General features: G+C 62.5%; 50 protein-coding genes and 1 riboswitch (2 of these 51 only partly in view). Of the genes, 18 read left to right on the forward strand and 32 right to left on the reverse strand.

Annotated features, from left to right (window positions below):
* From DyAD56_RS23760 to DyAD56_RS22615, 3 genes are all read left to right on the forward strand, one after another.
* A protein-coding gene (locus DyAD56_RS23760; RefSeq protein ID WP_146010601.1) for a hypothetical protein crosses the window boundary here: on the forward strand, nt 1–552 show its 3' portion. It extends 30 nt beyond the left edge of the window; 552 of the gene's 582 nt are visible here — the last part of the coding sequence; its start codon lies off the left edge, out of view; it ends in the stop codon at nt 550–552.
* Nucleotides 553–617: 65 nt separating this feature from the next.
* Nucleotides 618–1,040, forward strand: a complete 423-nt coding sequence (locus tag DyAD56_RS22610) for a hypothetical protein (RefSeq protein ID WP_146010602.1) — start codon at nt 618–620, stop codon at nt 1,038–1,040.
* 21 nt (nt 1,041–1,061) lie between these two features.
* Nucleotides 1,062–1,538 carry a hypothetical protein gene (locus tag DyAD56_RS22615; RefSeq protein WP_102305086.1) on the forward strand — a complete coding sequence of 159 codons (477 nt, stop codon included), beginning with the start codon at nt 1,062–1,064 and terminating at the stop codon, nt 1,536–1,538.
* Between the two features lie 348 nt (nt 1,539–1,886).
* Here DyAD56_RS22615 and DyAD56_RS22620 read toward each other — a convergent pair whose 3' ends face one another.
* The 3 genes from DyAD56_RS22620 to DyAD56_RS22630 form a co-directional block, all read right to left on the reverse strand.
* Nucleotides 1,887–2,300, reverse strand: a complete 414-nt coding sequence (locus DyAD56_RS22620; RefSeq protein ID WP_102305087.1) for a DoxX family protein — start codon at nt 2,298–2,300, stop codon at nt 1,887–1,889.
* 232 nt (nt 2,301–2,532) lie between these two features.
* Nucleotides 2,533–3,519 (reverse strand): zinc-binding dehydrogenase, encoded by a 987-nt coding sequence (locus DyAD56_RS22625; RefSeq protein ID WP_102305088.1) that lies wholly within the window; start codon nt 3,517–3,519, stop codon nt 2,533–2,535.
* Between the two features lie 10 nt (nt 3,520–3,529).
* Entirely contained in the window at nt 3,530–3,907 is a 378-nt protein-coding gene (locus tag DyAD56_RS22630; protein ID WP_102305089.1) for a nuclear transport factor 2 family protein, read from the reverse strand.
* Between the two features lie 128 nt (nt 3,908–4,035).
* Here DyAD56_RS22630 and DyAD56_RS22635 point away from each other — a divergent pair, with 128 nt between their 5' ends.
* Nucleotides 4,036–4,911, forward strand: coding sequence for a LysR family transcriptional regulator (locus DyAD56_RS22635; RefSeq protein ID WP_102305090.1), 876 nt, complete (start codon nt 4,036–4,038; stop codon nt 4,909–4,911).
* 28 nt (nt 4,912–4,939) lie between these two features.
* Here DyAD56_RS22635 and DyAD56_RS22640 read toward each other — a convergent pair whose 3' ends face one another.
* The 11 genes from DyAD56_RS22640 to glp all read right to left on the reverse strand — a co-directional run bounded on the left by DyAD56_RS22640 (nt 4,940) and on the right by glp (nt 14,441).
* Nucleotides 4,940–6,496 (reverse strand): ThiF family adenylyltransferase, encoded by a 1,557-nt coding sequence (locus tag DyAD56_RS22640; protein WP_102305091.1) that lies wholly within the window; start codon nt 6,494–6,496, stop codon nt 4,940–4,942.
* Nucleotides 6,493–6,735, reverse strand: a complete 243-nt coding sequence (locus tag DyAD56_RS22645) for a MoaD/ThiS family protein (protein WP_102305092.1) — start codon at nt 6,733–6,735, stop codon at nt 6,493–6,495. Before DyAD56_RS22645 ends, DyAD56_RS22640 begins: the two co-directional genes overlap by 4 nt.
* Nucleotides 6,732–7,331, reverse strand: a complete 600-nt coding sequence (locus tag DyAD56_RS22650) for an NTP transferase domain-containing protein (protein WP_102305093.1) — start codon at nt 7,329–7,331, stop codon at nt 6,732–6,734. Before DyAD56_RS22650 ends, DyAD56_RS22645 begins: the two co-directional genes overlap by 4 nt.
* The gene (moaC, locus tag DyAD56_RS22655; protein ID WP_255409238.1) at nt 7,328–7,822 is read right to left on the reverse strand and encodes a cyclic pyranopterin monophosphate synthase MoaC; all 495 of its coding nucleotides are present in this window, start codon (nt 7,820–7,822) and stop codon (nt 7,328–7,330) included. The genes DyAD56_RS22650 and moaC overlap by 4 nt, the downstream gene beginning before the upstream one ends.
* 102 nt (nt 7,823–7,924) lie before the next feature.
* Nucleotides 7,925–8,971 carry a GTP 3',8-cyclase MoaA gene (gene moaA, locus DyAD56_RS22660; RefSeq protein ID WP_199179092.1) on the reverse strand — a complete coding sequence of 349 codons (1,047 nt, stop codon included), beginning with the start codon at nt 8,969–8,971 and terminating at the stop codon, nt 7,925–7,927.
* 1 nt (nt 8,972) lies between these two features.
* Entirely contained in the window at nt 8,973–10,175 is a 1,203-nt protein-coding gene (locus DyAD56_RS22665) for a molybdopterin molybdotransferase MoeA (protein ID WP_102305095.1), read from the reverse strand.
* 54 nt (nt 10,176–10,229) lie between these two features.
* Nucleotides 10,230–11,318, reverse strand: a complete 1,089-nt coding sequence (modC, locus tag DyAD56_RS22670; RefSeq protein WP_199179093.1) for a molybdenum ABC transporter ATP-binding protein — start codon at nt 11,316–11,318, stop codon at nt 10,230–10,232.
* Nucleotides 11,311–11,994, reverse strand: coding sequence for a molybdate ABC transporter permease subunit (modB, locus tag DyAD56_RS22675; RefSeq protein WP_102305096.1), 684 nt, complete (start codon nt 11,992–11,994; stop codon nt 11,311–11,313). Before modB ends, modC begins: the two co-directional genes overlap by 8 nt.
* 9 nt (nt 11,995–12,003) lie before the next feature.
* Entirely contained in the window at nt 12,004–12,783 is a 780-nt protein-coding gene (modA, locus tag DyAD56_RS22680; protein WP_233202814.1) for a molybdate ABC transporter substrate-binding protein, read from the reverse strand.
* Nucleotides 12,784–12,840: 57 nt separating this feature from the next.
* Nucleotides 12,841–13,182, reverse strand: a complete 342-nt coding sequence (locus DyAD56_RS22685) for a hypothetical protein (protein WP_102305097.1) — start codon at nt 13,180–13,182, stop codon at nt 12,841–12,843.
* Entirely contained in the window at nt 13,179–14,441 is a 1,263-nt protein-coding gene (glp, locus tag DyAD56_RS22690; protein ID WP_102305098.1) for a gephyrin-like molybdotransferase Glp, read from the reverse strand. The genes DyAD56_RS22685 and glp overlap by 4 nt, the downstream gene beginning before the upstream one ends.
* A gap of 176 nt (nt 14,442–14,617) precedes the next feature.
* Here glp and fdhD point away from each other — a divergent pair, with 176 nt between their 5' ends.
* On the forward strand, nt 14,618–15,451 hold the full coding sequence (fdhD, locus tag DyAD56_RS22695) for a formate dehydrogenase accessory sulfurtransferase FdhD (RefSeq protein WP_233202815.1): 834 nt from the start codon (nt 14,618–14,620) through the stop codon (nt 15,449–15,451).
* Between the two features lie 5 nt (nt 15,452–15,456).
* Here fdhD and DyAD56_RS22700 read toward each other — a convergent pair whose 3' ends face one another.
* Nucleotides 15,457–15,993 (reverse strand): molybdopterin-dependent oxidoreductase, encoded by a 537-nt coding sequence (locus DyAD56_RS22700; protein WP_102305100.1) that lies wholly within the window; start codon nt 15,991–15,993, stop codon nt 15,457–15,459.
* A gap of 217 nt (nt 15,994–16,210) precedes the next feature.
* Here DyAD56_RS22700 and DyAD56_RS22705 point away from each other — a divergent pair, with 217 nt between their 5' ends.
* From DyAD56_RS22705 to DyAD56_RS22725, 5 genes are read left to right on the forward strand one after another with little or no spacing between them, the layout of a single operon-like run.
* On the forward strand, nt 16,211–16,369 hold the full coding sequence (locus DyAD56_RS22705; RefSeq protein ID WP_102305101.1) for a nitrate reductase: 159 nt from the start codon (nt 16,211–16,213) through the stop codon (nt 16,367–16,369).
* Nucleotides 16,362–16,694, forward strand: coding sequence for a chaperone NapD (locus DyAD56_RS22710; protein WP_102305102.1), 333 nt, complete (start codon nt 16,362–16,364; stop codon nt 16,692–16,694). The genes DyAD56_RS22705 and DyAD56_RS22710 overlap by 8 nt, the downstream gene beginning before the upstream one ends.
* Nucleotides 16,691–19,192 carry a periplasmic nitrate reductase subunit alpha gene (gene napA, locus DyAD56_RS22715; RefSeq protein ID WP_102305103.1) on the forward strand — a complete coding sequence of 834 codons (2,502 nt, stop codon included), beginning with the start codon at nt 16,691–16,693 and terminating at the stop codon, nt 19,190–19,192. The genes DyAD56_RS22710 and napA overlap by 4 nt, the downstream gene beginning before the upstream one ends.
* Before the next feature lie 11 nt (nt 19,193–19,203).
* Nucleotides 19,204–19,767 carry a nitrate reductase cytochrome c-type subunit gene (locus tag DyAD56_RS22720; protein WP_199179094.1) on the forward strand — a complete coding sequence of 188 codons (564 nt, stop codon included), beginning with the start codon at nt 19,204–19,206 and terminating at the stop codon, nt 19,765–19,767.
* A 2-nt stretch (nt 19,768–19,769) separates the two neighbouring features.
* Nucleotides 19,770–20,369, forward strand: a complete 600-nt coding sequence (locus DyAD56_RS22725; RefSeq protein ID WP_102305104.1) for a cytochrome c3 family protein — start codon at nt 19,770–19,772, stop codon at nt 20,367–20,369.
* A gap of 145 nt (nt 20,370–20,514) precedes the next feature.
* Here DyAD56_RS22725 and DyAD56_RS22730 read toward each other — a convergent pair whose 3' ends face one another.
* Nucleotides 20,515–20,934, reverse strand: a complete 420-nt coding sequence (locus tag DyAD56_RS22730) for a VOC family protein (RefSeq protein WP_102305105.1) — start codon at nt 20,932–20,934, stop codon at nt 20,515–20,517.
* A 198-nt stretch (nt 20,935–21,132) separates the two neighbouring features.
* Nucleotides 21,133–21,241: riboswitch (glycine riboswitch) on the forward strand.
* A gap of 38 nt (nt 21,242–21,279) precedes the next feature.
* Between DyAD56_RS22730 and gcvP the strand changes: the two genes are divergently transcribed.
* The gene (gene gcvP / locus DyAD56_RS22735; protein WP_102305106.1) at nt 21,280–24,171 is read left to right on the forward strand and encodes an aminomethyl-transferring glycine dehydrogenase; all 2,892 of its coding nucleotides are present in this window, start codon (nt 21,280–21,282) and stop codon (nt 24,169–24,171) included.
* Between the two features lie 70 nt (nt 24,172–24,241).
* Here the strand turns inward: gcvP and DyAD56_RS22740 are convergent, their stop codons facing one another.
* A complete protein-coding gene (locus DyAD56_RS22740) occupies nt 24,242–24,673 on the reverse strand; it encodes a hypothetical protein (RefSeq protein WP_102305107.1) in 432 nt (143 codons plus the stop codon).
* 504 nt (nt 24,674–25,177) lie between these two features.
* Here DyAD56_RS22740 and DyAD56_RS22745 point away from each other — a divergent pair.
* Together DyAD56_RS22745 and DyAD56_RS22750 are read left to right on the forward strand one after the other, a co-directional pair.
* On the forward strand, nt 25,178–26,497 hold the full coding sequence (locus DyAD56_RS22745; protein WP_102305108.1) for a carbohydrate-binding protein: 1,320 nt from the start codon (nt 25,178–25,180) through the stop codon (nt 26,495–26,497).
* A 312-nt stretch (nt 26,498–26,809) separates the two neighbouring features.
* Nucleotides 26,810–27,193 carry a hypothetical protein gene (locus tag DyAD56_RS22750; RefSeq protein WP_102305109.1) on the forward strand — a complete coding sequence of 128 codons (384 nt, stop codon included), beginning with the start codon at nt 26,810–26,812 and terminating at the stop codon, nt 27,191–27,193.
* Nucleotides 27,194–27,341: 148 nt separating this feature from the next.
* Here the strand turns inward: DyAD56_RS22750 and DyAD56_RS22755 are convergent, their stop codons facing one another.
* From DyAD56_RS22755 to DyAD56_RS22805, 11 genes are all read right to left on the reverse strand, one after another.
* Complete coding sequence (locus tag DyAD56_RS22755; RefSeq protein WP_102305110.1) at nt 27,342–29,996, reverse strand: M1 family metallopeptidase; 2,655 nt, start codon at nt 29,994–29,996, stop codon at nt 27,342–27,344.
* A 189-nt stretch (nt 29,997–30,185) separates the two neighbouring features.
* Nucleotides 30,186–31,478, reverse strand: a complete 1,293-nt coding sequence (locus DyAD56_RS22760; RefSeq protein WP_102305111.1) for an adenylosuccinate synthase — start codon at nt 31,476–31,478, stop codon at nt 30,186–30,188.
* A 182-nt stretch (nt 31,479–31,660) separates the two neighbouring features.
* Nucleotides 31,661–31,846: a DUF2065 domain-containing protein gene (locus tag DyAD56_RS22765; RefSeq protein WP_102305112.1), complete on the reverse strand. Its 186-nt coding sequence runs from the start codon at nt 31,844–31,846 to the stop codon at nt 31,661–31,663.
* Between the two features lie 13 nt (nt 31,847–31,859).
* Complete coding sequence (hflC, locus tag DyAD56_RS22770; RefSeq protein ID WP_102305113.1) at nt 31,860–32,729, reverse strand: protease modulator HflC; 870 nt, start codon at nt 32,727–32,729, stop codon at nt 31,860–31,862.
* A complete protein-coding gene (gene hflK, locus DyAD56_RS22775) occupies nt 32,726–33,925 on the reverse strand; it encodes an FtsH protease activity modulator HflK (RefSeq protein WP_102305114.1) in 1,200 nt (399 codons plus the stop codon). Before hflK ends, hflC begins: the two co-directional genes overlap by 4 nt.
* 198 nt (nt 33,926–34,123) lie before the next feature.
* Nucleotides 34,124–35,440 carry a ribosome rescue GTPase HflX gene (gene hflX, locus DyAD56_RS22780; RefSeq protein ID WP_102305115.1) on the reverse strand — a complete coding sequence of 439 codons (1,317 nt, stop codon included), beginning with the start codon at nt 35,438–35,440 and terminating at the stop codon, nt 34,124–34,126.
* A 193-nt stretch (nt 35,441–35,633) separates the two neighbouring features.
* Nucleotides 35,634–35,900 (reverse strand): RNA chaperone Hfq, encoded by a 267-nt coding sequence (hfq, locus tag DyAD56_RS22785; RefSeq protein ID WP_102305116.1) that lies wholly within the window; start codon nt 35,898–35,900, stop codon nt 35,634–35,636.
* 167 nt (nt 35,901–36,067) lie between these two features.
* Entirely contained in the window at nt 36,068–37,012 is a 945-nt protein-coding gene (gene miaA, locus DyAD56_RS22790; RefSeq protein WP_102305117.1) for a tRNA (adenosine(37)-N6)-dimethylallyltransferase MiaA, read from the reverse strand.
* 48 nt (nt 37,013–37,060) lie between these two features.
* Nucleotides 37,061–37,816: a carbonic anhydrase family protein gene (locus DyAD56_RS22795; RefSeq protein WP_102305118.1), complete on the reverse strand. Its 756-nt coding sequence runs from the start codon at nt 37,814–37,816 to the stop codon at nt 37,061–37,063.
* Nucleotides 37,817–37,941: 125 nt separating this feature from the next.
* Nucleotides 37,942–40,098: a S46 family peptidase gene (locus DyAD56_RS22800; protein WP_102305119.1), complete on the reverse strand. Its 2,157-nt coding sequence runs from the start codon at nt 40,096–40,098 to the stop codon at nt 37,942–37,944.
* A gap of 94 nt (nt 40,099–40,192) precedes the next feature.
* A complete protein-coding gene (locus DyAD56_RS22805; protein WP_233202816.1) occupies nt 40,193–42,265 on the reverse strand; it encodes a hypothetical protein in 2,073 nt (690 codons plus the stop codon).
* Between the two features lie 203 nt (nt 42,266–42,468).
* Here DyAD56_RS22805 and tdh point away from each other — a divergent pair, with 203 nt between their 5' ends.
* The 3 genes from tdh (at nt 42,469) to kbl (ending at nt 48,745) form a co-directional block, all read left to right on the forward strand.
* Entirely contained in the window at nt 42,469–43,503 is a 1,035-nt protein-coding gene (gene tdh / locus DyAD56_RS22810) for an L-threonine 3-dehydrogenase (RefSeq protein WP_199041576.1), read from the forward strand.
* Between the two features lie 165 nt (nt 43,504–43,668).
* On the forward strand, nt 43,669–47,370 hold the full coding sequence (locus tag DyAD56_RS22815) for a DUF748 domain-containing protein (protein ID WP_102305121.1): 3,702 nt from the start codon (nt 43,669–43,671) through the stop codon (nt 47,368–47,370).
* 181 nt (nt 47,371–47,551) lie between these two features.
* A complete protein-coding gene (gene kbl, locus DyAD56_RS22820; RefSeq protein ID WP_102305122.1) occupies nt 47,552–48,745 on the forward strand; it encodes a glycine C-acetyltransferase in 1,194 nt (397 codons plus the stop codon).
* Nucleotides 48,746–48,839: 94 nt separating this feature from the next.
* Here the strand turns inward: kbl and DyAD56_RS22825 are convergent, their stop codons facing one another.
* The 4 genes from DyAD56_RS22825 to DyAD56_RS22840 all read right to left on the reverse strand — a co-directional run bounded on the left by DyAD56_RS22825 (nt 48,840) and on the right by DyAD56_RS22840 (nt 53,954).
* On the reverse strand, nt 48,840–49,604 hold the full coding sequence (locus DyAD56_RS22825) for a pseudouridine synthase (RefSeq protein WP_102305123.1): 765 nt from the start codon (nt 49,602–49,604) through the stop codon (nt 48,840–48,842).
* Nucleotides 49,605–49,724: 120 nt separating this feature from the next.
* The gene (locus DyAD56_RS22830; protein WP_102305124.1) at nt 49,725–50,822 is read right to left on the reverse strand and encodes an OmpA family protein; all 1,098 of its coding nucleotides are present in this window, start codon (nt 50,820–50,822) and stop codon (nt 49,725–49,727) included.
* A gap of 355 nt (nt 50,823–51,177) precedes the next feature.
* Complete coding sequence (locus DyAD56_RS22835; protein ID WP_102305125.1) at nt 51,178–52,293, reverse strand: OmpA family protein; 1,116 nt, start codon at nt 52,291–52,293, stop codon at nt 51,178–51,180.
* A gap of 209 nt (nt 52,294–52,502) precedes the next feature.
* A complete protein-coding gene (locus DyAD56_RS22840) occupies nt 52,503–53,954 on the reverse strand; it encodes a bifunctional 2-methylcitrate dehydratase/aconitate hydratase (RefSeq protein ID WP_102305126.1) in 1,452 nt (483 codons plus the stop codon).
* Between the two features lie 380 nt (nt 53,955–54,334).
* Here DyAD56_RS22840 and acnD point away from each other — a divergent pair, with 380 nt between their 5' ends.
* Entirely contained in the window at nt 54,335–56,944 is a 2,610-nt protein-coding gene (gene acnD, locus DyAD56_RS22845; protein ID WP_102305127.1) for a Fe/S-dependent 2-methylisocitrate dehydratase AcnD, read from the forward strand.
* Between the two features lie 73 nt (nt 56,945–57,017).
* On the forward strand, nt 57,018–57,671 hold the 5' portion of the coding sequence (gene prpF, locus DyAD56_RS22850; RefSeq protein WP_102305128.1) for a 2-methylaconitate cis-trans isomerase PrpF. 531 nt of this gene lie beyond the right edge of the window; the window shows 654 of its 1,185 coding nt (coding positions 1–654); it begins with the start codon at nt 57,018–57,020; the stop codon falls past the right edge of the window.

Raw genomic sequence — 57,671 nt, forward strand, 5'->3', positions numbered from 1 at the left:
CCTACGATTGAAAATCAGGCGACAACAACGATTCAGGTTGCTTGTCCATCCGCAGATGAGGTCAATGTGACCTATTCCCCTACGGTTGATAGATCAGGAATAAGCGACAATGCGGAGCTTGTGCTCAGAGAGATTTGTTCTAAGGCATGTATCCGCTCAGCAACAATCAGCAGCGGGGTAAGGAGCGTTGAGTCTCAAGCCAAGGCCATGTATGAGAACGCACAGAAAACGGGTGTCCCTTCTCAGCGCACTCTTTACGGTCACATAGCTGATCGCGTGCTTGACGCATATGAACAGGGCGTTGCACAGCATAAGGACGCAGCCCAAATTCAGGCAGACATGGCTGAGCAAATCAATGCGGCAGGCCCAGGAAACATTTCACACCACATATCGCAAGGTCCAGCCGTGAGCACGTTTGATGTCGCGCCTAGCTCCATTGTTGGTGATGACGCGAAGAAGCGTTTCGTTCGCGAAGTGCTAGCAGACGCAAGGGTTCAGCGCTTTTTCCAACCACCTAACGACCCTGGCTATCATCTGGAGGTAACCAACTAATGATCTTATACGGTCTACTGGCGGTTAGTGTGATTGGCTCGGCTTCGTCAGGTGGCGATTGTCCCATGCATCCGCCACCGCTTGACGTTGCAACCATGCGAGCATCAAAGGACGTCAAGGACATAGTCATTGACCCTTCAAAGCTGTCTGCAAATATGCTGTTGAAGGATGGATCCAGCGTGCGGATCATCAACATGGGTTGTCAGCACTCCGGAAGCGTTGCTCGAAGCTGGGTTATGAATCCTGCATCTCTAAGTGATAGTGCGGCGTGGATTCAGGAAGCCGACAAAATTGCGCGTATTGCTTTCACACCAACCGAGGCCAAGTCATTTGTGGCATGGGCTGCAAAAGGCCAACTCCAGAAACCGGACGATAGCCACTTAGTGCTCGATGGAACCGGCTATGGCGACATGGCGTACTCCATTGAGGTTGAGTCAGCGAGCATGGGCATGGGCGCGTGGTTGACCATCTCGTATGCGTACCCGTGACGAGGGCTAAATTCGAGACCCATGATTGCAACGAGTTTCGTCATCGCGTCCCTGCTTGCAGGCAACAACGCGACTCAATGCACCATGAATCCGTTACCGCTGGCGGTGGATGCCGTTAGGGCGTCCAAGGATGTCAAAAGTTTTGTCGTAGCAAGCCCCAAATCGATGAGCCTCTTGCTCAAGGACGGGACTCTTATACGGGTGGCAAGCATGGGGTGCGTCGACTCTGGAAGCGTGGCTCATATTTGGGTCAATAACCCCCCACCTGCCGAGGATGAAGTGGCGTGGAGAAAACTTTTCATCAGGATCGCTTCGGCCGCGTTCGACCCTATCGATTCAAAGAACTTTGCGGCCTGGTTGCCCTCGGCCAAGTTCACTCGCACAGACAGGTTCATCCTTAGCGCAGGTATTAGCGAGAATGTTGATTTGTCCATTGACGTCGAACCACTGATCGACGAGAGGAGTGCCGAGATAACGATGTCGGTTACCTACCATTGAGGCCGGAATATCAGCCGAAGAAGGCGTAGGTGGTCAGGAGTTCCGCAATGTCCGGGTGTTGCATGGACTGCGTGCTCCTCGGCGCTGGGCACGGTGCCGTAGCCGTAGCCGCCGCACGGCTTACACCGGTGGGCGCCAGTTATAGAAGAAGCCCGCAGCGATGCGGGCTTTTTCGTTTCCGGGATTTGATCAGGCACGTGGCTCCGCCTGGTATGCATGCGCGACTCCCATTCCCACCTCCAAGGTAACCCGGTACACACTGCTACCTGGATTGAGCGCACCTACGTCACGCGGGACAACCCATGCACGGTTACCCCATCATCCCGAGTGAAGCAGTGTCGCTCACCTTCAAGGTGACCGCGGGGGCAACGGTGCTGATACCCGTTTCGCGTCCATGCTGAGCAAACCCGGCCCCACAATCGCCAGCAAGGCAAAGCCGCCCGCCATGGCCACATTCTTCAACAGCATGATCACTTGAGTTTGATCAGCGAACTGGATGTGGAAAATCATCGCCGTCAACAGGCAGTAGCCCGCAAGCAGCGTGGCGACAATGCGCGTTCTATAGCCGACGATGATCAGCAAGCCCGAACTAATCTCAAACAAGATCGTTGGCCACAACAAAGCGCCTGGAACGTGCATGGCTTCCATATAAGCACGTGTAATGGCAGCGTCGCCAATCTTGAACAGGCCAGAAAGAACAAAGATCAGCGACATCAGCACGCGGGACAAGACCATGACATAGGATTGCGTTTTCAGCTTCATGAAAGCGCCCTCACGATGGATTAGATGGTTGGGTCGCCGGTGTAAAGCACCATGACGCGACCGACGTCTGAGCTATTGAGTGCCTATTGATATCGGATGAGTGGCTGCTCGATGGCAGTCACGGTCGTACTATTCGATGAGGGTTGTTCGGCCATCGCACCCCAGGGAAACAAGGCACCGAAGGCTAGTGTTGCTAGCAGGGTACGCACGGTATGTCTCCTTGATGAGTGCGTTAGAGCCGAACGACGAGCTTGCCCAGCGCACGATTGCTTTCGATCAAGCTATGGGCGTGGCGCACGTCGTCGAAGTCGAACGTCCTGGCCAGGAGAGAGGCCATGCGCCCTGTGGCGGTTTCCTTCGCGACCCACGACAACGGTGACTCCGATAGCGGCATGGCCGGCGTGCCAAGCATGCTGCTGGAGAAGGCACTCAGCTTTGTTGCGTCCGGTAGGTCTTGCATCAGATGGAACTGTTCCAGCGCAAGTGAGCCGCCCAGCAGACCGACGACATTCACGGCACCGAATGGCCGCAACGTTTTGATCGTGTCGCGCAGCGTTGATGCACCAACGACCTCGAGTGCCGCATCCACGCCGGCAGGCACTGCATGGCGAACCGCCGCAGCAATCTCGCCGCTGTCAACGATCACCTCATCCGCGCCCACCTCATACAGAAGGCCGGCGTTTTCCTGCATGCGCGTGGTGGCGATCACCGTCAGGCCTCGTGCCTTGGCGTAGGCAACGGCGGCCAAACCTAGCGACGAGGTCGCACCACGAACCAACAAAGTCTGCCCGGCCTGGATCGCCAGACTCTTGTCCAGAGCACCCCATATGGTGAGGTACGCCTCCGGCAATGCGGCGAGTTCTTCCCAGGACAATGACGTGTCACTCAGCGCCACCACGTTGCTGCGCAACACCGTCGCCTGCTCGGCATAGCTGCCGTTGCGGCTGAATTGCATGCCACCCATCGCCGTGGCCACTCGCTGCCCGGCGCGGAACACGCCCGCGGGGTCATGAATGACCTCGCCGACCGCTTCGATGCCTGGCACACGCGGCGTGGTGATGGCGCCCATCTTGCCGGCACGGAGGTAGGTTTCTCCCCGGTTCAAACCAAAAGCGCGTACGCGAATCTTTACTTCATCCGCGGTCGCTTCGGGTGACGGGATATCGCGTAGTTGAAGCGCTTCCGGACCACCGGCCTCTTCAATCACATAGGCCTTCATGGCGATGACCTCAGACGCGCGGCTGGCTGGTGGAGAACAGATAGCGATGGATCTTCCACTCACCTTTTTCTCGCTGGAACACGAATAGCTCGTTGTTGCCCTCAGTCACTTCCATGCCAGTACCGAGAAGGGTCGTGCGACCCGCGGAACTGGTCCGCGCCCACGCCACGTTGCCAGCCTCTTCGATTTCATGAATATCAAAGCGGATGGCAAGCTTGAGGTGAGCGAACACCTGCTCATAGCCAGCACGGACCGCAGTGCGCCCTACCAAGGCGGGAGCGTGCTGGGGCATGAACACGGGCTCATGGCCATACAAGTCGAGAATGGCATCGGTATCGCTCTGGTTGAGTGCTGTTTCGTAACGTTGCAGGACGGTGCGGATGGACATGGGATGAGCTCCACAGTGGCGGGGGAAGCTGGCCTTGGGCCAGCGGGCACACCTACCTTGCCCCCTCCATCACTGGCAGGGAATTCACATCAGGGGTAATTTGCCTATCAAATTTGATAGGAGGCCCAGTGGACCTCAACGCAGTCCAGATGTTCGTTAGCGTGGTGCAAGCCGGCAGCCTGTCGGCCGCCGCTGATCGCCTGGAGATTCCCCTGCCCACGTTGAGCCGCCGGATTCGGGAGCTGGAACGGCAGTTGAAAGTGCAGCTTCTGGAGCGTTCCGTGCGTGGCACCAAGCTCACCGATGTCGGCACGCGGCTGTACGAGCATGCAAGCCGCGGCATCGAAGCATTGGTCGAAGGCGAGCATGCGGTCATGAGCGACCAGGCACGGCTCAAGGGCCGGTTGCGCCTATCGCTGCCACCGACCTTCGAACCATGGTGGGAGTTGATTGCCCGCTTTCAGCAGCGCTATCCCGACATCCGAGTGCACGTGCACACCACCGAGCGGCGCGTCGACCTCATCGAGGATGGCATCGACGTTGCGTTGCGCGTGGGCATCATCACGCATGAAACGATGGTCGCGCGACACGTGATTACCTATCGTCATGTTCTCGTCGCGAGCCCGACACTGGTAGCGCGGCTCGGGCTACCAGATACGCCTAGCGACCTGCATCGATTCCCCTGTGCCGCATGGGGCGTCGATGGTCACGCCCGTGGCACCTGGCACTTGGGCGAACAGCGGATGGATTCCCAGGCCGTGCTGACTGCAAACGACTATGCGCACCTGCGTAGCCGTGCACTTGCGGGTGAAGTAGTCACCGAACTGCCTCCCTTTCTCGCGGCTGCGGCGATCCGGGACGGGCGGCTGATCGCGCTACTGCCAGACCACCTTATGCCTGAGCAGCAAATCAATCTGCTCTATCCCTCGCATCGTCATCCCTCCGCCATCGTCCGCGCGTATCTGGATTTTTGCCGGGAGTACGCGTTGCAACTGCTCGAATGACGATCCCGATCGCCTCGCCATCACATCGTCATCCCACGATGCGCAGCGCGTTGAGTCCTCCTGCCAGCGAGTACGCATGGCGCACGCCTTCGTCACGTAACAACCGCGCAGCGTGCCCGCTGCGACGGCCGCTGGCGCAAACCAGCAGATAGCGACCATCCACGAACTCGCCCGCCCTCTCAGCCACTTGCGCCGAGGGTACGTGCACGGCGGCCACCGGCATCGGATCGCTGATCCGTTCCTCGGCATCCCGCACGTCCACCAACAGGAACCCGGCGGATACGGCATCGTCCAGGCGATCGAACACGAGATCGATATCGTCGTCCTCGACGGCACGCGCGAGTGAGCGGCGCGCGACGTCTACGCATCCGCCATGTTCGGCGCAACCTTGCGCCGCATCGATCGGCAGGTGCTGGATGCTCAGGTCGATCAGGTTCACCAGCGACAAGGAGCCGGCGTTGGGTTGCGGTATTCCCAACAGAACCTTCAAGGCTTCTGTCGCTTGCATGGCTCCGAGCACGCCGGGCACGGGGCCGAGCACACCGGCAAGCGTGCAACTGCCGATCGTTTCCGGTGCCGGCTCCTGTGGCCACAGGCAACGCAGACACGGGGCACCCGGTTTGCCCGAAATAAACTGCAGCTGCCCTTCGTACTGGTAGATGCTGGCGAGGATCAGCGGCGTACCGGTGAGAACCGCCGCATCGCTGCTCAGATAACGGCTGCGCATGTCGTCGGTGCATTCCACCACCAGATCGAACTGGCGGAACACGTCAAGGACATGGCGCGCGTCCAGCGGCTCCTTCCAGAGTTGCACGCGGACCGTGGGATTGAGCGCCGCCACCCGTCGTGCCGCCAGATCAGCCTTGTATTCGCCTACGTCGCGCGCGTCATACATCGTCTGCCGATGCAGGTTGCTGGCGTCCAGCCGGTCGCCATCAACGACACCCAGCATGCCCACACCGGCACCCGCGAGATAGCTGATGACCGGACAACCCAATCCACCCGCACCGATGACCAACACGCGCGATGCCGCCAGCTTGGCCTGCCCCGCTTCGCCGACTTCGCGCAGCCGGACCTGACGCGAGTAGTCGGGAACGAAGGGCTTCGCATGCGCGTGATCATGATGGTGATGCCCATGATGATCTTCGTGCTCGTGTTCGCGATACACGTGCGTGCAGGCCACCCAGTTGGATTCGCCGGTGACGTAGTGCTCTTTCTTCCAGATCGGCAGCCGGTGCTTGATCTCGTCGATGATGTAGCGACAGGCGCGGAATGCCTCATCGCGGTGCGGCGCGGACGCCCCCACCCATACGGCCATGTCGCCGATCTTCAGATCACCCGTGCGATGCACGCAGCGTGCGTCGGTGACGCCATAGCGCGCGATGGCCTCAGCCACGATGCGCTCGCCCTCCGCAATCGCCAGTTCCGCATAGGCTTCGTAAGAGAGGCCATCAACCTCTCGCCCTTCATTGCTATTGCGCACCCAACCTTCGAAGGCACAAAAACCACCGCTGGACGGATGGCGAAGCCGGTCGCGCTGGCTTGCCGCGTCAACCATCGAGTCGAAAAGTTCGAAACGGCTCATCCGCCAGCTACCGGTGGAATGAAGACGACCGTATCACCATCACGCAAGGAACGATCCCAGGCACTGAACTCGGTGTTCACCGCCACCTTAAGCACGTCCGCACCCAACGAGAACCCGTGCGAGGCACGCAATTCCTCATAGAGATCGCGCAATGACACGGCCGAGGTGACGACCTGTTCGCTGGTTTTGCCGGCCTGTTCGCGCAACTGCGCGTAGTACTGAAGGTTGACGACCGTCATGCCGGTGACTCCAAGCGTTGTTGCATGGCTTCCCGTTCTTCGGGGGTATTGACGTTATCCAGCGCGTCGCCAGGTGCGGGAAGCAGCTTGATGGCGGACTGGATCAGTGCCTTGCGCGGGCAATAGCTGCCATCCTGGTAGCGCTGCAGCAGCAAGGCGTGACTAGAGGGCTCCCAGATGGCGCAGAGCGGTTCCGGCAATCCGTCATGACTGCTGGTGAAGGCCGTCGCTACGGCATCCGGATCGCGTGCGTCGATCAATCGCCGCAACGTGCCGCTGTCCAGCAAGGGCAGATCACAGGCGAGCACCAGCCAGGCCGCCTCGGGATGAAGATGCTGCGCGGACAGGATGCCCGCGACAGGGCCGATAGCGTCGTAGCTGTCCACGATTTGAGGCAACCCGGCGCGTAGCGGGTCGTCGCGCTGACTGTCGCGCACGGACAGATAGGCGCGCTCAGTCCCCGCCTTCAGCACACGCCATGCGCGCAATAGTTGTGGCTCACCGCGATAGGCTAGCGCCGCCTTGTCCTGGCGCATGCGCTGGCTGGCACCACCGCTCAGCAGCAGACCATAGAGGGGAGCACGCTGCTCGCTCATACGCTCTCCTCGCCACCGATGTCGTGCTTTCCGCCTGTTTTGGAGATGAGACGCACCTCGCTGATCACGATGTCATGCGACATCGCCTTGCACATGTCGTAGATGGTGAGCGCAGCGATGCTGGCGCCGGTTAGTGCTTCCATCTCCACGCCGGTGCGCCCGCTGCAAGACACGGTGCAATCGATCCAAGCATCCACGCCATCCATGCGGATACCGATATCGCACTTGTCGATGCTGAGCGGATGGCATAGCGGAATCAGTTGCGGCGTCGCCTTGGCGCCCATGACGCCGGCAATCTGCGCCACGGTGAGCACCGCGCCCTTGGGTGTTACGTAGCCGGCTTCGTGAAGGCGCTGTGCAACGTCAGCGGGAAACGTGACCCGTGCGCGTGCACGGGCCGTCCTGCGGGTCACGGCCTTGGCGCCGACGTCGACCATGCGTGGCTGCTGCTGTTCGTCGACGTGGGAAAGCGTGGTGGATATCGCGGTCACATGACACTCCGGGGAGGCGTGAGGAGGATTATCGGCCGGATGCGGGCGGGCAAAATTAAGAAACCGTCTAGAAACCACGATATTCCTGCCCCGCTACGCCGATCAGCCCCCGATATAGTGCATTTCGATCTTGCGGGGCGCCTTGCCATGGTGTTCTGCCCGTTCCTCGCTGTAACGGTCGTGGCGGCGAAGCCACGTATCGCGGAGCAGAGCGGTCAGCTCCGCATCGGTGGCGCCGCCACGCAGGAGCCCGCGCAGGTCGGTGCCACGGGTAGCGAACAGGCACGTGTACAGCATGCCCTCCGAAGACAGGCGAGCTCGCGTGCAGCCGCCGCAGAACGGCTGACTGATGGACGAGATCATGCCGATCTCCCCGGTGCCGTCCTCGAACCGATAGCGTGTCGCTACCTCGCCCGAGTATTTCGGCGGCACGGCGCGCAGCGGCCAACGCACATGAATCCGCTGCACCAGCTCTGCCGAAGGCACCACGGCCTCTGGGCTCCAGTCGTTGCGGTTGCCCACGTCCATATATTCAATGAAGCGCACGACGATACCGCTGCCGCGAAAGCGTTCGACCAGATCGACCACCGTGTGCTCGTTGACCCCACGCTGCACCACAGTGTTGAGCTTCACGCCGTGCGGGAAACCGGCGTCCCGCGCCGCCTCGATACCTGCCAGCACGTCGTCCAGTGCACCGCGTCCGCCGCTCATGCGATGGAACAGCGCGGGATCAAGCGTGTCCAGGCTGATGGTGACGCGGTCCAGGCCCGCCTCGCGCAACTCACCCGCATGCCGCGACAACAGCACGCAGTTGGTGGTCAGGGCCAGGTCGTTGATGCCGTCGATCCGACGCAGCCGCGCGACGAGATCGGCCAGATGCGGCCGCAACAGGGGCTCGCCGCCGGTCAAGCGCAACTTGCTGACGCCTTGTGCTGCAGCCAGCCGGCAGAGGCGTTCGATCTCGTCAAAGCTCAGGCGTTCGTCGTTACGCAGGAAGGCGAAGTGTTCGCCATAGGTCGACTCCGGCATGCAATACGGGCATCGAAAGTTGCAACGGTCCATCACCGAGATGCGCAAATCGTGCAGTGGCCGACCCAGTTGGTCGACCGGCAACACGGCAGTCTCGTCGCGGGCATCCATTGCGTTCATCTCACCACCGGTAAAACGGCGCCACCGTGCCGGCAGGCGCCTTGCCCTGCCCCGGTGGCAACTGCACGAATCCCTGCGTGCGCGGCAGGGACGAAAAATCACCCGAGGTACGTGAAGGTACCGGGTAGGCCGTCAGGCGCCCCTGCACATCGGTTTGTACGCGCGCGGGCACAAAGCTCGCCAGCGTCGGATTGATATCCACCGCCTCATCCAAGCAAACGTATTCAGGCGCCGTCACCGACGCCCCTTGCGCGGCACGCAGAGCCGGGCGCGCATAGCGCGTGGCGCACACCAGCGCGGAAACCGGGTTGCCAGGCAAGGCGAATACGGCCTGCCCGCGCGGACCGATGCCAAACCACATCGGCTTGCCGGGCTTTTGCGCAATGCGGTGGAACACCTTGCGTACGCCGGCTGCGGCCAACGCGGCTGGCACGTAATCGCGCTGCCCCATGGACACGCCACCGGAAAGCAGCAGCACATCGTGCCGTTCCAGCAGATCGGCAATGCGCGCCCGCGTGGCGGCTTCATCGTCGACGATATGCTCCAGGGTGACGCGGCCGAAACCGTCCAGCCGCAACGCCGCGCGGACGGCCGTATCGTTGGAACGGCGGATCTGCCCTTCGCCCAACGACGCATCGACCTCCACCAACTCATCGCCAGTCGACACGATGGCGACCGACGGCACCGCCGCCACGTCAACCATACCTACGCCATTGGCCGCCAGCAGGGCCATTTCCGCAGGCCCCAGGTGCATGCCGGGCGAGAGCAACAACGTGCCCTGCACGCAATCCGAGCCACGCCGATGAATGAACTGCCCCGCTACGGGCCGGCAGTCGTCGGATAGCGCATAACTGTCGCCATCGCGGCGCAACTGCTCCACCGGGATGACGCAATCGGCACCGGTAGGCAGCATGGCACCCGTCGTTACGTCGAGACAGGCCTCGTCACTGGTCAGCGACTGCATCCGCATGCCGGCCATTTGCGCGCCCGCCACGCGCAACCGACGCGGCAGGGCAGCGGACCAGTGCACGGCGATACCGTCCATCATCACGCGATCAAACGGCGGATGGTCGTGCTCAGCGTGCACGGCCTGTCGAAGTACCCGCCCTACTGCATCGCCCAAAGGCACGCGCTCACTGCCAAACGAGGGCATATGTTCGGCGATCAAGGCTTCCGCCTGACTGACGCTGATCAAGTCGCTCATGGTTCCCATCGGGCAAGGAAGAATGGCTTCACGCCGCTGAGCATACCGCGGCCGTCAAAGCCCCAGCGCAACGGCTTTCACTTGCGCCCATACCTCGCCACCTGGCCGCAGCTCCAGGTCATGCCAGGAACGACGCGTAATGCGGGCCAGCAAGGTGCTCCCGCCGGCATCAAGCTGCACGAGCACCTGGGAGGGATGATCCGCATCGGCCACGGCGACGATCCGGCAAGGCAGCTGGTTGAGCGCACTCGTTCCTTCCTGTGGAGCCTTGGTCAGCACCACATCGCGCGCACCGATGCGGCAACGTAACCGCTGGCCTACGCTTTCGTGGCGATAGGGTAACCAAAGCCGGCCACCAGCGAACTCCAGCGCAATCAACTGATCGTGCGCGTCGTAGTCGACTACCTGCCCGTCGATCACCGCACCCACCGCTTCGCCCAAAGCCGGAGGCAGGTCCAGTCGGGTCAGTGTTTCCTGCAGACTGCCTTGCGCCACCACGTGCCCAGCCTCCATCAGAACAAGATGGTCGGCCAGCCGGGCTACTTCATCCACGTTGTGGCTTACATAGACCACGGGCACCTTGAGCGTAGCGTGCAGCGATTCCAGGCAACCCATCAGATCGCTGCGCGCTGCAACATCCAGGGCGGACAACGGCTCGTCGAATAGCAGCAACGCAGGATCGGACAGCAGCGCCTGCACCATCGATACACGCTGGCGCTCTCCGCCGGACAGGTTATCGACACGGCGCTCCAGCAAGGGGCGCAAACCGAAACGGTCGATCAGTCCGTCGCGATCCAGATGCGCTGGCCGCCCCGCGCGGCGGTAGCCAAAATCCAGGTTGCCGATGACCGAGCGGTGGGTAAACAGGCTCGGCTCCTGGAACACATAGCCAATGCGGCGCCGATGCGGGGGCACGAACACGCGGTGCAAGCTGTTCTGCCAGACATCCGAACCGAAACTCACCCGGCCAGAGGCCTTTTGCTCCAGGCCAGCGATGGCACGGAGGCAACTGGTCTTGCCTGCGCCAGAGGGGCCAAACAACGCGGTGATGCCCTGGGCCGGCAGGCTCAGATCGATATCGAACGCCAGCGCACCACGGCGCCAGGCGAGCTTGGCTTCCAACCCGTGCGGCGAGTCAGTCACGCGCCGGCCTGCGGGTGCGCAACAGCGACATGGCGAGCAAGGCCGCGAACGACACCACCAGCAAGCACAGTGACAACACGTTGGCCTGATGGTATTCGCCCGCCTGCACATGATCGTAGATGCGCATGGAGAGCACGCGCGTCTGCCCCGGGATGTTTCCGCCAATCATCAGCACCACACCAAACTCGCCCACGGTGTGGGCAAAGCCAAGCACGGCCGCGGTGAGCACGCCCGGCAGGGCCAGTGGCAAGGCAATGCTGAAGAAGCGATCCAGCGGCCCGGCACGCAGACAGGCCGCCACTTCCAGCGGGCGGTTACCCACGGCCTCGAAGGCGTTTTGCAAGGGCTGCACTACGAACGGCAACGAATACAGCATAGAGGCCACCACCAGCCCCTTGAACGTGAACGGCAATGCGGCCAGCCCCAGCGCCGCCATGGCCCGCCCCACCGCACCATCGGGGCCCAGCAACATCAACAGATAGAAGCCCAGCACAGTGGGCGGCAGCACCAGCGGCAGGGCCACCACGGCGGCGATAGGGCGCCGCCAACGCGAATGCGTGTGCGCCAGCCACCACGCGAGCGGCAGGCCAAGCAACAGCAGAAGCACGGTCACCGTCGTCGCCAATCGCAACGTCAGCCCCAGCGCTTCGATATCCGCATCCGTCAGCAAGGCCATGAACGTCGCTCAGTGCGCACCGTCTTCCGGCAAGTTGAAACCGTAGCGCGAAAGAATGGCCTTGGCTGGCGCGCCCTGCACGTAGCTCGCGAAATCCCGGGCGAGCGGGCTATCCGCGCCATGCTTGGTCAGCACAAAGCTTTGCTTCAGCGGCTCGTAGAGCGATGCCGGCACCGGCTCAGACGTACCCTTGACCGGCGCGTTGATCACCAGCGACTCGGCCACTAGCCCCACCTGCGCGTTGCCGCTCTGTGCGAACTGCGCGGTCTGGGCAATGTTGTCGCCGAATACCAGCCGCGACTGCACCTTGTCCCACACGCCCGCCGCGCGCAGCGCTTGCTCGGCGCGCTTGCCGTAGGGCGCATGCTGCGGGTTGGCGATGGCGATGCGCCCGAAGCGAGGCTGCGCCAAGTCGGCCACCTGCACACCGCGCATGTCGATGCTCGCGCTCCACATCACCAGGTGGCCAAACGCATAAGGCACCGGCGTGCCACCTGCCTTGCCGTGTTCCACCAGTTGCTGCGGATAGTTGCTGTCCGCCGAGAAGAAAATCTCGAACGGCGCACCCTGCTCGATCTGGGTCAACAGGTTTCCCGAGGAACCATAAACCACATCGATGCGACTATCAGGATGGTCATGACGATAGGCTGCCACGACGTCGTCGAGTGCCTGGTGCAGGTCGGCCGCCGCTGCCACCGTGATGTGATTGTCGGCGGACGCGGCCATCGATGCCGACGCAAACACCGCCCCCATGGCTAGCAGGCCTTGTAACAGCCGACGCATCATCATCGTGTCACTCCTATCGCCAAGTCAGTCGCAGGATTTCAGGGTAATGCACCGGCACGTCTACTTGGTGCGACGATGACGCACGCTGTCGCGCACATCCACGTCAAACAGCAATTCCAGTGGTTCACCATCGCCACTTTCCAGTTCGAAAGTCAGGCCCTCACGGGAAGGCAACGTGCCTGCGTACGCACGCAGGGCGTCTTCTGGCAGATCGATTGACCAAGCGCCCGCAAGGCCACTGAAGCGAGCCGCTGCGCCGGCTACGGCCCGCAACGTGCACGACAGCGACATGTCGCGGGTAAAGCGCGTACTGGAAACGACGGGTTGCCCCACCAGCAGGCTGGCCAGCTCCACCTCGCCGATGCGTACGCGCAGGCTCTGCCCTTCGATCTGCAATTTCATGATCCGACTCCTGATTGATCCGTCCCGGTGAGCAGCGGCTCGTCGGGATGCAGGCTGGCCACGATGACCCGTGAGCCCGCCACGGCGTCGCCCGCATCCTCCGGCAGGACCACCCACGCGCCTGCCTGAGCGAATGGCTGAATGCGGAATGGCTGCTGCTGGGCAAGTACCTGTGCGTGGAGCTGCCCTGTCTCGTCCTGGGTCACGGTGGCCCGCAGGAAATGGCGCAAACCTGACTTGGGCTGCAGCGGTGTATCGAGCATGGCATGCCAGGTCGGCTCGGCGGCTTGTCCACGCATGGCGCGCAATACGGGCGCGATGAAAAAACGCAGCCCTACCGCCACAGCCATGGGCGTGCCCGGCAAGGCGAACACCAGCACATCGTCCAGCGCCGCCGCCAGTTGCGGTTTACCAGGGCGAATGGCGACATTGTGGAACAGCATGCGTGCACCGAGTTCCACCAGCGCATCGGGTACGAAGTCGTAGCGCCCCATCGATACGGCGCCCGTGCTGACGATCAGGTCCACTCCCACGCGGCGTGCGCGCTGCACTGCATCGATGAAGGTCTGCCCGGTGTCGTCGACCGTTTCACACGACAGCACGCTGGCCTCCAAGGAGGCAAAAGCGGCGGCAAGGTAAGGGCCGTTGGACGCGTAGATCTCTCCATCGCCGAGCGGTTGCGCAGGGTCCACCTGCAGCTCTTTGCCGGTGCAGATGATGGCTACCCGTACCGTGCGCACCACCTCGACACTGGCGATGCCCAGTGCGGCGAACAGCATCACGTGACTGGCCGCGATGCGGGTGCCAGCGCGAACGACCACCGCACCTTTCGCCACGTCACTGCCGGCATAACGGACATTTGCCGCCGGCGTCACCGTATCAAGCAGGCGGATGCGCGCGGGCGAGCCGTCACTCCGCCGCTCCAGCAGTTCCGTGCGCTCCACCGGAACCACCGTATCCAGCCCGGCGGGAAGACGTGCCCCGGTCATGATCTCCCAGGCCATGCCTGCCGATACGCGCCACGCATCACCCGCAGCCTGCGAGCCCTGGACCGGATGCTCGGAACCCGCCGCGAGCGATTGCGGCGCATGCAGTGCATAACCGTCCATCGCCGAATGATCGAATGACGGCAAGTCCATCGGACTCACCACGTCACGGGCCAACACTTTTCCCAGCGCTTCGCCCACCCGGCACGAAACCGCCTCGAGCCGCCGGGCATGTCGCAGCAGCTGATGAAGGGCTTCGTCGTAAGCAATCATCCGGAGTCGTGGCCTGTATCGTCGCGCGGGTGGCAGCCCGCCCCGACATGCTCTGCGTGAGGACTGCGGTATGCAAGCTGCCAACCTACATTGATACGATGCATGCCGTCGACCGGCCCTGTCCGAGTCGGGCCACTACGCGACCGTTTGCCGCCGCAGCCGCAGGAGAACCACCCGTGCCCGAGCGCGAAGAGATATCTCCAGGCGTTGCCGTCCGCGCCGTCGACCGCTGGCGGAATGGTGTGTCATCGCACGAGGAAGACCTCATCGCCGAGGAAATCCCCATCGCGATGGTCTACAACGGGGCGACCTTCGCAGTGATGATGGCCTCGCCGCATGACCTGGACGACTTTGCCCTGGGTTTCTCGCTGACCGAGCGCTTGATCAACGACGCGTCCCAATTGCTGCAGTTGGAGACGCATGCCCTGCTCGAAGGCATCGAGCTGGCGATACAGGTCACCGACAATGCACCGGGCGCTCACCTGGACAAGGAAAGGGAACGCCTGTTGCCGGGCCGCAGCGGCTGCGGCATCTGCGGCACGCGCGACCTGGAGAACGCCGTGCGCCACGATGGTGCCGTCGGCAACGGCCCCACGGTATCCCGTGATGCGCTCGAACTGGCATTGCGCGAACTCAAGGCACGTCAGCCGATGAACCTCGCCACCGGCGCCGTACACGCGGCAGCCTGGGCCGATGCCTCAGGCCGGATTCTTCACGTCCGCGAAGATGTCGGCCGCCACAACGCGCTGGACAAGCTGATCGGTGCCATCCATCGCGCCAGCGTCGACGTGGACTCCGGCTTTGCCTTGGTCACCAGCCGCGCGAGCTACGAGATGGTGACCAAGGCCGCAAGCGCAGGCATCACCATGCTCGCCGCCATTTCCGCTCCCACGGCGCTAGCCGTGGAGCTTGCCCGCAGTGCCGGCATCACTCTGATCGGCTTTGCCCGGCCCGGCAGCCATAACGTCTATACGCATCCGGGCCGGCTGCTGTCTGCAGCGTCCGACTAGGGCGCTCACGGACGGCTGGTGGTACCGCCATCCACCACTTCGATGGTCGTGACATTGCGCACCCAGCGCGCGGGTCGCTTGTCGCCAGGAACGAGCAGGCGGAACGGCCCGTCCTTGTCCAGCGGCTTGCCGTCGCGCGTATCCACCAGCAGTACCTGCGTGTGCCCCAGGGTCGGATCGAGGTCGGAGAGCCCGAACACCACCTGGTACTGATCACCCGCCGTGATGCGAACGAAGGAGGCCAGCGCCTTCCCGCGCAGCGGCTTGTCCAGCGACACACCCGCTTTCGCCAGCACGTCCTCCAACTTCACGCCACGCCACTGGCTGGCGGGCTCGTCATGGGCCGATGCGGTCACTTCTTCGTGAGGCATGCCAGCCAAAGTGCTGGCGTCCAGGTTCAACGGGGGCTTTCCATCCGCCAACACTTTCACGCCAGCCGGCGCGCTAGCCGCGGGTGCATCCGCGGCGCTTGCCGTGAACGCCAGACAGGCGGCGAGCATCAAGCTCCCGCAAAAGTACTTAGTCGACAACCTCGTTGCCATGCACTGCTCCAATTTTATTTGTAAGGAGGATTCACACCGCTTTCACCGCGAGTCAAAGCGGTGGTGCTTAAAATTGGACGAGTTTGCGTCCAAGCATGCTTTATAGGCCATCGCCAACAACGATGGTCGAGCTGATCCAGGTCAGCAGCCCCGGGGAAACGTCGTTCTAGTTTAAGCGCAGATGTGGATAAAGCCGTCCCGCTAAGACGAGGTGCGCATGGAGCCGTCAACGAACATAAGCACGCGCAAGCAGGAACGCACCACGTTCCTGCTGCTGCTCGTGCTGTTTCCCGTGCTGTCGGTCATGTTCATCGCCGCCTTCGGTTTCACCGTGTGGTTCTGGCAGATGTTCGTGAGCGGACCGCCTCATGTCTAACGTTCATGCATCCCTCCAAGGGAACGACGCGAAGGACGAATACCACATCTCCAGCCTGGTGGTGCTGCATCGACCCGATGCCGCCAGCACACTGAAGGCCTTCATCGAGCTTCACCCCGAATTGGACATCGCCGTGCAAGGCGACTGTCGATGCGTGATGGTGTGCGAAACCGACAGCCAGCGCGCCGTGATGGACCACATCGACGCACTGGAAGCGCTGCCTGGCGTCATCAACGTATCGCCGATCTACCACCATGTGGAACCCCGCGCCGTCATGGACGACGTAGTGCAAATCGACGCAAGATCCCAAGGAGCCGACGCATGACACTCACCCTGACGCGACGGGAATTTATCCGTAACTCGGCCGTTGCGGTGGCCGCGAACGTGGCAGGGCTGGCCCTGCCCGCCAGCGCCACCAACGTGCTGCTCGAAGGGGACATGACCCAGCTCAAGTGGAGCAAGGCCCCCTGCCGCTTCTGCGGCACCGGCTGCGGTGTCAACGTAGCGGTGAAGGATGGCCGCGTGGTGGCCACGCATGGCGACCAGCTTTCCGAGGTCAACCGCGGTATCAACTGCGTGAAGGGCTACTTCCTCTCCAAGATCATGTACGGCGCCGACCGTCTCACCGCGCCTCTGCTGCGCAAGAAGGACGGTGTCTACGCGAAGGACGGCACCTTCACCGAGGTCTCCTGGGATGAAGCCTTCGATGTGATGGCCGCGCAATTCAAGCGCGTGCTGAAGGAGAAGGGGCCGGAATACGTGGGCATGTTTGGCTCCGGCCAGTGGACGGTGTGGGAGGGCTACGCTGCCAACAAGCTGCTCAAAGGCGGATTCCGCAGCAATACGCTCGACCCGAACGCACGCCATTGCATGGCCTCCGCCGTGATGGGCTTCATGCGTACTTTCGGCATGGACGAGCCGATGGGTTGCTACGACGACATCGAAGCCACCGACGCCTTCGTGCTGTGGGGTTCGAACATGGCGGAGATGCATCCGATCCTATGGACACGCGTCACCGATCGCCGCCTGTCCAATCCCAACGTGAAGGTGGCGGTACTGTCCACGTTCGAGCATCGCAGCTTCGAGTTGGCGGACATCCCCATCGTATTCACGCCGCAGACGGACCTGGTGATCCTCAACTACATAGCCAATCACATCATCCAGACCGGGCGGGTCAACAAGGACTTCGTCAACAAGCACACCACGTTCAAGCGCGGCGTCACCGATATCGGCTATGGCCTGCGCCCGGACAATCCGCTGGAAGAAAAGGCCAAGAACGCCAAGGACCCGAACGCCAGCGAGCCCATCGACTTCGAGCAGTTCGCCGCCTTCGTCAAGCCGTACACGCTGGAAAAAGCCGTCGAGATGACCGGCGTGGAAAAAGGCTGGCTGGAAAAGGTCGCCGAACTCTACGCCGACCCGAACACCAAGGTCGTGTCGTTCTGGACCATGGGCTTCAATCAGCACACACGCGGCGTGTGGGCCAACAACATGGTCTACAACCTGCACCTGCTCACCGGCAAGATTTCCACGCCGGGCAACAGCCCATTCTCGCTGACGGGACAACCCTCCGCCTGCGGCACGGCACGCGAGGTGGGCGTATTTAGTCATCGCCTGCCTGCCGACATGGTGGTGACCAACCCGGAACATCGCAAACACGCGGAAGAGATCTGGAAGATCCCGCACGGCATCATCCAACCCAAGCCTGGCTACCATGCTGTGCAGCAGAACCGCATGCTGCGCGACGGCAAGCTCAACGCCTATTGGGTGCTTTGCAATAACAACGTGCAGGCCGGCGCGAATCTGATGCAGGAGACGTACCTGGGCTATCGCGATCCACGCAACTTCGTCGTTGTGTCGGACGCCTACCCCACCGTCACCGCGCAATCGGCAGATCTCATCCTTCCCGCCGCCATGTGGGTGGAAAAAGAAGGCGCTTATGGCAATGCCGAGCGCCGCACGCAGTTCTGGCACCAGTTAGTGAAGGCGCCGGGACAGGCGCGCTCAGATCTGTGGCAGCTTATGGAATTCTCCAAACGCTTCACCACCGACGAATGCTGGCCGGCGGAGATCCTTGCCGCCCATCCGCCATTCAAGGGCAAGACACTGTTCGAGGTGCTGTTCAAGAACGGCAACGTCGACAAGTTCCCCACGTCGGAGATGGAGGCGGGCTACGACAACGACGAAGCCGCCGCTTTCGGTTTCTACGTGCAAAAAGGCCTGTTCGAGGAATACGCCACGTTCGGCCGTGGCCACGGTCACGACCTTGCGCCGTTCGACGATTACCACAAGGCGCACGGCTTGCGCTGGCCGGTGGTCGACGGCAAAGAAACGCGTTGGCGTTATCGCGAAGGCTCCGACCCGTACGTGAAGGCCGGCACGGAGTTCCAGTTCTACGGCAACCCCGACGGACGCGCGGTGATCTGGGCCCTACCCTACGAACCACCTGCCGAAATACCCGACAAGGAATTCGACCTGTGGCTGTCCACGGGCCGTGTGCTGGAACACTGGCATTCGGGTTCGATGACCATGCGCGTGCCGGAGCTTTACCGCTCGTTCCCGGAAGCCGTGGTGTTCATGAACCCGGACGATGCGCGCTTACGCGGACTCAAGCGCGGCGACGAAGTGAAGGTGGTCTCGCGCCGTGGCGAAATGCGTTCGCGCGTGGAAACGCGCGGCCGTAACCGTCCGCCCCAAGGCCTGGTGTTCGTTCCGTGGTTCGACGCTGGCCAGTTGATCAACAAAGTCACGCTGGACGCGACCGATCCGATCTCCAAGCAGACCGACTACAAAAAGTGTGCGGTCAAGGTCGTGGCTGTCTAGGAGAGACGACGATGCGAAGCAAGCCTTTCACTCTCATCATGGCGCTGGTGATTCTGGTGGCAGCCGCTATCGGTTTCGCCGTGGGCAGGAAATCCGCACCCGAGCCACAGGTGGTAACAACGGAATCGGTATCCCATCCGGCCGTTGCGAGCACGGCAGAGCCCCTACCAGCTGGCGACCAGCTCGATGGCATCCGCCGCGGCGCGCCCGTCAATCAAGAGATTGCACCACCACTGATGGCGCGCGTCGAGAACACGGACGTCAAACGCAACCGTGCCTACCCGATGCAACCGCCGACCATCCCGCACTCGATCGACAACTATCAGATCGACAAGAATTCCAATCGCTGCCTGCTCTGCCATTCGCGCGCCAACGCAGACAAGTTCCAGGCACCGCCAGTCAGCGTGACTCACTACATGGACCGCAACGACCAGTTCCTCGCCACCATCTCGCCGCGTCGCTACTTCTGCAACCAGTGCCATGTGGTGCAGACCGACGCCAAGCCGCTCGTCGCCAACACCTTCAAGGACATCGACACCATCCTGTCCGAAGAACAAGACAAGAAGGCGAACTAACCATGTGGCAGCGACTCAAGGGTTGGCTCGTCGCACTGTGGCGAACGGCTCGGCGTCCAAGCATCCATTACAGCTTGGGCTTTCTCACGCTCGGCGGCTTCATTGCTGGCGTGCTGTTCTGGGGCGCGTTCAATACCGGACTGGAAACCACCAATACCGAGGCGTTCTGCACCAGTTGCCACGAAATGCGCGACAACGTTTTCCAGGAACTGAAGACAACTATCCATTACACCAACCGTTCCGGCGTGCGCGCGAGCTGCCCCGACTGCCACGTGCCACACAAATGGACGGACAAGATCGCCCGCAAGATGCAGGCGTCGAAAGAAGTCTGGGGCAAGCTCTTCGGTACCGTCGACACGCGCGAGAAATTCCTCGACCACCGCCTGGAACTGGCCGAGCACGAATGGGCGCGATTGAAAGCGAACGATTCGCTGGAATGCCGCAACTGCCACAACTACACGTCGATGGATCTCACGCGCCAGTCCACCCGCGCCGCCGAAATCCACAAACGCTGGCTGGGCACGGGCGAGAAAACCTGCATCGACTGCCACAAGGGCATCGCCCACCATCTGCCTGATATGACGGGGATTCCGCAGGGCTGATCGTTGGCGCTCCTACCCCATCGTGCCCAGTCCAACCTGCGCCCTGCCCCAAGGACTACCAGGAACGGGCACCAACGGCCGACAATCACGGGCAAGATTTTGCGGCCGCCAAGTGAAAGGTGCGGTGCCGAGCGGCCAATGACACTCAGCCGTGCGGCGGCCCTTTCAGCTCGACCATGTTGCCCTGCGGGTCGTATAGGTAGATGGACGGGCCCTCGCCCTTCGCCCCGTAGCGCGAGCCAACCTCGCCCACGCGCACGCCGTGCGTGTTGAGGTGGGCCACGATGGCGGCCTCGTCATAACCCTCCACCTGCAGGCAGAGATGGTCCATGTTGTGCCCTTCCTGGCCCGGGCCTGCCCCGCCAAGACGACCCAGTTTGCTGTCCAGCGCCACCAGGTCGATCAGGGAATCACCAGCGCGAAGCTGCACCAGCCCGATTTCGTCCTGCCGCCGCTCCTCTTGGCACCCCAGCACCTCGCAATAGAAACGCTGCATCGCGGCCACGTCGGCCACGCGCAACACCACGTGATCGATCCGGGCAAGCTGGAACGGGGGCTTGAGCATGATGGGACTCCAGGCGGGCCTTTCATCTTATGCCGGCTGAGACCCGGGCCACACCGTGGCTGAAGCCATGGCCTGCCGGGGAGGCAATCGGGGCCAAGGCGCCTTATAATCGTCGTTTAGCGTGTGGTGGGAGAAGCGGTGCGAACCGCTGCCGAAGGCGCAACGCCCGTAATCGCTCAGGCCCCATACCATCACCCGCACCAACACTCTGGAGAGACCGGTTGAATCCGGCGCCGAAGGGGCACGAAGCCTGGGGCCATTGAGCCCGGTCTTCCAAACTCTCAGGCAAAAGGACAGAGGGGCGCTTCGCGTGCGGCTTGCACGTTTCTTACGGACGCCCCTGCCATGAGTCAGAACGCCAACCCTTCCCTGCGCGACCTCGAGCACCACGACGCCTTTATCGAGCGTCATATCGGCCCCAACGACGCAGAAGTCGCCACCATGCTGGCGCTGCTGGGCTACGACTCGCTGGAAGCGATGACCGACGCCATCGTGCCGGGCAAGATCAAGTCGCCGGCACCGCTGGCGCTGCCCTCCGCGATCACCGAAGTGGAAGCGCTGGCCAAGATCCGCGCCATTGCCGACAAGAACCAGGTGTTTCGCAGCTTTATCGGCCAGGGCTACTACGGCACGCTGACCCCGAACGTCATCCTGCGCAACATTCTGGAGAACCCGGCGTGGTACACGGCCTATACGCCGTATCAGGCGGAAATCTCGCAGGGCCGCATGGAAGCGTTGATCAACTTCCAGACGATGTGCGCGGACCTCACCGGCATGGAGATCGCCAACGCGTCCCTGCTCGATGAAGGTACCGCCGCCGCTGAAGCGATGACGCTGGCCAAGCGTTCGTCCAAATCCAAGTCCAACCTGTTCTTCGTTTCCAACGCCGTGCACCCGCAGACGCTGGAAGTGATCAAGACGCGCGCCGAAGCGATGGGCATCGACCTGCACATCGGCGACGACAGCGAAGCCACCAGCATCGACAGCTACGGCGTGCTGCTGCAGTACCCGAACACCTTCGGCCAGATCAATGACTACAAAGCCCTGGCCGACGCGGTGCACGCACGCCACGGCGTGGTCTGCGTGGCCACTGATCTGCTCGCGCTCACGCTGATCGCCGCGCCCGGTGAATGGGGCGCCGACATCGTGGTCGGCAACACCCAGCGTTTCGGCGTGCCGTTCGGCTTCGGCGGCCCGCATGCTGCCTTCATGGCTTGCCGCGACAGCTACAAGCGCTCGATGCCGGGCCGCCTGATCGGTGTGTCCATCGACTCCGAAGGCAAGCCGGCCTACCGCCTCACGCTGCAGACGCGCGAACAGCACATCCGTCGTGAGAAGGCCACCTCCAACATCTGTACCGCACAGGTGCTGCTGGCCGTGATGGCCAGCATGTACGCCGTGTACCACGGTCCGGAAGGCCTGGTGCGCATCGCCCGCCGCACGCATCGCCTGGCTGCGATCCTGTTCGTGGCGCTGCGCCAGGCTGGCGTCGCTGCCAACACCCACTTCTTCGACACGCTGCACGTCACCGGCGTGGATGCCGCCGCGCTGCATGCGAAGGCACGTGCCGCCGGTTTCAACCTGCGTGCGATCGACGCCAGCAGCGTCGGCATCAGCCTTGACGAAACCACCACCCGTGCCGACGTCATTGCGCTGGCTACGGTGTTCGGCGCCTCGATCACCGACATTGATGCACTCGATGCCAGCGTGCACGACGCCCTGCCGCCCCAGCTGGTGCGCAAGACCAAGTTCATGACGCACCCGGCGTTCAACACGCACCACAGCGAGCATGAGCTGCTCCGCTACATGCGTTCGCTGGCCGACAAGGACCTGGCGATGGATCGCACCATGATCCCGCTGGGCAGCTGCACCATGAAGCTCAACGCCACGGCTGAAATGATTCCGGTGACGTGGCCGGAATTCGCCAACATCCACCCGCTGGCCCCGGCCGACCAGGCCACCGGCTACAAGCAGCTCATCGACGAGCTGGAAGCCATGCTGGTGGAATGCACCGGCTACGACGCCGTCAGCCTGCAGCCAAACTCTGGCGCCCAGGGCGAATACGCCGGCCTGCTGGCCATTCGCGCTTACCACCGCTCGCGCGGCGAAGGCCACCGCGACATCTGCCTGATTCCGGAATCGGCGCACGGCACCAACCCTGCCTCCGCGCAGATGTGTGGCATGCAGGTGGTGGTGACCAAGTGCGACGCGAACGGCAACGTGGACGTGGCCGACATTCAGCGCGCCGCCGAGAAGTTCAGCGACCGCCTCGCCGCGCTGATGATCACCTACCCGTCCACGCATGGCGTGTTCGAGGAAGACATCGTCAAGATCTGCGAGATCGTGCACGAGCATGGTGGTCAGGTGTACACCGACGGCGCCAACATGAATGCGCTGGTCGGCGTCGCCAAGCCGGGCAAGTGGGGTTCAGACGTCTCGCACCTCAACCTGCATAAGACCTTCTGCATTCCGCACGGCGGTGGCGGCCCGGGCGTCGGCCCGTGTGCGGTGAAGTCGCATCTCGCCCCGTTCCTGCCGCGCACCTTCGGCGGTGAAGGCGACGTCGGCATGGTGTCTGCGGCGAGCTTCGGCTCTGCCTCCATCCTGCCGATCAGCTGGATGTACATCACCATGATGGGCGAAGGCGGCCTGCGTCGCGCCACCCAGATCGCGCTGCTTAACGCCAACTACATCGCCAAGCGCCTCGCGCCGCATTACGAAACGCTCTACACCGGTCGTAACGGCCTGGTGGCGCATGAGTGCATTCTCGACCTGCGCCCGCTCAAGGACGCCACGGGCATCGGTGCGGAAGACGTAGCCAAGCGCCTTATCGACTTCGGTTTCCACGCCCCGACGCTCAGCTTCCCGGTCGCCGGCACGCTGATGGTCGAGCCGACCGAAAGCGAATCGCAGTACGAGCTGGATCGCTTCATCGACGCCATGATCCAGATCCGCGACGAGATCCGCGCCGTGGATGAAGGGGTACTTGACCGCGAGGACAACCCGCTCAAGCACGCACCACACACCGCCGTGATGGTGTCGGCCTCCGAGTGGACTCACGCTTACACCCGTGAGCTGGCTGCCTTCCCGCTGCCCAGCCTGAAGTTCCAGAAGTACTGGTCGCCGGTGGCCCGCGTGGACAACGTCTACGGCGACAAGAACGTGTTCTGCAGCTGCGTGCCGGTGGAAGCGTTCAAGGGTGAGATCGAAGCGTTCAGCGAACCGAACGTCGCCTGAGCATTCTTCGGGTAGAACGAAAAAGGGCTCCGCATGCGGAGCCCTTTTTTGTTGACGCAATCGCGTGACCTCAGCTGTTTGCAGGCGCCGGCTCCTGCGCGCTGGCGACAAGCATGCGGTGGTACGCGAACGTGCCACGCACCGCATTGATGAAGCATACGAACAGCACGATCGCCATGAGGATGCCGACCAGCGCCAGGGGTTGCGTGGTGAACTGGAAGATCTTTTCCACCGTGAACAGAACCAGCCCGGCAATCGCAAAGGCGCGCGAGCGTCGACGGATGCGCCATGCGATGACCGCGAACACAACGGCATCGACATAGGCGAACGGATCGATGCCCATCACGTTGTGACTGGAAAATGCACTGATCGTGGCAAACAGCGTCGCCACTGCCGCGACGAATACGGCGGCCCAGAACCCTTGGTTCGCGGCCTGCTCCGCATCTGCCATGTTTCCGAATGACGGCCAGTACCAGCGCTCCTGCTTGTAACGCGTAGCCATATTTCTCCCCCCGTGGTTTTCCGTGGACGGCAAGGCGCGCCGCCCCGGCGAGGCTACAACCTGCCCACCGTGCGTTCCAACCGGCCGCCGGGCCAACCTTCACGCAAAGACAACGTTGTCAGGAAATTCCTGTCTAAGGCCGATGGACGGCCAAACGCCCCCGATTTGAGTTGCACTGCATCAAGGCACTGACCCGATAAAAACGCTTTTAGCGGCATCACTTCGCTGCAATGCAGAAGAAAAATGCTCAAAAACGGCCTGATTTTCACCGTACAAAGCCGATGACAACCGTGTTTCAGATTCACAACAGGCGTCACAGTTTGTGCCTGCCATTGAGGACAACGTTGTCATTTAAGGACAACCTCAACGACATTGCCCGGCATTGGCACACCGTGGCGAGCAGGGATGCAGGGAACTTAAGGGGACCTCTACCAAGGGATGCTGGTCGTTTGCCAGGGACACACCTTCCGCCTCAGTGATGCAACACAACCAGGAGACGCTTCCATGCAATTGAAGAAGTCGGTTGTTTGGTTTCGCACCGCACTCAACGCCATCGGCACCGCCACGGGCGGCGCCATGGCCATGAGCCTGATGACGCTGGCTCCGGTGCAAGCCGCGCACGCACAGTCCACCTGCGCCGCGGCGTGGAGCGCCAGCTCCGTCTACACCGCAGGCATGACGGCGAGCGAAAACGGCACCAATTACGTCGCCAACTGGTGGACACAGGGCAATGACCCGGCCACCAACAGCGGCGGTTCGGGCTCCGGCCAGCCGTGGACCTCGCAAGGCTCGTGTACGGGCGGTTCGTCCGGTGGCGGTGGTACCGGCGGCGGCGGCACGGGAGGCAGCGGCCCGGCAAATCCGCCCGGCACCGGCTCCAAGCTGTTGTTCAGTCCCTACAAGGACGTGACGATCAACCTCAACTGGAACACCAACATCATGCAGACGGCGGCGGCGACGGGTTCGTCGATCCCCGTGGTCGGCAGCGGCAGCCTGTACTCCAATTACGTAACCAACCTCAGTGCGATCACCCTCGCCTTCGCCACCGGCGAATGCGGCAGCGAGAACTGGGGCGGCATACCGGGCGCGACCTTTGCCAGCGCCAACATCACCGCACTGTCGAGCGCCGGCCTGCCCTACGTGGTGTCCACCGGTGGCCAGGCGGGCACCTTCACCTGCGGCAGCACCGCAAACTTCGCCACCTTCCTGTCGCGCTACATGTCGCCGCAGATGGTGGGCGTGGACTTCGACATCGAGGGCGGCCAATCGCAAGCCGACATCACCAACCTCGTCGCCGCCGCCGTGTATGGCCAGTCGCTGTATCCCAACCTGCGCTTCTCGTTCACCGTGGCCACGCTCGGCGCGTCAGACGGCAGCTACGGTGGCGTGAACAGCCTGGGCGACTCCGTGGTGAAGGCGGTCAAGGCCTCTTCGCTCACCAACTACACCATCAACCTGATGACGATGGACTACGGCGGCCCCAGCGCCAGCGTCTGCGTGGTGTCGGGCGGAGTGTGCGACATGGGCCAGTCCGCCATCCAGGCCGCCGTGAACCTGGAACACACCTACGGCATTTCGCCGAACAAGATCGAGCTGACCCCGATGATCGGCGTCAATGACGTGTCGAGTGAAAACTTCAGCGTCGCTAACGCCGACGCCGTCACCAGTTACGCCGTGTCCAACGGCCTGGCTGGCATCCACTTCTGGTCGCTCGACCGCGACACACCGTGCAACCAGAGCACCGCCTCGCCGACCTGCAACTCCGTGTCCACCAGCACACCGCTGCAGTACACGAAGCGGTTCCTGAGCGACCTGGGTCGATAAGGAACACCGGTCCCCCGGCTTGCGCTGGGGACCGGCCAAGCCTCTGCCCACCCACGGGTGCCGCATACGTGCGGCGCCCGTTTTTTTAGGGGGCACCCTCGTCTCCGTAGAACCTTTTCAACCCATCAACCGCAAGACTGTTGCAAACTAGCGCATGGAGCCCTGGCAACCACGGACCCGGCTCCGCCCCTACGCCACAGCCAGTGATGTATCGCCATGCAAGGACCTGCACCCTTTCCCGCCCCGCCGCCCATCCCGAGCCGGCCCCTTCCGCCTACTCCGCCCGTACCATCGCCCAAACCACGCCGCGCCATGCCCCTCTGGGTAGGCATCCTGTTGGGTGCTGTGCTGGCCGTCGTGCTGCTGGTCGCTGGCCTCGGCTGGTGGGGAATAAACCTCTTCATCGGACAGGCCACCACGGCCATGACCGAGCACCCCGTCATCCAGCGCTGCATTGGCAAAATCGACAACGTCTCGTTCGACATGGTGGCCACCGGTAACGATTCGCGCGAGGACGGTTTCGCTTTTCGTGTACGTGGCACGCGCGGCTCCGGCCTCGTGGATGCCGTATTCACCACGACGGATGCCGACCACGAACAGATCGACGCCGGTGAGTTGCATTTGGACAACGGCAAGACCGTGTCGCTCGACCCCGACAGCGAAGACGACGACGCCCTGGATCAAAGCTGCCCTTGAGTCTGCTTGATGGCTGCGGCGATGGCCTGATCAACGTTCTATCGCGTTCAGCGCCACTCAGCCTGACCCTCGATATCCCAACAAAAAAGGGCCTCGCTAAGCGAGGCCCTTTTTGCTTATCAGCGGCTCGTCATTCGACGAAGACAGATCAACCGCCGTTCTTCGCCAGCCACGCATCCACGTCCGGCAAGCGATCATTGCGCACCATGATGCGGTACTTGATGTTCGCCACCGCCGTCTCGGCATCGCGACGCGAGCCGGGCTCCAGGTACTGGTTCGCATAGGCGTTGATCTTGTCGATCATCGCCGGGGCGAACGAGCTGCGGCCAAGCGCGGGGTAGTAACGGCTACGCGAGCTGCCATCCACAACCTTGTCGACTTGCTCGCGGTGCGCGAGCGCGAAGTCAAAAGCAAGTTCCGGATACTTGCGGGAGACAACGGTGATCATGCCCGCGCTGTTGGTGGCGCCCGGCTCGTCCGTAAGGGCGAGGTCTAGCGCGCGCTGCGCGAGTGCCTTGTCTTCGGCGACGGCGAGCAGCGTGTACAGGCGGTCCTTCACCTGAGGTGTCTTCTCGGCCTTGGCTTCCTCGTGCAGCTTGTCCCACGTGGCGGCGTCGGCGTGATGCGCGACCACAGAGAGGATGGTCTTGCGCAACGCAACGGGCACCGCTTTGGGATCCGTCGCCTGCGCTGCATAACGGCGCTGCGCCTCGGCCACCACAGCCGTGTCGTTAAGACCGGACAGCACACTGATCAGATGGGTGCGCAGGATGGTGGTCGGCCCACTTTCATCCGGCTTGGCTTCCCAGCCCACGCGCTGAAACTTGGGGGCCAGCAGCTTGACCGCGAGGGCGCGGAACGCGGCCTGGCGCTTCGCATCGCCGTCGTAGTATTCATCCAGACCCGAAAGGTCACCGGCAATCTCGTCCCAGATCTGGGGATCGGCATCAAGCGGAGTGGCCTTGGCAAGATCGAGAATGCCAGACGCCGGCTGCAAGCCCGCCATGCCCAGCGCCCAGGTGTCACCCATCAGGCCGAGCTGGTCGACCGGGGCGATCTTGGCAAAGTCCTTCTTGATCGCCGCAAACTGCGTCGGTGCGTAAAGCGTGCGGTAGTAGCCGCTCTGCCCTGCGTTCACCAGCAACGTGCCACAGCCCGGTACGGTTAGCGTGGCTTCGCCATCGACCACGGTGCTTACCGCCTTGCCACCCGCCGCGCGCGCAATGACGGGTACGTGCCAGCGCAGCGGCTGCTTGTCCGGGCGATCACGGGTGAATTCACCCTGCGTCAGCTTGAGCGTGGTGGAGTGCTTGGTGCATGCACCCGCTTCCACACGAATGAGGGGAATGCCCGGCTGCAGCGTGAAGTCATGGGCAATGGTGGTGATCTGCTTACCCGGCGCAGCTTCATCCATCGCGCGCCACAGGTCGTCGGACACCGCGTTGCCGTAGGCATGTGCCTTGATGTAATTGCGCACGCCGGTGCGCCAGTTTTCTTCGCCTACATAGGCTTCGAGCATGCCGATGACCGACTCGCCCTTGGAATAGGTGATGGCGTCAAACGCCTGGCTGGCCTGATCCACGGTTTCCACATGCTGCACCACCGGGTGCGTGGTGACCACCGCGTCGCGAGACATCGCCGACTCGCGAGCGCCAACGGTATCGCTCAGCTTTGTGTTCCATTCCGGATGCAGGCGTGCCGTGGTGCGCGAAGCCATCCACGAGGCAAAACCTTCGTTGAGCCACAGGTCGTCCCACCAGCGCATAGTCACCAGGTCGCCGAACCACTGGTGCGCCATTTCGTGCGCAGCGGTGCCGAACACGTTCTGCTTGTCCTGCAGTGTGGAGAACGACGGGTCGAGCAGCAGCGCGTACTCGAAGGTGTAGATGGCACCCCAGTTCTCCATGGCGGAGAAGAACTGGCTGCTGCCCGGCGAAGCAATGTTGTCCAGCTTGGGCAACGGGTACTTCACGCCGAAATAATCGTTGTATTCCTTCAGCACCGCCTTGCCCGATTCCAGCGTGAAGGCGCCCTGCGACGACAAGCCCTTCTGCGTGATCACGCCGATCTCGGTGCCGTCCTCGCTGGTGGTGACGCGATCGAAATCACCCGTGCCGAAGAACAGCAGATACGTCGACATCTTTGGCGAGGGCTGGAACGTCACCAGGCTCAGGCCGTGACCGACATCCTTCTTCGACGCCACCGGCATATTGCTCACCGCCATCTGGTCGGATGGCACGGTAGCCGTCAGGTTGAAGGTGGCTTTGTAGTTGGGCTCGTCCCACGACGGAATGAAGCGGCGCGCGTCGGAGTTTTCGAACTGCGTATACAGCGCGCGTTGCTTGCCGGCCTTGGTGTCGTAGTCGATGGCGAACAGGCCGTTGGCCTGCGTACCGATCTTGCCGGTATAGCTCATCGCCAGCTTGTAGCTGCCCGCAGGAACTGGCTTGTCAAAGGTAAACGTGGCGGTCTGTGCCTTGTCATCCACCACCACCTTCGGCGCCTTGAACGAACCCTTGCCCGAGACTGGCGTCAGCGTCACCGAGGCAAAGCGCATGTCCAGCGCATTGAGTGTGATGCTGCTGGTGGGCGTCAGCACGTCGACGTCAACGGTCACCTTGCCATCGAAGCTCAGCGTGGAAGCGTGCGGAACCACTGAAACGTCATAGTGGGTTGGGCGCACGTCACGCGGCAACTGCGTGGTGGCCTGCGCCGATGCCGGTGCATCCTGCGCTATAGCAGCGCCAGCGGACGAAAAGCCGGCCAGAGCCAGCGCAATGGCGGATACCAGTCGAAGTCGCATATCGGGTCCTTGCGAAGTGGGTTCGGCCCCATCCCCCGGGGCACAGGGCAAAAGCTCATGATGATGCGACAAGCACCGCCCGCCGGGCAGCGCCGTTAGTCACGATCGCAGAGCAATGTGCCTGACAGACGCCCAAACAAAAAGCCCCGCTTACGCGGGGCTTTTTGATCAGACCATGAGACGGGACGATCAGGCGAACGGATGATCCAGCACGATGGTGTCGTCGCGGTCGGCGCCGGTGGCGACGAGCGAGAGCTTGCAGCCCGACAGTTCTTCCACCGCGCGCAGGTAGGCGCGGGCGGCGGCGGGCAGCTTGTCCCACTCGCGGATGCCCGCGGTGGATTCGTCCCAGCCCGGGAATTCCAGGTACACCGGCTTGCACTCGTCCCAGCCGTCCGCATCCAGCGGGGCCAGCTCACGGCGCTTGCCGCGGTATTCGTACGCGATGCAAACCTTGATGGTCGGCAGGCCGTCCAGCACGTCGAGCTTGGTGATGGCCAGGCCGTTGATGCCGTTGATCTGCACGGCGCGCTTGAGCGCGACGAGGTCAATCCAACCGCAGCGACGCGGACGGCCGGTGCTGGCGCCAAACTCGTTGCCGACCTTGCGCAGGCGTTCACCCATCTCGTCGTGCAGCTCGGTCGGAAACGGACCGCCACCGACGCGCGTCGCGTAGGCCTTGCAGATGCCCAACACGTAGTCGATGTCGCCCGCGCCCACGCCGGTACCTGCCAGCGCGCCACCGACGGTGGTATTGGACGAGGTGACGTACGGGTAGGTGCCGTGGTCGATGTCGAGCAGCGCGCCCTGCGCACCTTCAAACAAGATGTGGCCGCCTTCCTTGCGCACGTCGTGCAAGATGGTGGCGACGTCGTCGACCATCGGGCGGATGAACTCGCCATAGGCCAGGGCATCGTCCAGCACGGTCTGGAAATCCACCGGCTCGGCCTTCAGCCACTGGGTGAGGATGAAGTTGTGGTACTCGACAGCAGCCTTCACCTTCTCCGGCAACTCGTGCGGGTACATCAGATCGGCGACGCGCACGCTGCGGCGAGCCACCTTGTCTTCGTACGCCGGGCCGATGCCGCGACCGGTGGTGCCGATGGCACTCTTACCGGCGGCGATTTCGCGCGCCTTATCGACAGCAATGTGGTACGGCATGATGAGCGGGGTGGCCGGGCTGATCTTGAGGCGCGAACGCACTTCCACGCCCTGCGCTTCCAGCTCTTCGATTTCCTGCTTGAGGGCCTGCGGCGACAGCACGACGCCGTTGCCGATCAGGCAGAGCGCGTCGTCACGCAGAATGCCCGAGGGGATCAGGTGCAGCACGGTCTTCTTGCCACCAATGACCAGCGTGTGGCCGGCATTGTGGCCGCCCTGGAAGCGAGCGACGGCTTTGACCTCTTCGGTCAGCAGGTCGACGATCTTGCCTTTGCCTTCGTCGCCCCACTGCGCACCAAGGATGACTACTGACTTGCCCATGATGATCTTGCTCTCGTCAATTTGAAGAATCGGGTGCCCCAAGGGGCCAAATTGCCAAGGGAACGTTTCAACCTTGCCAGCGCGGGCTGGCGACCGGCGTCCACTCACTCGCGAACCACCGGAAGGACGATCACGCATCCCTGAAACCGTGATGGGTTGAGCGGCCCATCCGCCGCATTAACTCAATGCATCAGTTGCAATGCCGCCAGGCCGATAACGATGGCCACGGCGCCAAACAGGCGTAGTGCTCGCGGGCTGAGTTTCACCGCCTCACGCATGGTGGCTTGCCAGCCACGCGGCGCGGCGAACAGCACCAGTCCTTCGATCACCAGCACCAGGCACAACGCGCCCAGCAGTTCACGCCACATCACTCGTCACCACTCAGTGACGGGGCGATGCACCATCGTTGAAATACTTCAGGAACTCCGAATCCGGCTTGAGCACCAGCACGCCCTTGCCGTCCTTGAACGAAGTACGGTACGCGGTCAGGCTTCGATAAAACGCGAAGAACTCCGGATCCTGACCGTAGGCCTGCGCGTAGATGGCCGCGGCCTGCGCGTCACCCTCGCCCTTGACCTTGGCGGCGTCGCGATCAGCGTCGGCCTTGATCACCTGCGCCTGGCGGTCGGCATCGGCCTTGATGGTTTCAGCCGCCTGCTGGCCGGTGTAACGCAGCTCGTTGGCGAGCTGCGCACGCTCGGCGCGCATGCGCTTGTAGACCGACTCGCTCACTTCGTCCGGCAGGTCGATGCGCTTAATGCGCACGTCGACCACAGCAATGCCCAGGTTCTTGCGGGCGGCGGCGTCGGTTTGCTTGCGCACGCGCTCAGTCACGTCCTTGCGGCCGGCGGAGACCAGCTCCTGCAGGGTGCGACCGTTGAACTCGAAGCGCAGCGCATCCTTCACGATAGGCGTGAGGCGGTTGGCGGCCTGCAGCTCGTCGCCCGCGGTGGCACGGTAGTAGGCAGCGTTATCGGCAATGCGCCACTTCACGTAGAAGTCGACATTGACGCTCTTCTTTTCCGAGGTGAAGTAACGCTCGGGCTGCGCTTCCAGGGTGAGGATGCGATTGTCGAACGTCATCACTTGCTGGATGAACGGAAGCTTGGCGTGCAGACCCGGCTGGTCGCCGGTGCGCACGATGCGGCCGAACTGCAGCACGAGCGCGGTCTGACCTTCGTGCACCACGAACAGGCTGTTGAAGCCGAGCAATACGATCAGCACGGCGATGATGGCTGAGCCTAACTTCATGGCTGCTTCTCCTTGCCGCCGCCGAGGCTGCTGTCGCTACCCGCCGATTGCATGACCGAACCCACACCCTGCAGTTCCTTGCCGACCGTCCGGTCCAGCGGGAGATAGATCATGTTGCGGCCGCCGGAACCATCCAGCACCTTGGGATTGTTGGACATCACATCCTCGACGGTTTCCAGCCACAGGCGGCGACGGGTGACGTCGGGCGCGGCTTTGTATTCCTTGAGGATGAGGTTGAAGCGCGACGCATCACCCGTGGCGGTCGCCACGCGTGCAGCGGCATAACCCTGCGCTTCGGCGGCAATGCGCGAAGCGTCACCACGCGCGACCGGCACGACCTGGCTGGAGTACGCGCGAGCGTTGTTCTCGGTGCCCTGCTTGTCTTCGCGAGCGGCGTTGACGTCGTCAAAGGCGTCCTTCACTTCCTGCGGCGGGGCCACGTTCTGGAAGCTCACGTCGGTCACCATCAAGCCGGCGTCGTATTCATCCAGCGTGGCCTGCAGAATTTCGCGGGTCTGCTGCTGCAGCGTGTCGCGGGTCTGCGCCTTGGCGGATGCCGGGATGGCAGTGGGTATTGCGGTCGCCACCGAGGGTGCCGAGGATGCAGCGGCCACGCTGCTTGCCGGCGCAGGTGCCGGCGCGGCCGGTATGGCCTCGGTGCCCTGGCTGGTGAGGATGTTGTCCATCACGTTGGCGCCCACCACCGTGCGCACGGCAGCCTCAGCGGCCTGGCGCAGCGTCTCTTCCGGCGGACCGCTCAGTGAGAAGAGGAACTTGCGGGCATCCGACACCTGGTACTGCACGTTGAAGTCGACGGAGATGATGTTCTCGTCGCTGGTCAGCATGCGCACCTTGTCCGACACCGAACGGATCTCCGTGGTGCCGACCTTGGTGACGGTTTCTATGGGGCTGGGCGCCTTGAGGTGGAAACCCGGCTGCAGCGTACGGGCGTACTTGCCGAAGCGCAGCACCACGCCAGCCTGACGGGCATCGACGATGGTGAAGCTGCTCATGCCTACCCACACGATCACGAAGGCCAGCAAGATGGTGAAAATGCCGCCGGCACCGCCACCGAGCTTGCCGAAGCGGTTGCGCAGTTGCTTAAGCATGTCCTCCAGCCCCGGCTTGTTGCCGGTCTGGCGATTCCTGTTCCACGGATCGCGTTGCCCGTTGTTACCGGGTTCGTTCCAGGCCATGGTCAGTCTCCTTGAGGCCGCTGGGAGGCCGGCAGCTTTGGCCGGAAAACGCTTTGAACGGGTTGGGACATGGTCTCGGGTGCTTGTCGTCGCAAGTGTGCCGTCCAGGCCCTGATGGCCGCACAAACGCCGTTGATTCTACCAGACCCGGACGACGATTCCTCACTCGCAGGGCGCCTTCCAGCGATGAGGAGCACCTCACAAGACCTCGGACTCTTCTACGGTGCCCAGTAAGTCTTTGAGCAGCGCCGCCTCGGCCGCGCCCCCGCCGCTAAGCGGGGCAATGACACTACGCGGCGCATCAATGGTCAGGCGCCAGCCTTCTTCGTCCACTTCTTCACCGACAATGGCACCGGCCGCCTTGAGGCGAGCATGCAGGCGCCCTGCCGAGTGCGGCAGCCGCAGTTCGGACTGGACGCGATCGCCACCGAGCAACTCCCCCAACGCCTGCCGCAGCAGATCCAGCCCCTGTCCGCTTGCGGCCGACAGCCAGACGGTGGTGGGACGACCTTCGCCGTCGCGGTCGATACGCGGCTCGGTGCCGGCGAGGTCGATCTTGTTCATCACGCGAAGCTGCGGCAAGTCGCCCGCGTCGATCTCCTCCAGCACGCTGTCGACCACATGGGCGAGGCGCCCGCGCTCCTCGTCGGCCGCATCGCTCACGTGCAGCAGCAGATCGGCGTCGCGCGCCTCGGCCAGGGTGCCGCGGAACGCCGCAACAAGGTCGTGCGGCAGTTCGCGGATAAAGCCGACCGTGTCCGCCAGCACTGCCGGGCCGCAGGAAAGGCCATCCAGCTTGCGCACGGTCGGGTCCAGCGTGGCGAACAGCAGGTCGGCGGCGAACACCTCGCCTTCTGTCAGCACGTTGAACAAAGTTGACTTGCCGGCATTGGTGTAGCCCACCAGGGCGACCCTTGGCACGGTGTTGCGCAGACGCGCACGACGCTGCTGCACGCGCTGGGTCTGCACCTTCTCCAGGCGTTTGCTCAGCATCTTCACGCGCTCGGCCAGCAAGCGGCGGTCGGTTTCCAGCTGAGTTTCGCCGGGACCGCGGTTGCCAATGGCGCCGCCGCGCTGGGCGTCAAGGTGGGTCCAGCCTCGGACCAGCCGGGTAGCCAAGTGCTTGAGCTGGGCCAGTTCCACCTCGAGCTTGCCTTCATGCGAACGCGCGCGCTGCGCGAAGATGTCCAGGATCAGGCCGGCGCGATCCACCACACGGATACCGAGGTGCTTTTCGAGGTTGCGCTCCTGCACGGGCGACAGGAGATGGTCGATCAGCACCAGGTCGGCGCCCATGGCGCGGGCCGCCTCGGCCACCTCGTCGGCCTTGCCGGTACCGATGTAGTAACGGGGATTGGGCACGTCGATACGTGCCGGAATGCTGCCGAGGATGTCGGCGCCGGCCGAACGGACCAGTTCGGCGAATTCTTCGGCGCGCCGGGCCGAATCGCCCTCGCCGCGTGAATGCGGGAGAACAAGGAGGGCGCGTTCGCCTTTCTTTTGACGATCAAACACGAGGGCGGAAAGACCTTTATAGAGACGCCGCGCCCTGAGCCCAGGCGGACCCACGGCGCGAATCGGAGTGGAAAGTGTATGTGCATAAGCCGTCGGCGGATAACACCGAGGCGCCTTCCCTACTCAGATGGGTCCTGGGACGCACTGATCCAACCCTGTGGATTGGATTAGAGCGTCTCCGCCCCGCGTTGAATTAAGCTTCCGGCTCTACCGTAGCCGAGCCTTCGCCCTGCCCCTCCTGGCCGTTGCCCATGCGGACATTGCGGCTGGGTACCACGGTGGAGATGGCGTGCTTGTAGACCATCTGGCTCACCTGGTTACGCAGCAGGACGACGAACTGATCGAACGATTCGATCGTGCCCTGCAGCTTGATGCCATTCACCAGGTAGATGGCGACCGGAACGCGCTCGCGGCGCAGTGCATTGAGAAATGGATCTTGCAACGATTGCCCTTTGGACATTTCTTGTTCTCCCCTCGCAACGGACAGACCGGGATAAAAGACGCATGACGCGCCCCGGTCCAAGGCCGAGGAATATTAACCACTTTTAAATCGTTGATGAAAGGGCAAATGCGCGCTTTCATCATGTGTGAAAAAGACGTTTAGAAAATGCTGCGTGGCACTATGCACTAATTACCTACGAATAGCGCCATCGCATCGGTGGCGATACGCTGGCTATCCGGCCTTTCTGGATCGATCACCCGCGCGTCGAGCTCGCTGCGCAGCCAGGTGATCTGCCGCTTCGCCAGCTGACGCGTGGCGAAAATACCGCGATCGCGACATTCCGCGGCGTCCATTTGGCCGTCCAGGTATTCCCAGGCTTGGCGATACCCCACCGCCCGGATGGCGGGAAGATCGGCATGCAGGTCGCCACGTGCACGCAGCGCACGGACCTCGTCCAGGAAACCGTCCTTGAGCATGGCATCGAAGCGTTGAGCGATCCGCGCGTGCAACGGCGCCCTGTCGGTCGGTACCAGGGCCAGCTTGAGCACACGCCACGGGAAGCGCTCTCCGCTTCCGCCTCGCTGCTGCTCGGACAACGGACTCCCGGTGAGTTCGATCACCTCCAGCGCGCGTTGGATGCGCTGCGCATCATTGGGCCCGATGCGTTCCCCCGCCGCCGGGTCCAGCTGACGCAACCGTGCGTGCAAGGCGGGCCATCCCTCCACCGCGGCTTCCGCAGTGAGGCGCTCCCGGATGGCCTGATCAGCCTCCGGCAACTGGGACAGCCCTTGCTGAAGGGCCCGAAAGTACAGCCCCGTGCCACCGACCAGCAAAGGCACCCGACCCTTTGCCGTGATGTCCTGCATCGCGGTCACGGCATCGCCGCGGAAATCCGCGGCCGAATAGGGCGCGGCCGGATCGCGGATGTCGATCAACCGGTGCGGGTAGCGCGCCAGCGTCGCTGCATCGGGCTTTGCTGAGCCGATATCCAGGCCGCGATACACGAGCGCCGAATCGACGCTTATCAAATCAACCGGAAAACGGTCACTCAGCGCGCAGGCGAGCGCAGTCTTGCCCGACGCGGTCGGGCCCATCAGGAACACGGCGAGCGGGCGCTGATCGATCGGCATCCGCCCATTGTAACGGTGAACCCAACTAATGCCCGTAGCAGCGCTGCCTCAGGCGTAAAACTCCACCTGGCCACCCACGAGGTGATACATCGACCCGACGATCTTGATCTTGCCGTCCTTCTCCAACCCAGCAAGCACGTCGCTGCGGCGCCGTATCTCGTCAACGGTGTGGCGGACATTGGTCGCCGCCACGGCATCCACAAAGGCGTCGTTCTTGCTAGACCGTTCGCCACTGAACTGCGTGGCGTCCACCGCCGGCCTGATTTTGTCGAGCAGCCCCGTCAGGTTGCCCAGTTTGGCGCCGTCGATCGCTCCTTTGATGGCACCGCACGCGGTATGCCCCATCACCAGCACAACCTTGGCCCCAGCGAGAGCGCAGGCGAACTCCAGGCTTCCCAGCAGATCATCGTTGGCAATGTTGCCGGCGACTCGCCCGGTGAACGTCTCGCCAATGCCGGTATCCAGGATGATCTCCGTGGGTGCGCGCGAGTCGATGCAGCCAAGGATCACGGCAGCGGGATATTGCCCGGCGGCACTAGCCCGCTTCTGCGCCAGATAATCGTGGCCCTGCATCTTGCCCGCACGGAAGCGCTGGTTGCCATCCTTGAGCATGGCGATGACCTGGTCCGGCGTCATCGCATCGCGCTGATCCTTGGTAAGCGCCCCAGCCTGCGCGAGTCCGGGCAGCAGCCACGACGCCCCACCGATGACAGTAAAAGCAGCTGCACCAAGAGTCGATGTCAGCATCGTACGGCGCGAGGTGTCCACCGCACCCGCGCAACAGCTCTCGTCTTGATGATTCATAACGCCCCCGAAGCGACATGAGTTGCTTACTTCGCGCTGGGTGCGATGAAACGGGTGTGAACCCTTCCAACCGCGCCCCTATAGAAGCGCATTTGTGCGCTTCTATAGGGGCGGAATGAAGCTAATCAGTGCGCGGGCACACCCATTTCCTTCAACAGCTGCGGTGCCGGATAAACCTTGTCCATCAGCCAGCGCATGTAGCGCAGGTCGACGTGGATGGCACGCTTGTAGCGCGGGTCGAACATCCAGCTCGCGCTCACCGCTTCCCAATTGCTGTCGAAGTTGAGACCGACCAGCTCGCCCTTGGCATTGAGCACGGGCGAGCCCGAGTTGCCGCCAGTGGTGTCCAGGTTGCTCAGGAAATCCACCGGCATGGCGCCCGTCTTCGCATCGGCATAACCCTCGTAATCGCCCTTGGCGATGGCATCAAGCAAGGGCTTGGGTGCATCGAACGGCGCAACGCCGGTGTTTTTCTCGACGATGCCGGTCGTAGTGGTCAGCGGTTCGTACGACACGGCATCGCGCGCCTTCAGCGGCGTGACCTTGCCGTAGCTCACGCGCAAGGTGGAGTTCGCATCCGGGTACACCGCCCTACCCTGTTTCTCGCGGTAGGCGATGAGTGCGTCCATGTATGCGGGGCGCAGATGCAGCAGGTCGCCCTCACGGGATTTGCGCTCGCTCTCCACGCGCAGCAAGGCCGGTTGCAACTGAGCGGCGAGCGACAACAACGCGTCACTGGACTTGGCCACCGACGCCGGATCGGCCTTCAGCCAGGCCAACCGCTGCGTTTCATCGCCAAGTTGCGTAGCGCCGTAGACCTGGTCGAGCTTCTGCGACAAGGCCTCCGGCGTACGCCCGAAAACGGCATCGAATTCCGGCAGGCGTTGCGCATCGGGCAGCTTCTGATAACGCGTGAGCAGCGCGGTAAGCAGCCGCTTCTCGATCAATGGATCGTAACGGCGCTGCACTTGCCTCAATGTGCCAGCCATCAGGTCTTCATCACGCACCTGATAGCCCGCTTCGCGATGTGCATCGGGGTTTCCGCGCTCGTAAGCCAGGCGTTGCAGCATGATGGCGGAGCGCATCAGCTGCGTCTGCGATTGCATCAAGGTCAGCAGCACATCGCGCTCGCGCGTAGCGTTGGCTGAGGCAACCAGTTGGTTGACCTGATTGATCTGCGGACGCAACGTGGCGGCCTGCGGCTGGGCCGCAAGCCATGCCAGCATGGCGTCCTCATCCTTGCGCCGCACGGCAACGGCATCGCTGCGCTTGAGGCCCTCCAACTCGCCTTCGAAGCGCTTGATGCCATTCTTGAGCGATTGCAGTTGCGAGGCGTAACGGATAGCCGCCTGCCGATCGTCGCGCCCAGTGTCCTCGATGATGTGCTGCAGTTGCTGCATCATTTGCACCGTGGTCGGTAGGCGCCACTGCACCTGATCAGCAAATTCGGCCGCCGTACGATGGCGATAAGTGATGCCGGGATAACCGGCAAGCATCACGAAATCCCCTTCGCGCACACCCTCTTGAGCTACCTGCAGGTGCGCCGGCGGGTGATAAGGAACGTTGTCCTTAGCGTAGTCGGCCGGCTTGCCGTCCGGCCCCACGTAGGCGCGCAGCAACGTGAAGTCGCCAGCGTGGCGAGGCCACACGAAGTTGTCCACCTCGTCGCCATAGTTGCCGATGGCGCGCGGCGGCGCGTATACCAGGCGCACATCGCGCAGCTCGAGTTGCTTCACCAGATAGAAGTCGCGGCCGTAGAACATGTTGACTACGCTGCAGCGCATGCCTTGCTCGCGCTCGCATTCGGCCACCAACGTCTTGCTGATGGCGTCCACCGCGTCGAAGTAAGCGCGCCCCGTTTTGCCCTTGGCTGCCGCGAGCACCTTGTCGCTGACTTTGTCGAAACCGGTGGTGACGCGCAGGCGGAAATCGGGATTCGCCGGCAGTTCTTCCACGCGCTCGTGCGAAACGAAGCCGTTCTGGATCAGATCGCGCTGCGCGTTGCTGTTGTACTGGATGACGCCAAACGCCACGTGGTGGTTGGTCAGCACCAAACCGTCGTCGCTGACGAAGGAGCCGGTGGCGCCACCGACCTTCACCACCGCACTGAGCGGTGCCTTGGTGAGGTCGGCCAGATCCGACGGATTGCCCTGGAAACCGGCAGCGCGAAGCGACTTGCCGATGGAGGGCAACTGCGAAGGCATCCACATGCCCTCATCGGCCTGCGCGGCGGGGGCCAACACCATGGTCATCGCCAGACCCAACTTCTTCCTCAAACGCATGGGTGTCTCTCTACATCATTCGCAATAAATTGCGACATTAGAACGAAGCGGCTGAGTTCGGCAACGCCGCACCGTACACGGCATCGACCAAGGATCATTGGCAGGAAGACGCCCCGCTAGCCGTCTCCGGAGGCGGCAAGGCGAGGAACACCGTGCTCCAAAGCTGCGCGGCGTTGGACTCGTCCTCATGCGCACCTTCTGCGCCGAACGGCTCGATACGGTAGCGGCCATTGCTATAGGACCAGGACCACAGCTCCGACGTACGCATAGCGCCGGCTGCACAAATCCCGCGCCATAGCTCGGTCTGTGCAGCGGTCAGATGTGCACGGGTGGTGGCGGGCAGATCGGTGCGCGCCAACTGGCGCTTCAGTCCGGCGGCCATGATGGCCTGTTGCCAAGCCCAGATCACCGTGCCGTGATAGGCGTTGTTGCCAAAGCGCGACCACACGTCGCGATCGGCATACGCGGGATTGGCCACCACCATGCCCGCGTCGGTCATCAGGCCTGCCGGAAAGGGGCGCATCAGGGTGCCAACGTCACGATCCAACGTGGCTGCATCCGGCTGACCGAACAGCAAGCCGAAGCCTTCATCGGAGTTGAGCACGGGAACCGGATGGCCCTGGGCGTCCAACGAGATCGCCGGAAACTGCAGCGCGCCACTGCCCAGCGCCTTCAGCGCCGGTGCGTCCGCCACGCCGATCTGCTTGGCGTAATCGCTCACCTGTTGCGCGGCGCGCTCGCTGGACAGGTTCACAGTGAACAGAGCACTGGCGTGGCGCTCCCAGCCGCCAGCGCTTGCAGCAGCAGTCCGCAGACGCTCGCGCTGCGCCGGCGTGGTGTAGTCATCCAGCAGGCCCGCATCGAGGAACTGGCCGATCGCGCGCAACGCGGCGGGCATCCATACGGCGTTGACGTCGTAAGGGTAACGTCCCCGGCCAATGCCCTCGTTGCTGTCACGCCACTGGCCGACCTGACTATTGGGCTTGAGCGAGACCAGATTGGTATAGACCGGCTGTCGCGCGAAGGCCTCGCTGCTGGCAGCGACAAACAGCAGATTGCGCACCAACGCGTCGCCCTGCCGCTGTGCATCGACCTTGCCGGCAAGGAACGCCCGCGCGCCCGCGCGACCACGCGGGTCTTCCAGCAGCCAGGCCGCGGCGACTTGCGGCAGCATGTAGTCGTCATCGACCATGACATAGTCGTAGAGCGGCGTGGCCGAGGGCTTGCCCAAGTCCTTGAGATGCTGGAGCACCGCAAACTCGCCGATGCCTTCCTCATGAGCGACCTGCCCGTCAGGTGCGAGCCGCGCGAGCACCGAGGCGATGCCGGCATCTACGGCCCCAGGCTGCAGCACCGGCATCAGCAGGCGCAAGGACATCAGGGTATCGCGTCCGAAATAGGTATCGAAGCGCCAAGAGCCGGCGAGGAATTTCTCGCGATAGCTCAGGAACTGCAGCGCTTGGCGGCTGCGTGCGTCGGGCTGTGCCTTGTCGTTGAGTAAATTGGTGAACGGAGTCAGGGGCGTCTCGCCCGTACTCGCTTCGATATGCAGACGCACCGCCTCGCCAGCATGGTCAGGATGCAGCACGATGTGCTCACCCTCGCGAACGAAGCGGCCGTTATCTGCGGTCAACGCGATGGCGTATCCCGGCGCGCCGTCCACCCTCTGGCGCTGCCAACGCACGGAACGCTCTGCCAGCTCGGGCTTCGCCACGATCTGCGGCGTAGCAGCCGCCTGCCGGGCAAAGCCCTGCCCCAGCTGGTAATCGCGCAACACACGAATGCTACCCAGCACGGCGTCCTTGATCACCAGAGTGTCACCCGTGACGGTGGCCCGGGCGACGATGCCATGCCAGGCGTGACCATCCACGGTGTGACTCTGGCCCGTCACCGAATCCAGGGACCATCGCACCGGTGCGATGGTCGGCTCGAACCAGATGCCTGCACCGCTGTTGCCGGCAGGGAACGCCACCAGCACGCGTGGCTTGGCGCCGGAATTGAGCAACAGATGGGCTGCGACATCGCCTTGCTGAAAGAAGGCGTTCTCGATGTTCCCCTCGGTGATGCGGAACTGAAGCGGTGCCGCCGCTGCTGGTGGCTGGGGCTGAACGGCCCATGCGGCAGGCCATGCCACCAGGCTGGCAACCAGCACCAGCGAAGAAGCCACCGTGTGCCACCGGTTTGTCCGCCCCGTCTTTCCACCCCACCGACCCATCATGTCCAAACGCATGCTCCCCGCTCCGTTCAGTGACGCATAAAATTGCGACAGTAAAAGCTGGGGGCCGGATCGGCAACGTTGCAGTGCACGAAGCCTCAGCCCCACCCGGCTTCTATAATGTCTGTTTCCCCGCCCTTCCCCACGGAAATCCCATGCCTCAGATGATGAAAGCCCTGGTCAAGCGCAACCCCGAACAGGGCATCTGGATGGAAGAAGTGCCTGTTCCCGAGGTCGGCCCCAACGAGGTGCTGATCAAGATGGAGAAAACCGCTATCTGCGGTACCGACCTGCACATCTATAAGTGGGACGACTGGTCCCAGCGCACCATCAAGCCGGGCCTGACCATCGGCCACGAATTCGTTGGCCGCATCGTGGAGATCGGCCCGGGCGTGACCGGCTACAAGATCGGCGACCGCGTGTCGGCCGAAGGCCACATCGTGTGCGGCCACTGCCGTAACTGCCGTGCCGGCCGTCAGCACCTGTGCCCCAACACCATCGGTATCGGCGTGAACCGCAACGGCGCGTTCGCCGAGTACATGACCATGCCGGCCTCGAACCTGTGGCCCATCCCGGACCAGATCCCGTCCGAGCTGGCTGCCTTCTTCGACCCCTACGGCAACGCTGCGCACTGCGCGCTCGAGTTCGACCTGATCGGCGAAGACGTGCTGATCACTGGTGCTGGCCCCATCGGCGTCATCGCCGCGGGTATCGCCAAGCACGTGGGCGCCCGCAATGTGGTGGTCACCGACATCAACGACTACCGCCTGAAGCTGGCGGCGGACATGGGCGCCACGCGTGTGGTGAACGTGGCCAACCAGTCGCTGAAGGACGTGATGAAGGACCTGCACATGGAGGGCTTCGACGTAGGCCTGGAAATGAGCGGCAACCCGCGCGCCTTCAATGACATGCTCGACTGCATGTACCACGGCGGCAAGATCGCCCTGCTCGGCATCCTGCCCAAGGGCGCCGGCATCGACTGGGACAAGGTGATCTTCAAGGGCCTCACCATGCAGGGCATCTACGGCCGTCGCATGTACGAGACCTGGTACAAGATGACCCAGATGGTGCTGACCGGCTTCCCGCTGCAGAAGGTGCTCACACACCAGATCCACATCGACGACTTCCAGAAGGGTTTCGACCTGATGGATGCCGGCAAGTGCGGCAAGGTCGTCTGCTCCTGGAGCTGAGCGTAACCTGTCACACCTTGGCGTTTCTGCAGAAAATGCCATGCTGAAATCTCGGCCGCCCTAGTACACTCGGGCTTAGGGCGGCCGACAGAATCGCTGGGATTGTGAAGGTGTGTGGCCCAAGGGCCGTGCACGGTCGGCACGCGATGTCATGGGAGCATCGTGATGGCGGGCCTTTTCAGTAATCCTCGTTTGGCCGCGGGACGCGACCGCGCCCTCACCATCTATAAGTCACACCGCACGCGCAAGATCGTTCTGATCCTTGCCATCGTGGTGGTGGTGTTTGGTCTGCTCGGCTTCCTAGCCGCCCCATCCATCATCCGCAGTCAGATCGAGAAGCACGCCACGGCAGCGCTGCAACGCCCGGTCACTTTGGGCGCCGTGCACCTGAACCCGTACACGCTGCGGCTGGAGCTGGACCAACTGCACATTGCCGACCAGGACGGCAAATCACCTTTCGTCAGCATCGACCAGGCCGTCGTCAATGCGTCGTGGTCGTCGGTGTTCCGTCTGAAGCCGGTGCTGGACGAACTGTCGTTGCAAGGTCCGCGCATCCGCATCGTGCGCACGGGCGACCAGCGTTTCAATTTCAGCGACATCATCGATCGCATCAACGCTACGCCGTCGGACCCGAAAGCAGCGCCCACGCGGTTCGCCATCTCCAACATCAGCGTGCACAACGGCAACATCCAGTTCGATGATGAAACGCTGAAGACCGAACATCGCGTTGAAAACCTGGAACTGGGTATTCCGTTTATCGCCAACCTGCCCAGCGACACTGACGTGTTCGTGCAGCCGCTGCTGTCGATGAAGGTGGATGGCAGCCCGTTACGCATGGAAGGCCATACCAAGCCCTTTGCAGACAGCCGCGAATCGACCATCGATTTCCGGCTCGACCGCTTCGATCTCGCGCGCTACATGAGCTATGTGCCCGCGAAGCTGCCAGTGGCGATACCCAAGGGTCTGCTCAGCGGTGACCTCACCCTGCACTTCGTGCAAGCCAAGCCCACGCCGCAACTGCAAGTCACCGGCAAAGTGGAACTAGACGATTTCGCCCTCAACAGCAGCGACGGCCAGGCGATCCTGACACTCGGCAAGGGCACCGCGGATCTGTCCGACGTGCAACCGCTGCAATCACGCTATGCACTCGGTGTGCTCGCGCTCGACCAGGCACAGCTCTATTACACGTCCACCGCAGATGGCCATAGCAACTTCGATACGCTGACGGCGCCCCCTGCTCAACCCGCCGATACCAAGGCCCAGCCGACCGATCTGCGCATCGCCTCGATAACGCTCGCCAACAGCGCCATCCACTACGCCAATGCCACCGGCAAGATCGACCTGGGCAGCCTGCATGGCGGCATCCAGGGGCTGAGCATGCTACCCGCCCCGCCAGCGAAGCTGGACGTGGCAGCGCAATTCTTCGGTGGCGAGCTTTCCATGAAGGGCACGGTGGATCTTGCCAAGGACAAGCTTGTTGCCGCATTGGGCACTAAGCAGGTCGATTTGGCACCACTACAGGCCGCCACGTATCAGGGGCTTGCGGCCCGCCTGACCAGCGGCAAGCTGGATGCCGCCGGCCAGCTTCAGGTGGACTGGGGCAAGCCGTTCAATGTGCACCTGTCCGACGCACACACCACCGTCACCGATTTCGCGATGGAGCCGCAATTCAAGGGCCACGGTTCGCCGGTGGCCTGGAAAACGCTGGAGTCGGAGATCAAACAGATCGACCTGGCTTCGCAACAGGCACAGCTGGGTACGGTCAAGGCCAACGGCTTGGCGCTGGACGTGCAGCGCAACAGCAACAAGTACATCAGCCTTGTCGATCTGTTCGCCGCCAAGGACGCACCCAAGAAGAAGGCTGCGGACAACAGCCCGCCATGGCATTGGAGCATCGAGCACCTGACATTCGACAACGCCGCTGTTGTGTTCACCGACCTGGCCGCTGGCGGCAAGCCGGTGAAGATCAAGATCGACTCACTCAGCGGCGGTATGGACAACCTGAGCGACAAGCTCAACGAACCGCGCGAAATGAAGTTGGCTGGCAATGTCGACAAGGGCAGCTTCACGGCGAGCGGCAAGGTGCAGCCCCTGCCGACACTCGCCGATATCCAGCTCGACACCAAACGCCTGGATATCTCCACCTTCCAGCCGTACATCAGCGTGCCGCTGAACGTGACTATTTCCAGTGCGCGCATCAGCAGTAACGGTAAGGTGCACTACGACGGGCGCAGCGCAGACCCCAAGCTCACCTACAAGGGCGATGCCGCGCTAGAGCAAGTACGCGTCCAGGATAAGCTCACCGGTGACGACTTCCTGCGCTGGCGCACGCTGAGCGGCAATCAGCTCGACGTGTCCTACGGCTACGGCGTGCCACGCATGCACGTGGGCAGTTTGGTGCTCAGCTCGTTCTACGCGCGCATGATCGTCAACTCGAACGGCACCCTGAACTTGTCCGAGGTCGTGGCCAACCCCGAGGCGGCTCCGGTCTCAGTGACGCGCGGCGAGAATGAGCAGCCCGTCGCCGGAGCAACGCCGGCCCCGGCAGCGCCAGCCCCCACGCCGCCGCCCGCGCCAGCAGCCGCCTCGAAAGCGAAATCAGAAGTCGCTACGGCAACACCGGCGCCGGCCTCTTCCGCGCCGGAAGCACCTGCGGCCGACATTCGCATCGGTGGCCTCACCCTGGTCAACGGTCAGCTCAACTACACCGACAACTTCATCAAGCCCAACTACACCGCGAATATGACTAAGGTGACCGGCAAGATCGGCGCCTTTGGCACCAAGCCGGGTGATCCGCCGGCCGATCTATCCGTGCAGGCAGCGCTGAACGATGACTCGCCCATCGACATCGACGGCAGCATCAACCCGCTGCAGCCCGTGGCCTTCCTCGACATCAAGGGCAAGGCGAACGAGGTGGAGCTGACTGGAATGAGCGCGTACTCCACCAAGTACACCGGCTACCCCATCACCGCGGGCAAGCTGACGATGGACGTCCACTACATGCTGGACCAGCGCAAGCTCAACGCCGACAACCACATCTTCATCACGCAGCTGACCTTCGGTGATCGCGACGAGAGCCCTGGCGTCAAGCATCTCCCGGTGAAGCTTGCCGTGGCGCTGCTGAAGGACACGCAGGGCAACATCGACGTGAACGTGCCAGTCTCCGGTTCGCTGGACGACCCGCAATTCAGCATGGGCAGCCTGATCTGGCACGCCCTTGGCAACCTGATCGCCAAGGCTGCCACGGCCCCCTTCCGCCTGCTCGGCGCCGCGTTCGGTGGCGGCAACCACGAGGACCTGGGTTATGTGGAGTTCGATCCAGGCTCCGCCGTGCTCGACAAGAATGCGCAGGAGCGACTGGGCAAGATCGTCACCATGCTCACTCAGAAACCCGCTCTGAATCTGGACATCATCGGCCGCGTCGATCCGTCGAAGGATCAGGACGCACTGCGCAAGGTGACCGTGGACAACTTGGTCCGCCGCCAGAAGGTGCTCGACCAGGATGGCAAGAACGCCGATACCTCAGACGCCGCGCTCGCCGCAGTCAACGTGACGCCAGACGAGTACGAGAAGTACCTCAAGCGCGCGTACAAAGACGATGACTTCAAGGGCAAGCCGAAGAACTTCATCGGCCTGAAGAAGTCGCTTGAGCCCGATGACATGCGCAGCCTGATGGAAACCAACATTGCCGTCGACGATGCCGCCATGCGTGACCTTGCGCAGCGTCGTGCCACCGCGGTGCAGGCCTGGCTGAAGGGCAAGCTGGACGACAAGCGCGTCTCGGTCAAGGATCCCAAGCTGGACACCAAGGATATCGACGACAAGGGCAAGACGACGCGCGTGGAGTTTGGGTTGCATCAGGGGTGAAGCTCGGCATTCGCGGTCCAAAGCTTCATCCGGCTTACGGCGAAAACCGTGTGCCGTAGCCACTGGATTCCGGCCTTCGCCGGAATGACGAGCATGGGGCACACGACCAGCACACGGGCTTTCCTTCCCACTCAGCCCCTGAGGGGTCAAAATAGGCTTTTGACCCAGCTGGAATTTCCCCATGAGCTACCCCGGCCAGTCGCGCTTCGCCAGCGAACTCGAATCGATCCGTGAGCAGGGCCTGTTCAAGGCCGAGCGCATCATTACCTCACCGCAGTCGGCGAAGATCCGCCTCGACAGTGGTAAGGAAGTGCTCAACTTCTGCGCCAACAACTACCTCGGACTGGCCGATCACCCCGAAGTGATCCAGGCCGCGAAGGACGCGCTGGACACCCACGGCTTCGGCATGGCTTCGGTACGCTTCATCTGCGGCACGCAGGATTTGCACAAGGAGCTGGAGAAGAAGATCGCTGATTTCTTCGGCACCGAAGACACCATCCTTTACGCCGCCTGTTTCGACGCCAATGGCGGCCTGTTCGAGCCGCTACTCGGCGAAGAAGACGCCGTCATTTCCGACGCGCTCAACCACGCGTCTATCATCGACGGCATCCGTCTGTGCAAAGCCAAGCGCTTCCGTTACGCCAACTGCGACATGGCCGACCTGGAAAAGCAGCTACAGGCTGCCGAAGCCGCTGGCGCACGCACCAAGCTGATCACCACTGATGGCGCGTTCTCGATGGATGGCTTCATCGCACCGCTTGATCAGATCACCGCGCTGGCCGAGAAATACAACGCGCTCGTGCACATCGACGAATGCCATTGCACCGGTTTCCTCGGTGACACCGGCCGCGGCTCCGCTGAAGTCAACGGCGTACTGAACAAGATCAACATCATCACCGGTACGCTGGGCAAAGCACTCGGTGGTGCGCTGGGCGGCTTCACCACCGGCCCTCGCGAAGTGATCGAAATGCTGCGCCAGCGTTCGCGCCCGTACCTGTTCTCCAACTCGCTGCCGCCGCACGTGGTCGCCGCCGGCATCAAAGTGTTCGACATGCTGTCCACCGCGGGCGACCTGCGCGATCAGGTCAAGGAGAACACACGCTACTTCCGCGAGCAGATGACCAAGGCGGGCTTCGACATCAAGCCGGGCGTGCATCCCATCGTGCCGGTCATGATCTACGACGCCAAGAAGGCACAGGCCATGGCAACCGAATTGCTCGACGAAGGCATCTACGTCACCGGCTTCTTCTACCCCGTCGTGCCGCAGGGTCAGGCCCGCATTCGCACGCAGATGAGTGCAGCGCACACGCGCGAGCATCTCGACCAAGCCATTGCCGCCTTCACCAAGGTGGGCAAGAAGCTCGGCGTGATCTAAGGCTCAAGTTATCGCCTTGCCCGATGGGCAAGGCGATGTGTCTTTTATATACAGGCGCGCACAAAAAGCCGGCTCCTACTGCCTGGAGTTCGCGTTACGGCGCAGCGGCACCGAGCAAGCGAACTTCCTCTGCCGACAAATGCCGCCATTGCCCCTTGGGCAGCTCCCCCAACATCAACGGGCCGATCGCGACTCGCACGAGGCGCAGCACGTCAATGCCGTGTGCGGCTAGCAGCCGCCGAATATGCCGGTTGCGCCCTTCGTCCAACACAATCTCCAACCACGCATTCTTTTCACCTTGACGCAGCACTATCGCGCGCCGGGCGGCCAATCGCTCGCCCTCTTCCACCACGCCTTCGATCAGACGATCAAGCAGCGCTTGGTCGGGAACAGCATTGACCTGTACATGATACGTCTTGTCCACGTGATGCTTAGGCTCGGTAAGGCCTGCGGCCCACACGCTGTCATTGCTCAAGAGCAGCAAGCCCTCGCTGGCCTTGTCGAGCCGCCCTACCGGCCCTAGCCACGGCAAACCAGCGTCCTTCAACAGGTCATAGACCGTGTCGCGCCCGCGCTCATCGGCAGCGCTCACCACGAGGCCGCGTGGCTTGTTTAGCGCGATATAGACACGCTTGCTCGCGGCCACCGGCTCGTCATCGAGCAGGATTCGCTGCCGCTCCGGATCAGTGGGACGTTCGGGATCAAGCACCGGCTTGCCGTCCACCTGCACCCTTCCCTCGCGTATCGCCTTCTCCGCTTGACTACGCGAACACACACCCATCTTGCTGAGCACCCGTGCAAGACCGTGGCGCGGCGCCGATGATGCTGAAGCTCGCGATGAGGGTCGGGACGAACGCATGAGGAAACTCGGGCAACGGAGAACGACATCACGCATGGTAGGCGATCCCGCCGACGCATTCGCGCAAAAAGAAAAGCCCGGCTTGCGCCGGGCTTTTCAGTACTACTGGAACAGATCCGATTACTGCTGGACCTGGAGTTCCGTACGACGGTTCTGGGCGCGGCCAGCGTCCGTGTCGTTGGAGCCGATCGGGTCGTTCTTGCCGTGACCGATCGGACCAACCAGACGGTCAGCCGTGATGCCGTGCGCAGTCAGGTACTTGAAGACGATCGCAGCGCGACGCTCGGACAGATCCTGGTTGTAGACGTCCTTACCGACCGAGTCGGTGTAGCCGGCAACCGTGACCTTGACCTGCGGGTAACGCTGCAGGGTGTCGACAGCCTGGTCGAGGATGGCAACCGAGTCAGCGGTCGGCTCAGCCAGCGCCTTCTTGATGTCCGTCTCGCCCTTCTTCGGACGGTCGAACTTGAAGTTGACGCCGCGCAGGTCGATCACAACCTTCTGCGGGCAGCCGTCCGGACCGACGATCGTGCCTTCCGGCAGATCCGGGCACTTGTTGTCGCACAGGTTCACGCCGTTGCGGAACTGCTTGGAGCAGTCCGGAGCAACCGGAGCCACCGGAGCCGGGGCCGGAGCAGCAGCCGGCTCGCCGAAGCGGGACACGATGCTGAAGCCCAGGAACCAGTCGCCGTAGCCGTTCTTCGACGGCTGGCTCTTGTCGTCCCAGTCGTAACGGTAGCCACCTTCAACACGGAAATCGGTGCTGTCGGTGATGGTCTTCGAGATACCGCCGCCGAGTTCAGCAGCCGGCGCCCAACCCTTGTCACCCGGGTTCATGTGGTAGCTGCCCATCACGCCCACGAGAGCGTACGGACGCCATGCGTTCCAGTCGCCGTAGTAGAAGCGAGCGGCGACGCCGACGTTGTTGTTTGCCCAACGCTGGCTGTTGCCACCATCAACCGTACGCTTGGTGCGATCGAAGAACAGATCGAGCGAGGTGTACGAGTTAATGAAGCGACCAAAGCCCAGGCCGTAATAGACCTGACGGCTGTTGGTGTTGCGATCGGTGTCGTTGTAGTAACCGCCCACGGTCGGAGCGATGTACCAACGGTCATCATAGCTCGGCGTGGTAGCACCAGCGGTGCTGTCTTGCGCGTGTGCCGCACCCACGCCGCCCAGGGCCAGAGCGATCAGGAAATACAATCCCTTACGATTCATCAGGTGTCTCCTCGTTTTATTGGTATTTCGCGTCCGTTCCACCCCAGACGGAAAGCGCGTCAAAACTGACTTCTACTCCGGGACTTTTCCTATCCCGCGCTTTGCGTCCCGATCGAAGGAAGTGTCACAAGATCAAAGCGCCGCGGAGTGTAGCAAAACCGTTAAGAGCATCGCACGCGTAAATAGACGCACATGGTGAACCCCTGTTCAGGCAGCTATTGAAGGTGGCGCACAAAACCACTCAACTGCGACATTCTGTCACCACGAAACAACACCTTACTTCGCAAGGCATGCTTGTAAAAAAAGAAAAGCCCGGCTTTCGCCGGGCTTTTCTGACTTTCCGAGAATTGTCGGATTACTGCTGTACCTGCAACTCCGTACGACGATTGCGGGCGCGACCAGCATCCGTGTCGTTGGTATCGATCGGATCGTTCTTGCCGTGACCGATCGGACCTTCCAAGCGACTGGCGTCAATACCGTGCGTGGTCAGGTAGTCGTACACGATCTTCGCACGACGCTCCGACAGGCTCTGGTTGTACGCGTCCTTGCCGACCGAGTCGGTGTAACCAGCAACGGTCACGTGCACGTTCGGATAACGCTGCAGGGTGTCGACCGCCTGGTCGAGCACTGCCAGCGAATCCTTGGTCGGTTCGGCCAACGACTTCGCGATGTCCTTCTCGCCCTTCTTCGGACGATCGAACTTGAAGTTGACGCCACGCAGATCGATCACGACCTTCTGCGGGCAGCCATCCGGACCAACGATCGTACCTTCCGGCAGATCTGGGCACTTGTTGTCGCACAGGTTCACGCCGTTGCGGAACTGCTTGGAGCAGTCCGGAGCCGGCGGCGGCGGCGGCGGTGCCGGCGGAGCCGGCGGTGCGCCGATGCGTGACACGATGCTGAAGCCCAAGAACCAGTCGCCGTAACCGTTCTTGTTCGGCTGGGTCTTGTCGTCCCAGTCGTAACGATAGCCGCCTTCCACGCGGAAGTCGGAACTGTCGGTGATGGTCTTGGACACACCCACGCCCACTTCCGCGGCCGGGTCGAAGCCGTGGTCGAAGTTGTTGATGTGCTGGCTACCCATCACGCCACCCAACAGGTACGGGCGCCATGCCGTCCAGTCGAGGAAGTAATAGCGGGCGGCCACGCCGTAGGTGTTGTTCGCCCAACGACCACCGCCAGCAGATGCGTCAACGGTGCGCTTGGTGCGGTCACCGAAGAAATCCAGCGAGAAGTTAGGTGAGAAGAAGCGGCCGAAACCGATGCCGTAGTAGAACTGACGGCTATTCGTGTTGCGATCGGTATCGTTGTAATACCCACCGACAGTCGGTGCGATGTACCAGCGATCGTCGTAGGTCGGCGTTGTGGTCGGAACGGTGCTGCTGCCAGCGGCAGTATTGTCCTGTGCGTGAACGGCGCCTGCGCCGCCCAGCGCTAGGGCAATCAGGATGTACAAGCCCTTACGTTTCATCAGGTGTCTCCTCGTTTATTGGTGTACGCGTCCGTTCACCCCAGACGGGAAAAGCATCAGGCCGAGGATTCCTAATCCCGGTGAACCGCGACCTGACTTTGAACCTAGTGGTGCTTGTTTTACCCGAAACGGGCGCGGAGTAGTTTAGCAAAAGTTAAACAATTGCAAATCGACCCCAAACGCCCGTTCATTTTCTGCTCACGCCGTCTTTACAGCGTGAAGAGACCAAGAAATACCTGAACAGGCATTGCGTCCAGTCTGACCGGGTCAGTCGTGGCCTTGAGGATGGCCTTGACCTGGTGGGCCGGCAAATGACCACGCATGGCTGCCTCGAACTTCCGGAGCAGGACGGGGATACCTTCGGCACGGCGCTTGCGGTGGCCTATGGGGTAATCAACGGACACCTTATCTGTATGGGTGCCGTCCTTGAAGAAGATCTGCACCGAGTTTCCGATATATCGTTTGGCCGGATCGAAATAGTCCTTGGTGAACTGCGGGTTCTCGCTGACCACGGTCTTGTCCCGCAAAGCGTCGATGCGCGGGTCAGCAGCCACGTCGTCGTTGTAATCATCGGCGGTGAGACGACCGAAGATCAGCGGCACGGCCACCATATATTGAATGCAGTGGTCGCGATCGGCGTAGTTGGCCAGTGGGCCGGTCTTGTCGATGATGCGTATGCCCGCCTCCTGGGTCTCGATCACCACCTTTTCGACCTGATCGACCTTGCCGGCCACGGCACGGTGCAGCCTCATGGCGCACTCCACCGCCGTCTGAGCGTGGAATTCGGCCGGGAAGCTGATCTTGAACAGCACGTTTTCCATGACATAGCTGCCAAACGGGCGTTCGAATTGGAAAGCGTTGCCCTTGAAGGCCACGTCGTAATAGCCCCAGGTCTTGGCGCTCAGCGCCGACGGATAGCCGACCACGCCGCGATACACCGCATTAATAGCGTGGGTGACGGCGCGGCGGCAGGCGTCACCGGCCGCCCAGCTCTTGCGCGGCCCGGTGTTCGGGGCGTGGCGGTAGGTGCGCAGGGCCCCGTTATCGATCCAGCTGTGCGACACGGCCGTGGTGATCTGCTCCCGGGTACCGCCCAACATGGCCGTGGTGACGGCCGTGGAGGCAAGGCGGACCAGGATCACGTGATCCTGACCGACACGGTTGAAGCTGTTCTTGAGGGCATAACAGCCCTGGATCTCATGGGCCTTGATGGCATAGGTCAAGACATCCCGTACCGTCAGCGACTGGCCACCCTCGCGCTCGGCCTTGCGGCTGAGATAGTCAGCCACGGCCAGGATGGCGCCCAGGTTGTCTGACGGGTGCCCCCATTCGGCGGCCAGCCAGGTGTCGTTGAAGTCCAGCCAGCGGATCTGGGTACCGATGGCGAAAGCGGCCTGTACGGGATCCAGCTCATGGCTGGTGCCGGGCACGCGGGCTCCACCGGGCAGATTTGCCCCCGGCACAACCGGGCCGAGGTGCTTGACGCATTCAGGAAACTTCATGGCCATCATCGCCGTGGCCAGCGAGTCCAGCAGCATGTATCGGGCCGTGTCATACGCCTCGGGGGAGTCGATCTCGTAGTCAACAACGTAGTTGGCGACGTCGACCATCGGCTGATCAGGATCAGGACGCTTGGCGGAACGGATGTCATGCGCACTCATGGAAGATCTCGCGGCAACACGGAAGCCCAACATTAACGCCGTCGCCGTCAATCGCGCGCCACACCGTTTTGCTGCTGCGCATCACGACCAATGGACCGGGCGCGAATGTCGTTTCCGGTTGGGTCGCATCAGGGAGGGCGTTACAATAAGCGGCTTGATAGTGCGATTTCTCGATCGTGCCTTTGCCACAGGTGACATGTTCGCCTTGGCCGTCGGCACACGGATTTCAACTGTTGGGACACGCGTGGGCCACATCCATCCGCCCGGGTGTGCGCGGCCATAGTCCACGAGATTGTCTGCACGTGCCGATCGATCCACGGCGCATCGGCCTGAGGTCACTCGGGCGTTTATCCAGAGCATCGCTAGGGTTCTTGATACATATGAATACTGCCTACCGCCAATCCCTCCCCGGCACATCGCTGGATTACTTCGATGCGCGTGCCGCCGTGGAGGCGATTCAGCCGGGCGCCTATGACGCACTGCCCTATACCTCGCGCGTGCTCGCCGAGAACCTGGTGCGCCGTTGCGACGACGCGATCCTCACCGAGTCGCTCAAGCAAATCATCGAGCGCAAGCGCGAGCGCGATTTCCCTTGGTTCCCGGCGCGCGTGGTGTGCCATGACATCCTCGGCCAGACAGCGCTGGTGGATCTGGCTGGCCTGCGCGATGCGATCGCCGAACGCGGTGGCGACCCGGCCAAGGTGAATCCGGTAGTGCCGGTGCAGTTGATCGTCGATCACTCGTTGGCAGTGGAGTGCGGTGGTTTCGATCCGAACGCGTTCACGAAGAACCGCGCCATCGAAGATCGCCGCAACGAAGACCGCTTCCACTTCATCAACTGGACCAAGAAGGCGTTCGAGAACGTCGACGTGATCCCGCCGGGCAACGGCATCATGCATCAGATCAACCTGGAGAAGATGTCGCCGGTGATCCAGGTGCAACACGACGATCAAGGCAGGGGCATTGCCTATCCGGATACCTGCGTGGGCACCGATAGCCACACGCCGCACGTGGATGCACTGGGCGTCATCGCCATCGGTGTCGGTGGTCTTGAGGCCGAGAACGTGATGCTCGGCCGCGCGTCGTGGATGCGCCTGCCCGACATCATTGGCGTCGAACTTACCGGCAAGCGTCAACCGGGCATCACCGCCACGGACATCGTGCTCGCACTCACCGAATTCCTGCGCAAGGAGAAGGTGGTCGGCGCTTACCTGGAGTTCCGTGGCGAAGGTGCATCCAGCCTGACGCTGGGCGACCGCGCGACCATCTCCAACATGGCGCCCGAATATGGCGCCACCGCGGCGATGTTCTTCATCGATAACCAGACCCTCGACTACCTGCGCCTCACCGGCCGCAGCGATGAACAGGTCAAGCTGGTCGAAACCTATGCCAAGGTCGCCGGCCTGTGGGCCGACACGCTGGCGCATGCGCAATACGAGCGCACGCTGACGTTCGACCTGTCGTCGGTGGTGCGCAACATGGCCGGCCCTTCCAATCCGCACAAGCGCCTGCCCACCGCCGACCTCGCCGCACGCGGCATTGCCGGCGAGTGGGAAGAAAAGCCGGGCCAGATGCCGGATGGCGCGGTGATCATCGCGGCCATCACCAGTTGCACCAACACCAGCAATCCACGCAACGTGATCGCAGCCGCGCTGCTTGCGCGCAATGCGAATGCACGCGGCCTTACGCGCAAGCCATGGGTGAAGAGCTCGCTCGCTCCCGGTTCCAAGGCCGTTGAGTTGTACCTGAAGGAAGCGAACCTGCTGCCGGATCTGGAGAAGCTCGGCTTCGGCATCGTCGCGTTCGCGTGCACCACGTGCAACGGCATGTCGGGTGCATTGGATCCGAAAATCCAGCAGGAAATCACTGATCGCGACTTGTACGCCACTGCCGTACTTTCGGGTAATCGCAACTTCGACGGCCGTATCCATCCCTATGCGAAACAGGCGTTCCTCGCCTCGCCGCCGTTGGTGGTGGCGTATGCCATCGCCGGTACCATCCGTTTCGATATCGAGAAGGACGTACTCGGCATCGATACCAACGGTCAGCCGGTAACGCTCAAGGACATCTGGCCGTCGGATGAAGAAATCGACGCCATCGTGGCGTCCAGCGTAAAGCCCGAGCAGTTCCGCAAAGTCTACGATCCGATGTTTGCACGCACAGGCCACACCGGCACCAGCGCTGCACCGCTGTACGACTGGCGCGCCCAGAGCACCTATATTCGCCGTCCGCCTTACTGGGAGGGCGCCCTCGCGGGCGAGCGCACGCTCAAGGGCATGCGTCCGCTAGCGGTGCTGGGCGACAACATCACTACCGACCATCTGTCGCCGTCGAACGCGATCATGCTCGACAGCGCGGCGGGCGAATACCTCGCCAAGATGGGCCTGCCGGAAGAGGACTTCAATTCGTACGCGACCCATCGCGGTGATCACCTCACCGCGCAACGCGCCACCTTCGCCAACCCCACCCTGCTCAACGAGATGGCCGTGGTTGATGGCGAAGTGAAGAAAGGCTCGCTCGCCCGCGTGGAACCGGAAGGCAACGTGATGCGTATGTGGGAAGCCATCGAAACCTATATGCACCGCAAGCAGCCGTTGATCATCATCGCCGGCGCGGACTACGGTCAGGGTTCCTCACGCGACTGGGCAGCGAAGGGTGTGCGCCTGGCAGGTGTGGAAGCCATTGCGGCCGAAGGCTTCGAACGCATCCATCGCACCAACCTGATCGGCATGGGTGTGTTGCCGCTGGAGTTCAAGCCCGACACGAACCGCAAAACACTCGGTATCGATGGCACTGAAACCTTCGACGTAGTTGGCAAGCGCACCCCGCGCGCGGACCTTACGCTGATCATCCATCGCAAGAACGGCGAGCGCGTCGAGGTACCGGTGACGTGTCGCCTGGACACCGCCGAGGAAGTGTCGATCTACGAAGCGGGTGGCGTGCTGCAACGCTTTGCGCAGGATTTCCTCGAAGCTACGCAGACGGCTTGAGCATCTGACTTCACGAGCCCCTCTCCCATAAGAGAGAGGGCCCGCGATTGAACTGCATCGACACAGGATTTTCATGAGCCACAAACCCCAGATCCGCATCTCCGCCACGTACCTACGCGGGGGCACCAGCAAGGGCGTGTTCTTCCGCCTGCAGGATCTGCCCGAAGCGGCGCAGGTGCCCGGCGCCGTACGCGACGCGCTACTGATGCGCGTGATCGGTAGCCCCGATCCCTACGCTAAGCAGATCGACGGCATGGGCGGCGCCACGTCCAGCACCAGCAAAACGGTGATCGTGTCCAAAAGCACACACACCGACCACGACGTGGATTACCTGTTTGGCCAGGTCGCCATCGACAAGGCATTCGTCGACTGGAGCGGTAACTGCGGCAACCTATCGGCAGCGGTTGGCCCATTCGCCATCACCGGTGGTCTGGTCGACCCCGCACGCGTGCCGCATAACGGCATCGCCACGGTACGCATCTGGCAAGCCAACATCGGCAAGACGATCATCGCGTACGTGCCGATGACCGACGGCGCGGTGCAGGAAACCGGTGATTTCGAGCTGGACGGCGTGACCTTCCCCGCCGCTGAAGTGCAATTGGAGTTCATGGATCCTGCTGCCGAGGAAGACGGTGCCGGCGGCGCTATGTTCCCCACCGGAAATCTGATCGACGACCTGGACGTGCCGGGCGTTGGCACGCTCAAGGCAACCATGATCAATGCCGGC

It is taken from the genome of Dyella sp. AD56 (genome assembly GCF_002878475.1).
GTDB lineage: Bacteria > Pseudomonadota > Gammaproteobacteria > Xanthomonadales > Rhodanobacteraceae > Dyella.

Coding starts and splice junctions, on each gene's coding strand:
- DyAD56_RS22815 (WP_102305121.1), top strand. CDS start 43,669: ATGGCGGGCCTTTTCAGTAATCCTCGTTTGGCCGCGGGACGCGACCGC.
- gcvP (WP_102305106.1), top strand. CDS start 21,280: ATGAGTCAGAACGCCAACCCTTCCCTGCGCGACCTCGAGCACCACGAC.
- DyAD56_RS22800 (WP_102305119.1), bottom strand. CDS start 40,098: ATGCGTTTGAGGAAGAAGTTGGGTCTGGCGATGACCATGGTGTTGGCC.
- DyAD56_RS22645 (WP_102305092.1), bottom strand. CDS start 6,735: ATGACGGTCGTCAACCTTCAGTACTACGCGCAGTTGCGCGAACAGGCC.
- hflK (WP_102305114.1), bottom strand. CDS start 33,925: ATGGCCTGGAACGAACCCGGTAACAACGGGCAACGCGATCCGTGGAAC.
- DyAD56_RS22705 (WP_102305101.1), top strand. CDS start 16,211: ATGGAGCCGTCAACGAACATAAGCACGCGCAAGCAGGAACGCACCACG.
- DyAD56_RS22630 (WP_102305089.1), bottom strand. CDS start 3,907: ATGTCCATCCGCACCGTCCTGCAACGTTACGAAACAGCACTCAACCAG.
- DyAD56_RS22825 (WP_102305123.1), bottom strand. CDS start 49,604: ATGCGTTCGTCCCGACCCTCATCGCGAGCTTCAGCATCATCGGCGCCG.
- DyAD56_RS22745 (WP_102305108.1), top strand. CDS start 25,178: ATGCAATTGAAGAAGTCGGTTGTTTGGTTTCGCACCGCACTCAACGCC.
- modB (WP_102305096.1), bottom strand. CDS start 11,994: ATGGCCTTGCTGACGGATGCGGATATCGAAGCGCTGGGGCTGACGTTG.
- DyAD56_RS22650 (WP_102305093.1), bottom strand. CDS start 7,331: ATGAGCGAGCAGCGTGCTCCCCTCTATGGTCTGCTGCTGAGCGGTGGT.
- DyAD56_RS22725 (WP_102305104.1), top strand. CDS start 19,770: ATGTGGCAGCGACTCAAGGGTTGGCTCGTCGCACTGTGGCGAACGGCT.
- DyAD56_RS22625 (WP_102305088.1), bottom strand. CDS start 3,519: ATGAAGGCCTATGTGATTGAAGAGGCCGGTGGTCCGGAAGCGCTTCAA.
- DyAD56_RS22830 (WP_102305124.1), bottom strand. CDS start 50,822: ATGAATCGTAAGGGATTGTATTTCCTGATCGCTCTGGCCCTGGGCGGC.
- hflC (WP_102305113.1), bottom strand. CDS start 32,729: ATGAAGTTAGGCTCAGCCATCATCGCCGTGCTGATCGTATTGCTCGGC.
- DyAD56_RS22740 (WP_102305107.1), bottom strand. CDS start 24,673: ATGGCTACGCGTTACAAGCAGGAGCGCTGGTACTGGCCGTCATTCGGA.
- DyAD56_RS22685 (WP_102305097.1), bottom strand. CDS start 13,182: ATGAAATTGCAGATCGAAGGGCAGAGCCTGCGCGTACGCATCGGCGAG.
- DyAD56_RS22795 (WP_102305118.1), bottom strand. CDS start 37,816: ATGAATCATCAAGACGAGAGCTGTTGCGCGGGTGCGGTGGACACCTCG.
- DyAD56_RS22755 (WP_102305110.1), bottom strand. CDS start 29,996: ATGCGACTTCGACTGGTATCCGCCATTGCGCTGGCTCTGGCCGGCTTT.
- DyAD56_RS22840 (WP_102305126.1), bottom strand. CDS start 53,954: ATGAGTGCGCATGACATCCGTTCCGCCAAGCGTCCTGATCCTGATCAG.
- DyAD56_RS22710 (WP_102305102.1), top strand. CDS start 16,362: ATGTCTAACGTTCATGCATCCCTCCAAGGGAACGACGCGAAGGACGAA.
- DyAD56_RS22760 (WP_102305111.1), bottom strand. CDS start 31,478: ATGGGCAAGTCAGTAGTCATCCTTGGTGCGCAGTGGGGCGACGAAGGC.
- moaA (WP_199179092.1), bottom strand. CDS start 8,971: ATGAACGCAATGGATGCCCGCGACGAGACTGCCGTGTTGCCGGTCGAC.
- tdh (WP_199041576.1), top strand. CDS start 42,469: ATGCCTCAGATGATGAAAGCCCTGGTCAAGCGCAACCCCGAACAGGGC.
- miaA (WP_102305117.1), bottom strand. CDS start 37,012: ATGCCGATCGATCAGCGCCCGCTCGCCGTGTTCCTGATGGGCCCGACC.
- napA (WP_102305103.1), top strand. CDS start 16,691: ATGACACTCACCCTGACGCGACGGGAATTTATCCGTAACTCGGCCGTT.
- DyAD56_RS22765 (WP_102305112.1), bottom strand. CDS start 31,846: ATGTGGCGTGAACTGCTGGGCGCGTTGTGCCTGGTGCTGGTGATCGAA.
- glp (WP_102305098.1), bottom strand. CDS start 14,441: ATGATTGCTTACGACGAAGCCCTTCATCAGCTGCTGCGACATGCCCGG.
- DyAD56_RS22665 (WP_102305095.1), bottom strand. CDS start 10,175: ATGAGCGACTTGATCAGCGTCAGTCAGGCGGAAGCCTTGATCGCCGAA.
- DyAD56_RS22700 (WP_102305100.1), bottom strand. CDS start 15,993: ATGGCAACGAGGTTGTCGACTAAGTACTTTTGCGGGAGCTTGATGCTC.
- modA (WP_233202814.1), bottom strand. CDS start 12,783: ATGATGATGCGTCGGCTGTTACAAGGCCTGCTAGCCATGGGGGCGGTG.
- acnD (WP_102305127.1), top strand. CDS start 54,335: ATGAATACTGCCTACCGCCAATCCCTCCCCGGCACATCGCTGGATTAC.
- hfq (WP_102305116.1), bottom strand. CDS start 35,900: ATGTCCAAAGGGCAATCGTTGCAAGATCCATTTCTCAATGCACTGCGC.
- DyAD56_RS22720 (WP_199179094.1), top strand. CDS start 19,204: ATGCGAAGCAAGCCTTTCACTCTCATCATGGCGCTGGTGATTCTGGTG.
- DyAD56_RS22750 (WP_102305109.1), top strand. CDS start 26,810: ATGCCCCTCTGGGTAGGCATCCTGTTGGGTGCTGTGCTGGCCGTCGTG.
- DyAD56_RS22610 (WP_146010602.1), top strand. CDS start 618: ATGCATCCGCCACCGCTTGACGTTGCAACCATGCGAGCATCAAAGGAC.
- DyAD56_RS22730 (WP_102305105.1), bottom strand. CDS start 20,934: ATGCTCAAGCCCCCGTTCCAGCTTGCCCGGATCGATCACGTGGTGTTG.
- kbl (WP_102305122.1), top strand. CDS start 47,552: ATGAGCTACCCCGGCCAGTCGCGCTTCGCCAGCGAACTCGAATCGATC.
- DyAD56_RS22615 (WP_102305086.1), top strand. CDS start 1,062: ATGATTGCAACGAGTTTCGTCATCGCGTCCCTGCTTGCAGGCAACAAC.
- DyAD56_RS22835 (WP_102305125.1), bottom strand. CDS start 52,293: ATGAAACGTAAGGGCTTGTACATCCTGATTGCCCTAGCGCTGGGCGGC.
- DyAD56_RS22640 (WP_102305091.1), bottom strand. CDS start 6,496: ATGAGCCGTTTCGAACTTTTCGACTCGATGGTTGACGCGGCAAGCCAG.
- DyAD56_RS22620 (WP_102305087.1), bottom strand. CDS start 2,300: ATGAAGCTGAAAACGCAATCCTATGTCATGGTCTTGTCCCGCGTGCTG.